This is a genomic window from Paenarthrobacter sp. NPDC090522, from assembly GCF_044769225.1.
Lineage (GTDB): Bacteria > Actinomycetota > Actinomycetes > Actinomycetales > Micrococcaceae > Arthrobacter.
On the sequence record NZ_JBIVXL010000012.1, the window covers coordinates 1 to 56,773 of the forward strand.

The window sequence follows — 56,773 nt, forward strand, 5'->3', positions numbered from 1 at the left end:
ACCCACCCTCAACCTCGAAACCCCAGCCAACCGGCTTAACCAGCTGCTACAAGCGGCCTAACCCCCCAGCGTTGCTCCCACCCCTTGACTCCGCCCGTTCAAAACGCGCACAATTGCGACTTAGTTGGGTGGGTCTTCGGCGATAACTGCCACGGCTCCGGCGGGCACCACTCCACTGAAGCGTTCGCCGCTCAGCAGCTCCTCGCCGTCGGACTTCACCGTTACGTCCTCCCGGCCGTGGTTGATGGCGAACAGGAAACTGCGGCCGTCAGCCGCCCGGCGGCGGGAAAGTTCGACGCCGGCACCCGCCTCGGCCGCGGACGTCACCTTGGCTTCGTCCAGGAGGCGCGCGGTCAGTGAGTCGATGCCGTCGGCGTCGGGAAGCGTAGCGAGGTACCACGCTGACCCGGCTCCGGTGGCCCGCCGGGTGAGGGCGGGGACGCCGTCCAGCGGATAGTGGGTGAAGGTGGCCAGGACCTCGGTGGAACCGGTTGCGCGCACGTGTTCGCTCCACACTGAACCCACGGTGCCGTCATTCAGGGTGGTGGACGAGCCGGGGAAGAGCGGGTGGAATTCCTCGGTCCGGATGCCCAGAAGTTCGCGGAAAGCGCCGGGATAGCCGCCAAGCCGCACGTGGTCGCGTTCGTCGACGATGCCGCTGAAGTAGCTGACCAGCACAGTGGCTCCATGGTGTGCCGCGGACGCTATCGAGGCAGCCGCCTCGTCCGTCACGGCGTAGAGCGTGCAGACCAGGACCAGGTCGTAGCCGGACAGGTCTCCGGTGGGATGGACAAAGTCCGCCGTTACGCCGCGCAGGTAGAGGGAACGGTGGAAGGCCCGCATGGTGTCGAGATACTTGACGCCCTGGCTCGGATGCGAGTCCAGTTCCGACGCCCACCAGGCCTCGTAATCGAACACAATGGCCACGCGGGATTCGACGCGCGAACCCTTGACGGGCTCCAGCCTGCGGAGGGCTTCACCCAGGTCCACCACGTTGCGCCACACCTGGGTATCCCGGCCGCCGTGCGGAACCATGGCCGAGTGGAATTTCTCGGAGCCCGCCTTGCTCTGGCGCCACTGGAAAAACATGACAGCGTCCGCCCCGCGGGCCACATGGGCCAGGGAATTCCGGAGCATTTCGCCGGGCATCTTTGGCTGGTTGTATGGCTGCCAGTTGACGGCCGACGTCGAGTGCTCCATCAGGATCCACGGATCTCCGCCGGCCACGCCGCGCGTCAGGTCGGCGCTGAACGCGAGTTCGATCTCGCGCTCCGGGTCGGCCGCGACCAGGTAGTGGTCGTTGGCGATGACGTCCATGTCCTTGGCCCAGTCGAAGTAGTCCAGGGTCTTCGTTGCGCTGGAGACCATGAAGTTGGTGGTGGCCGGTACGCCGGGGGTCACCTCGCGGAGCACGGCGAGCAGTTCCCGGTAGTAGTCCATGAAGGCCCAGGAGTTGAAGCGGGCAAAGTCCAGCTGCTGGCCAGGGTTCAGGGTAGTGGGAGCTGCTCCCGGCGGGATGATCTCGTCGAAGGACGCGTAGTGCTGGGACCAGAAGGCTGTTCCCCAGGCGTCATTCAGCATCTCGATGGTCCCGTACCGGCGTTCGAGCCAACGGCGGAAGGCGGCTGCATCCTCTTCGCCATGGAACTCGCCCACGTGGCAGCCGAGCTCGTTGTCCACGTGCCACAAGGCCAGGGCAGGGTGGTCCTTATAGCGTTCGGCGATAACGCGCGTCATGGCGGTGGCGTACCTGCGGTACACCGATGACGACGGCGAGTAGTGCCGTCGGGAGCCACGCTCCAGTCGGACGCCTTCCGCCGTGACGGGCAGGATTTCCGGGTGCTTGCGGGCCAGCCACGCCGGTGGGGAAGCGGTGGCCGTGGCCAAGGCCACCTTGATGCCGGCGCCGTGGAGGTTGTCCAACACGTCATCGAGCCAGCCGAAATCGTAGTTTCCTTCGCTGGGTTCCAGCAGGCCCCAGGAGAAGATCGCGACGCTCAGGAAACTGACGCCGGCCTCCTTCATGAGCTCGATGTCCTCGAGCCGGATGTCTTCCGGCCATTGTTCGGGGTTGTAGTCGCCGCCGTAGGCGATGCCGGGCACGCTGTTCCAAACCGATGGACCACGGGAGGTTTCAGGGGAGGACAAGGGGACTCCTTCGTCTGGTTGGACGTTCTGGATGACTGGTGGTGCAGGACATGGTATGGCCGGAAGCTGCGAAAGCGCGTTCTTGGAAAACGCTTGCCCAGATTCCCGAATGGGGATATTGTATCGATTCAGAACGAGTGTAAGCGAGATCACTGCCACGTTGTAATGATCAAAAAATGGGGCTTGCACCAACTGAGCAAGGAGGCTCTCATGATCAACAGAAGGAATTTCCTCACCACGGTGGCCCTGGGCACGGCATCTGCTGCGTTCCTGTCCGCTTGTGGGCAGTCTTCGTCCTCCGGGCAGACAGGCTCAGCCCAGAACCCCGTGACCATCACCTACACCTGGTGGGGCAACGACGACCGCGCCGAGCGCACCCGCAAGGCCATTGCCCTCTTCGAGTCCAAGAACCCCGACGTGAAGGTTAACGGCAACTTCACCGACTTCACCGGCTACTGGCAGAAGCGCGCCACGGAAGCTGCCGGTGGAGGTCTTCCGGACGTCATGCAGTGGGACCTTTCCTACCTGCGGGACTATGGCCAGCGCAATCAACTCCTGGACCTCGGCACCGTGAAGATCAACACCGACGCTTTCGACAAGTCCCTCCTGCCTTCCGGGCAGATCAGGGGCAAGCAGTTCGGCATTCCTACCAGCACCAACGCCTTCGCCGTCTACTACGACCCCGCCAAGCTCAAGACCCTGGGCATCGCCGAGCCGGGCGCCGGCTGGAACTACAAGGAATTCAATGCATTCCTCACCGAAGTTGGTTCGAAGGGCAACGGTACGTTGTTCGGTGGCACCGACTACACGGGTGTGTGGTGGATGTTCAACATCTGGCTGCGCCAGAACAACATCAAGGCCTTCACCGACGAGGGCAAGCTTGGCTTCTCCAAGGACGACCTGAAGAAGTGGTGGAACCAGGCAGGCAGCCTCCGCGGCACCGGGGCGATCGTGGGCGAGGACAAGGTAACGCAGTTGCTGCCCAAGTCCCCCTTCGGTTCCAACGTCACTGCCACCGAGGCCACGTGGGACAACTTCATGGCCGGCTACCTCGCGGACAGCGGCGCCAAGGAGCTCAAGCTCGTTCCCGTTCCCTCTGACGACCCGGACAACCTGGGCCTGTTCCTCAAGCCCTCCATGCTCATGGTGGCCAGCGCCAAGACCAAGTACAAGGAAGCAGCGGCCCGCTTCATCGACTTCATGGTCAACGATCCCGAGGTTGGCCAGATCTTCAAGACCTCCCGCGGTGTTCCCGCCTCCAAGACCCAGCGCGACGGCACCACCTTCGAGGGCACGGACAAGCTGGTGGTGGACTACGAGAAGTCGATCGAGAAGTACCTTAAGGACGCTCCCGAGCCGCCCATCGTTGGCTTCGGCACCCTGGAAGCATCCTTCAAGCGCATCAGCTCGGAACTTAACTACGGCAAGCAGACCGTGGACAGCGCAGCGGATGCGTGGTTCAAGGAAGCCGAAGACCTCATCAAGCAGAACGCCTGATCCAGGCCTGAACTGACGGAAGAAACCCGTGACTCAAAGCCCAACCCTGAGCCGGCGTTCCCAGTCGTCCGCTTCCCCGCAACCGCGCAAGCCGCGGCGGCGGGGTGCGGATGCCCGCGCCGGCTACACGTTCCTGCTGCCATGGCTGCTGGGATTCATCGCCCTGACCGTCGGTCCGATGATTTCCTCGCTGTACCTCTCCTTCACCAACTACAACCTCTTTGAAGCTCCCAAGTGGATCGGCCTGGACAACTACACCACCTTGTTCCAGGACGAACGGTTCCTGCAGTCGGTGGGCGTGACCCTGAGCTACGTCGTGTTCGGTACGCCCTTGAAGCTCGCCGCCGCGTTGGCAGTGGCCATGTTGCTGAACAGCAAGCGGAAGGGACAGGGATTTTACCGTTCCGCGTTCTACGCTCCTTCCCTCATCGGCGCGAGTGTTTCGATCGCCATCGTGTGGAAGGCCATGTTCGGTGACTCCGGTCCCGTGGACCAGGGCCTGTCCTTCTTCGGCATCAACCTCGGCGGCTGGGTGGGCAATCCGTCCATGACCATGCCCATGATGATTCTGCTGACAGTGTGGCAGTTCGGTGCCCCGATGGTGATCTTCCTGGCCGGCCTGAAGCAGATCCCCGCCGATCTCTACGAGGCCGCCTCCATGGACGGTGCGGGTCCGGTGCGGAAGTTCTTCAACATCACCTGGCCCATGCTTTCCCCGGTGATCTTCTTCAACCTGCTCATGGAAACCATCCACGCGTTCCAGATCTTCGCTTCGGCCTACATCATCTCCAACGGTGAAGGCGGCCCTGCAGGATCCACCCTCTTCTACACCCTCTACCTCTACCTGCGCGGTTTCAGCGACTTCCGGATGGGCTACGCCTCGGCTATGGCCTGGCTCCTGGTGATCGTAGTCGGCGTCATCACGCTGATCTTCTTCAAGACCTCCAAGTCCTGGGTCCACTACAGCGGTGATTCGAAATGACAACCATGGCAACTCCCACGCAGTCCGCTTCAACGCCGGCAGAGACTCCGGCCTACAACCCGAAGGCAGAGTCCGGCGCGGCCAGGAAAGCCAAAAGCGTCATCTTCCACATCGTCGCCTTGGTCCTGGTGGGGATTGTCCTCTACCCGGCTTTGTGGATGATTGCCTCGTCCTTCAAGCCGAACTCGGAGATCGGCGGCGGCAATACCTCGCTGTGGTCGGCGAACTTCAGCTTCGACAACTTTATCACTGCCATGGACGGCATTGGCGGGGTCAGCACGCTGACGTTCTTCACCAACTCCCTGATCCTCGCCATTGGTGCCGTGGTGGGCACCGTCCTCTCGGCCAGCGTTTCCGCGTATGCCTTTGCGCGGATCAACTTCCCGGGCCGCGGCTTGTTCTTCGGCATGATGATCGCCACCCTGCTGCTCCCGTTCCACGTGGTGATCATTCCGCAGTACATCATTTTCCAGCAGCTGGGCCTGGTGGACACGTACGTGCCGTTGCTGATCGGCAAGTTCCTTGCGGCCGATGCGTTCTTCGTTTTCCTCATGGTCCAGTTCATGCGCGGACTGCCGGCAGAGCTGGACGAGGCGGCCCGCATTGACGGCGCCGGACACGTCCGCATCTTCGGTTCCATCATGCTCCCGCTCATGAAACCGGCCCTGATCTCCACGTCCATCTTCTCCTTCATCTGGAGCTGGAACGACTTCCTGGGCCCGCTGCTGTACCTGAATACACCGGAAAAGTACCCGCTTCCACTGGCCCTGCGGCTCTTCGTGGACCAGACCCAGAGCTCGGACTACGGCGCCATGATCGCCATGTCTGTGCTGGCCCTCCTTCCCGTGCTGGTGTTCTTCCTGATCTTCCAGCGCTACATCGTGGAGGGCGTTTCCACCCAGGGCCTCAAGGGCTAGGAGGACAGGCAATGAGCGTCATGGACACCACGGGAAAGCCCTCGGACAAGCCTGGAATTCCGGTCAACCGCTTTGCCCTCTTCTCCGAGACGATGCTGGCAGGCGTCATCGTGCTCCTGTTGTCCCTGCCGCTGGTGACGGCGCCGGCGGCCTATGCTGCCGGCGTCGTCCATCTCGAAAGGCACCTCAGCGGCAGGGATGATTCCCTCAGGACCCTGTGGGACACTTTCCGCCGGGCGCTGCCCGGCAGTTGGAAGTACGGCATGACGACGGCGGCGGCCGGCCTGGTGGTTGTCCTCAACCTGTTGCTCGCGCTGGTGGAGCAATTGCCGGGGCGGACGGTCATCCTGCCTGCCACCCTGGTGCTGGCGGCCGCGGGCGCGGTCCTGCTGTTGCGCACCGCGGGTAATTGGAGCGGCCCCGTGGCGTGGGACGCAGCGACCCAGCCTGCCGACACGGGTGGTGGCGAGGGGTGGGCCGCAGCCTACTCCACCGCCAAGGAAGACTCCGTCCGCGACTGGAGCGGCTCGCTCCTTTTGCTGGCTGCCCTGGGCATGTCGGTGGTCTTCGTGTGGATGCTCCAGGCGTTGTTCGTCATTGTTCCCGGCGCACTCATCCTTGCCACCGCCGCCATCAAAATCCGTTCCAACCGAAACCGTTAGCCCGCACCACCCGCACAGATGAGAGCTGACCGCCCCCGTGCCTTCGCGCCCGTTTTCCCAGCGTCCGCAAACCCAACAGCCTACGCAACGCAATCCACTCAACCCCGAAACCTGGCATTACCCCCTGAGGCACCATAACTACCGGATCTTCGTTGCCCTGACTTTGGCAAGCAGCGGGGGAGTATGGATGCAGCGCCTGGCCCAGGACTGGTTGGTGCTGCAACTGACAGGGAGCCCGGCCGCCGTCGGTCTGGCCGTCGCCCTCCAATTCCTGCCGATGCTGGTGGTGGGTCCCCTCAGCGGAGTCCTGGTGGACCTCTTTCCCAAACGCCGGATCCTCCTGGTGTGCCAGTCAGTGGCTGCGGTGCTTGCTGCGGGCTTGGCGGTGTGGAGTGCCACCGGTGGACGTGATGTGTGGATTGTCTATGCCAGTTGCATTGCCCTGGGTGTCACCAGTGCGATCGACGGCCCTGCCCGGCAGGTGTTCGTCAACGAGGTGGTGGGTGACCGGGGATTGCCGGCGGCCATCGGCCTGAACAGTGCCATTGGCCAGCTTGGGGCGATGGTGGGTCCGGCACTTGCCGGTGTTGTCATCGCCAAGGCTGGACCGGCGGCTGCGTTTGCCGGCAACGCCGTGGTGGGGATCGCTGTGCTGCTGATGATCGTGGCCATCCGCCCCAATGAACTGCACCATGCCCCGGGCCACGCCAAACCTGGTGACCGGCGCGGCGGGATCCTCGCCGGATTCCGCTTTGTCCGCGCGCGTCCGCCGCTCCTGCTCATCATGCTTTTGGCCGGCCTGCTGGGTGCCTTCGGTATGAACGGTCCGGTGGTCCTCGCTGCGTTCGCTGACAGGGTCTGGCACAGCGGACCGGCGGGCTTCGGCCTGTTCAATACCGTCAGCGCCCTGGGTGCACTCGCTGGCGCGCTGCTTGCTACGAGGATCAAGCGCTTCGGCAGGAAGGGCATCGTAGCCAGTGCCGGGCTCTTCGGCTTGAGCCAATTGGTGGCCGCGCTGATGCCCACGGAGGAATGGTTCGTGCTGTTGCTGGTGGTGGTGGGTTTCATGACCCTGATGTTCCTCACCAGCGCTGCGACGGCAGTGCAGTTGGAAGCCGGCGCGCATGTCCGCGGGCGCGTGTTGGCCCTGTATCTTCCACTCCTCCTTGGCGGGCATGCACTGGGTGGCTTGCTTGCCGGTTGGCTGACCGAGGAGTTCGGCGTGCGGACGGGCTTGGTGGTCACGGGCGCCTTGGGGATGGTGTCGGCTGCCGTGATTGGCTTGCTGCTCTACGTGTTTGCACGACGGCGGGCCGCGGACGCTTGATCGCTTTCTGAACACCCTGGAGGTCGAAACTCACAAAAAATACCTTGACTTGTGATGTAACGCACATCTACGCTGAGAAAGCGTTTTCTCCAACGCGCATCTGCAAGACTCACCTGCGTTCAAGACAAGGACTCCAGATGTCGATTCGTGCACGAAAATCTTTCTCCGGCCTTTCCGTCAAGGTCGCAGCTGCCGCGGCAGCGCTCGCCATAACAATGACCGGTTGTGGCGGCTCACCCCAGGCAGCATCCGACGGGACCGTAACCCTCCGCTTCAGTTGGTGGGGCTCCGACGTCCGCCACAAAATGACCCAAAAGCTCATCGACGCGTTCCAGGCCGAGAATCCCAACATCAAGATCAAGGGGGAATATGGAGACTGGTCCGGCTACTGGGACAAGCTTGCTACCCAGGTCGCGTCGCAGGACGCCCCGGACATCATCCAGATGGACGCTGCGTACCTCGGAGAATATGCGGGCCGCGGGGCCTTGCTGGAGTTGAAGGACGTTGACCAGTCCAAGTTCGATCAAGCAGTGGCTGACGCTGGAAAGGTGGACGGCAAGCAGTACGCCATCACCGCCGGCGTCAACGCCCAGGTGGTCCTGGCCAATCCGTCCCTGGTCTCGGCCAGTGGTGTCACGCTCCCCGATGACAAGACCTGGACCTGGGACGAATACAGCAAGACCGCTGCGGACATCACCTCGAAGAGCAAGGACGGGGTTTATGGATCCGGTGCCGTCACCGGTGACGCACCCATGAACCTGTGGTTCCGCCAGCACGGAAAGAAACTCTTCGCCGAAGACGGCCACTTCGGCTTCGACGAGAACGATTTGAAGGGCTGGTATGAGTACCAAGCCCAGCTCCGGGATTCCAAAGCCGTTCCACCAGCTTCGGTGATGACCGAGGATGTCACGGCGTCCGTGGACCAGCAGGGCCTGGCCACCAACCGCTTCGCCTTGGCATGGTACTGGTCCAACCAGCTTTCTGCCCTGAGCAAGGCATCCGGCCAGGCACTGGAGATCCACCGTCCGCCGAGCACGGACGGCTCGGCTGCCGACGCCCAGCAGTACTACAAGTCGTCCCAGTTCTGGTCAGCGAGTTCGCGCACCAAGCACCCGGCCGAGGTCCAGAAGTTCATCGATTTCCTGTCCAACAGCGTCGAAGCGGGCCAGATTGCGCTGGCCGATCGCGGTATTCCCGGTAACTCCGAGGTCCGTACCGCCGTCACTCCGAACCTCACGCCCGAAGACGCGGCCACCGCCAAGTTCATCGACGAAATCTCCTCCGAACTGGGCGACGCCGTTCCCGTGCCGCCCGCCGGTTCAAGCTCGGTGATGGAAGTGCTGGGCCGCTACGGCATGGAGGTGCACTTCAACCGCCTCTCGCCTGAAGAAGCAGCCAAGAAGGCCTACCCGGAGGCGAAGAGCCAGCTGCGCAGCTAGCCCCTCCGCGGGATGGCATGTGATGGCAGTCCCGAGGACATTGTCATTGTTTGCCATCTCGCGGAAGGATCACGTCAACCTTCACTCCAGCAGGGGCCGAGTAGTCCAGCTCCGTGCCGTCGGGGGTGCGGCGCCAAGACACCCGGACCGGTCCGCGCTCCGTGGGGATGGCGCCTTCCGCCCGTTCCAGCCGGCACACCGGCGGTTGGATCACGACGGCGGCAGCCCCCGGAGCGGTGATGCGGACACCGAGGAGGTACTCGAAGATCTCCCGCACCACGGAGGCGGACCAAGCGTGGGACTGACTGTAGTCGGTGCCCTCCACGAGATCCCAGGCTTCCCAGGTGAAAGAAGCTCCGGCCTCCAGTTGCCTGGCCCACCCCGGTTGCGTGGCATCCGTGAGGAGGTCCAGGACAGCGTCCACCCGGCCCTCTGCCAGCAAGGCGCGGAACAGGCGGTGCACCGTCATGGGGCCTTGGCGCATCCCCATTCCGGCCAGGCGTTCCGCGTCTTTGGCGGCATGCTCTGGGGGAGTGATGCCCAAGGACAACGGGAACGACGTGGCGTGTTGGGAAGCGTTCAAGCTTGGCCTGCCGTCGGCGTGCAGGCCGTCCACCATGACCCCGTCCACCCGAAGGGCGTCATTGAACCGATCCCCGAGCGCGGCTGCCGCGGCAGCGAACCTCGCCGAGTCCCGCTCACGTCCGGCGGTGGCGCACAACCGGCTGACGACGTCGAGCACTGACCAGGCCTGCGCATTCACCGTGGTCCGTGCGGCGCAGTCCATGTCGTAGCCGAACCGGCCAGGAGCGGGCCAGTCCACGATGCCGTGCAGGTACGGGCCGGACCCTCCGCCCAAGTTCGTGACCAGGCCGGCGGTCGGACCGTCGACCGGGATGTGCCGGAGCACGTAGTCGGCTGAATCGACAAGGCAGGGGAGCAGTTCTTCGACCAGCGCATCATCGCTGCTGTGGCGGTGGTACTCCTCCACCCACTCGGGCATCATGAGCGAGAAATCCGGGATATCGCGCTTGCCATCGCCGTTTGGGTAAACCGCGTTGTAGCGTCCGCGCTCCTCCGGGGAGGCCCAGTAGCGGCCCGCCGACGCCGCGAACTCACGCAGGGCCTTGGCAGTGAAGTGGCGCTCGCCGAACAGGGCCATGGTGGCGTAGGAAATGTTCGCAGCGTCAGCCAGGAACTGTCCCTTCTCGCGGGTAGGGGTGTCCACGAACTGCTCCTGGACGCCGTACAGGGCAGAGTCTTTCAGCAAAGCGAAGACGTGGTCCAGGACCGGATCCGAACTGCTGAAGGTTGCCTCGTCCGGATGCTCCGCGTGGACCACCACGGCCGCTACCTCGCCGAGTTCTGCCAGGGACAAGCCGGGGAACTCAAGGTAGCGGAACCCCAGATGGACGGCAGCCTCATAGCGCTGCGGGCCTCCTGTTTGGGTGTAGGGAAAAGTCATGTCCGTGTTTTGGCTGGCCGTCTTGCCGTGGTCCACCCGGCCGTCCTCAAGCAGCGCGTAGCCGGCCCGCATCATGATGGTCCGGCCGTGTACTCCGCTCCCGAATTCCACCACTGGACGCCCCGGCAGGACCCTGCCGAAGTCCGCCACGGGCGTGCCGTCCTCTGCCGTGCGGATCACGACGGCGGACACCTGGTTCCGGGCGACCATCGCGTAGTTGGGGTGCAGCACCGGGAAGTCCGGGACAGGGTGCTGCCCGAGCGACTGCGCAGGGGACCAGCCTTCCGGTGCAGGCCAGGACGCCGCGTCGTGATGCTCGATCGGATCGCCTTCGTCGTTGCGGTATCCCGCTTGCCTGTAGGGGCCTTCGGCGAGCAGCCACCCGGGCCCGGTTCCGAACAGGTCCCGGGTGCCGTCGTCGTACTCAACGCTTAGCTGGGCCAGCAACCCCGGGCGGCCGGCAGCCCGACCCTGACCGGGTCCGTACCAGTGGGCCAGGGCCTCGATGGTGGCTGAGTCCGTGTCCTGCAGCGCGTCGGTCACGTCCGCAGCGTCGTAGAACTGCTCACCGGGATAGCCGAAACTGGTGGTTTCCAGGCAGGGCATGCCGTTGATCGAGAAGCGCGCATGATGGCCGGCCGCAGCATAAAGGCGGGCCCGGACCACCCTGCCGGGTAGTTCCACGGTGGTCTTGGCGAGCGTCCATTCGTCCGGTTGACGGTGGGGGGTGCTTGTGTGCCAGGCGTCCAGAGCGTCCGGCAACGAAAAATCTGCTTCCAGCACGGTGGAGCCCGCAGCATGCACCGTCAGTGAGCGGTACTCCGCCTGGCTGCGGGGTCCCTGGTGGAAGGCCATGCCGGTTCCATGCCCATTATGACGGGGCACAAGCGCCTCCAGGACCTGCTTTCCGTCAATCACGACGACGATCGCGTCGCCGTCGTCAGTCACGGTCAGGTCCTGCCAGCCGTCGGTGGGAACCGTGCCCGCCCGCGACGCTGCTGCCGCTTCAAAACCCTGGGTCTCGGCCACCGGCACCGTGCAGGGTGCGGCGGCGGCTCCGATCTCCCAAGCGGGGGCCGGCCTGAGCAGCGCAGCACCATGGGGCTCGAGCTCAAGGAGCAAGCCGTTCCCAGCGCCATCGCTGCGCAGGAGGATCCCGGCCGTGCCAAGTCGGAGGCGGAACCGCGCCTTGACGGTGACCGGTCCCTCGGCTTTGACGGGCCAGGGAGCGTGCGGAGTGCCGCCTATGCGCAGGAAGCCCTCCATGAGTTGCATCGGGGCGCGGCCACCGGGAGCGCGGTGGATCCAGTGGCCGGCCCAGCCTTCTCCGGCGGCGCCGAGGCCCGTGCTGAAGGAGGCCGGGGGAGAGGCAGCGCCCGTGGCCCCCTTGGCATCCGTCAATTGCACGGTCCAGGTGTAGTCGGAGTCCGGAGCCAGGTCCTGCCCTGTGTAGGGGATGTGGTGTTGTTGCCCGGATGGCACTTGGCCTGAGTCCCAGACCGTGCTGCCCCGGCTGTCCATGACGTTGATGCGGTAGCCGTTTTGGGCCGCGTCCGTGGCCTCTGCCGCCAGCCGCCAAGCAAACGTCGGCTTGGCTGGGGCGGTGAGGCAGCGGGACAGGCCCTGGACCGTGGGGTGGGAGGCCATGAGGGCTTGGGACGAAGCCGCGTTCACCGTGCCGCCACCAGGGCCTCGATTTCCGCAGCTCCCAAGGATCCGTCGCTGATCCACACGGGGATGCTCCGGCTCAGCATGTGGCCTGCTTTGAGTTCCACGGGTGAATCCCAAGCAAGGGCCGAGCCTACGGCCGGGTACCCGTCCAGCCGCACGAACCACGGATCAGCCGACTCTTGCGGCGCCCCGAACACCAAGGTGCCAGGTCCGCCGTCGAACTCTCCAGCCCACGCCAGCCACGGCGAAACCGATCCGTGAACGGCAGGTTCGCCGTCGGCTGTGGAGGAGAAGACGCGTGGCTGGCCATTGACGGGAAGCCGCCAGAAGAATCCACCGTAGCCACTACCGGCTGCGCCGTGGGAGCCCGGGCTGCCCAGCGCCAAATCCACGACGGCGGTCAGCTCGGTCCGTATGTCCAGGCGCCACGTGCGGTGGTCAACCACGGAACGCCCGTAAGTGCGCTTCTCGGTCAGGAGGGTGGTGCCGTCCGTGCCAATCCACTCAAGGTCAAGAACTGCGCTGTCCTGGTGGCGAACGCTGCGTCGGAGTTCGATCCGACCGTGATCCTCAAGGTCGAGATACCGTCCCGCAGTCCGCCGGTAGCTGCGGCCGCCCCAGAAGTTGGTGCCGTTGACGTCCTGCAGGGCGAAGCCCGCTCCTAAATGCCAGGCGTGGTCGATCGGCAGGTGGTCGGTCACCACGATGCCGGACTGCGTGCTGACGGGGTGCAGGTAAGGGCGCGGAGACAGGCCGCTGTCCAGGGCGGTCCCGGTCCGCAGCGTAATGACTGCATTGTTTGCTGTCTGGAACAGGGGTTCGGCGCCGGCTCGGTCGCGTGTGGCCCAGGGGAGCCCCAATTCCGAGAACGTGGCATTTGCTGTAGTGGCGCGATCCAGGACCTCCTCGATGCCAGGGATCACTGCATGCGCTTGCTCGCCCGTTCCCACCCACTCGATACTCGATGCGGGAATGGCCGTGGGCGCTTCAGCCGTGCGGATGGCCTCGAGGACCCGCATGAAGGCGCCGCTGTGGTCCAGAGGGCTCAGCAAAGGCGTTCCGTTGGACAGATGCTGGAGCAGGTTTTCTGTGAGGTCGTCGCGGCCGAAGGTGTGGGTGGTCTCACCGGCGCCCGTTGTCACGGTGACACGATCCTCGGTGTAGTGGAACACGGCCGTCCCTTCACTGCCGTGCAGCGTGATGTACGGTTCCACGGACTCGGTGGCACAGAGCGTGAGGGCGCACGTGATGGTCAGGCCGTCCGCGGTGCGGAGCCGGATCACGGATGTATCGTCGGACTCGATCTCATTGGCGCGGTAGAGGTCCGTGTCCACCGAAGCCAGCTGTTCGGCCTCCCGGGCATTGGCGATCCGGAGCGCAGTGGCGATCGCGTGGGCCAGCGGGTTGGTGGCCACGCCGTCCACCACATCAACACCGTCAATGCTGCGCTTCCCGGCCCATCGCGAGCGCTTGTAATAGGCGCGGTCCCTGACCCAGCGGCCTGTGGCGGAAATGCTCTTGAGCCTGCCAATAGCAGGAAGCTCGGGTGAAGCTACGCCCCGTGCGAGGCAAGCCAGCGCGGCGAGGGCATGCGATCCCAGGCTTTGGAAGCCGATCTGGACGCTGCGGCCGGAGTCACGGGCCGCCTGTTGGAGGTGGATGAAGTCCTTCATGGACGCGACGGGCGGCTTCTCCAGGTAGAGATCCGCCGAGGACGCCAGGACGGACAATGCCAGCGGAGCGTGGGTCTGGATAGGCGTAGCCACGATGATGACGTCCGGGCTGTGGTTTCCGGCGAGGAGCGAATCGAGGTCCGCGTACACGGCGGTGGTCTCCGGGAGCGCCCCGGAAGCCGGCGGGTTCGGATCTGCCACGGCCACGAGTTCCACCAGTCCCTGCGCCGAGAGCCTGTTGAGGTTGCCCAGATGGTGGAGGCCGAAGCCATGGACGCCAACCAAGGCAATCCTGGCAGGGGCCGTCTTCAGCGTCGGTGGGGCCTGCAGCCCTGGTGCGGCGGCGCTCAGTTCGGCGGATGGCGTGTCCATGTGGGCTCCTCTGGTGCATGCTGCGATCTGGGGCGGCAACGAGGGCGCTGACGCCTTCGTCACAGTATTTCCGGTAGCGGGATGTTCGGCCAAGGGGTGGGCACGTACTCGGTGGCAAGCGCTTTCCCGCATCCGCTCCTGCCAGTGTAGCGCGGACTCCACTCGAATGTAACGATTCAACTTTGCCCTTGACTCCCACGTGGGGATCGGTCTAGATTTCGTGAAACCGTTTACTTCAAAACTCGGCCCATTCCGGGGTTACCCCAACTGACTGGCACTTGTGGTTGCTCTGAGCCTTCAAAACAACAACAACTGCGAGTTACTTGGGCCTGTTCTGCAACGATGGAGAAAGGGGGAGTCCCATGGCGTCAGGTGCGTTTGGCTTCCGGGCCTACACGTTCTTCGACACACTCCTGTGGATTGCCTGCCTCAATGTCCTCTGGATCGCCTTCACGGTCATGGGTGGAGTGGTCCTTGGGGTCGGGCCAAGCACGGTGGCGGCCCACATTCTGGTCCGGGACAAGGTCCGCGGCAATTCTGCGCCCTTGTTCCGTCGCTTCGCCCGGGAGTATTTCAAGAACTTCGCCAAGGGCAACGTGCTCGGCCTGCCGGTGTTGCTGGTGGCGGCAGCACTCGTCCTGAACTGGGGCTACTTCTCCGGCGGCCGGGATCTCGGTTCGCAGCTTGCCTCCATTGCGGTCCTCCTGGCCATGCTGTTTGCCGCGGGTGCGGTCTGCCACCTCTTTCCGATGTACGCCCGCTACGAGTTGCCTTTGCCGCAGTACTTCCTCATGGCTTCCCGATTCACCATGCGCCACCTTGCCGGGACTGCCATCCTCCTGTTCATGACGGCCGCAGCAGTCTTCGCCTGCCGCGCGGTGCCCGGATTGCTGCCCTTCTTCGGGATCGGCGCCTGGCTGTACGTCACGGGATGGCTCTGTGACCGGTTCTTCACGGCCAACGACGATTCCGTGGCGGCTGCCGGCAGTCAAGCGCCCAGCGTGCCGGCGGACCACCCTGCGAAGGAGGCCAGCCTTGCGTGACTCCAACTCCAGGAAGAACCATGTCCTGCACCGTTCCCTCGATGTGCAGGGGCACTCCGGCGTCTCGATGGAGCCCCTCGGCGTGGGCATGAATGAAACGTATCAAAATGAACAGGGGGACCACCTGTGGACCATCAAGAGGTTCCACGGCGGGGTCCCGACAGACCCGACGGACACCAACCCCGAAGAAGTGGAAAAGGAACATCATGAACCGTAGAAAACCAACGCTCGCAGCCGCCGTCGTTGTTTCCGCAGCGCTTGCCCTGACAGCGTGTGGCGGAGGCGAAGCGCCCGCGGCCGATCTGAAAAGTGTCAGCATCATGGCGCCGTTCCTCGAAGCCCAGCCACCGTCGGCCGATGGCGCGGTGCAGAAGAAGCTTGAGGAATTGACCGGCAAGGACGTCAACATCACGTGGACGCCCAACTCCTCCTATGAAGACAAGATGAACATCACCCTGGCGTCGTCGGAGATTCCGCAGGTGCTGGTGGTACAAAGCAAGTCGCCGGGCTTCGTGAAGAACGCCGAAGCCGGAGCGTTCTGGGACCTCACGGACAAGCTCAAGGACTACCCGAACCTTAAGACCACCTTCCCGGAAGTCGAGCAGAACGCCAGCGTCAACGGCAAGGTGTACGGCGTCTTCCGGGCCCGGAACCCGATCCGTGCGGCCGTGATGTTCCGCCAGGACTGGCTGGACAAACTCGGCCTCAAGGCACCCGAAACGGTTGAAGACCTCTACAAAGTAGCCAAAGCCTTTACCGAGCAGGATCCTGACGGCAACGGCCAGAACGACACCTACGGCATCACCATCCCCAAGTGGGGCGCCTTGGGCACCAACAGCCCCTACGACATGATCGAAACGTGGTTCGGAGCGGGCAACCGTTGGACCGAACGCGACGGCAAGCTGGTCCCGAGCTTTGAAACGGACGAGTTCCTTGAGGCCGACCGCTTCATCAAGAAGATGGTGGACGAGAAGCTCATCAACCCGGACTTCGCCACCTTTGACGGCACCAAATGGAACGAGCCCTTCTTCAACGGCAAGGGCGGCATCATTGTGGATGTCGACTCCCGGGTCAGCGTGCTGATCAACCTCTTCAAGCAAGCCAACCCCAATGACTTCCAGAACAAGGTGGGCTTTGTGGGCAGCCTGAAGGGACCCGATGGCGAACTCCATGCCCACCCGACCGACGGCTACTCCGGCTTCCTGGCCATCCCCAAGTCCAGCGTCCGCACCGAAGGCGAACTGAAGAACGTCCTGCAGTTCCTGGACAAGATGAACAGCAAGGAAGTCGCCGTGTTGCTGAACAACGGCATCGAAGGCGTCAACTTCGCCGTCGAGGGCAACCTGGCCGCAACCATCAAGCCTGAAACGCCCGAAGGCAAGGTGGTCAACACTGACATCAAGAGCTACGCGCAACTGGGTACCAACGTCACGGGCAACAACTTTTACGCCGTCAAGCAGCCTTCCGAGTACGAGCAGAAGGTGTTCGACGACCGGGTGAAGGTCATGGCCGAGGACGTCAAGAGCGCCGTCTACAACCCGGCAGCCGCCTTCGTTTCGCCCACCTACGTGGCCAAGGGTGCGCAGCTGGACAACATCGTGGCCGATGCCCGCATCAAGTTCCTCGCCGGCCAGACCGACGAGCAGGGCCTGAAGGACGCCATCAAGCTGTGGAACACCAGCGGCGGTGACAAGGTCAAGGAAGAAATCAACAAGCTCTGGCAGGACAACAAGAAGTGACAGCGCCGGTAGTTGATGCCAAAGCTCCGGAGCGGGCGGCCACGCAGCCGCCCGCCCCGGCGCGGCGGCGCGGTTTTGCTGTCCACTTTGCCCATTACAAGTGGCTCTACCTGCTCCTGCTGCCGGGGGTTCTGTACTTCGCGATCTTCCGGTACGGACCCATGTACGGGGTCTCGATCGCGTTCAAGGATTACGTTCCGTTCCTGGGCGTCAACGGCAGCCCGTGGGTGGGGTTCACCAACTTCACGGATTTCTTTGCCAATCCTGACTTCCCCAGGCTTCTGGCCAACACCCTGATCCTGGCCTTCCTGAACCTGGGCATCGCCTTCCCCCTGACCATCGTGTTGGCCCTGCTGCTCAACGAGGTCCGGCTCTCGATCCTCAAGCGCACCGTCCAGACCCTCGTGTACATTCCGCACTTCCTGTCCTGGACCATCGTGGCCTCGTTGAGCTTCCTGCTCTTCGCCTTGGACATTGGCCCGCTGTTCCAGTTCGTCAACGGCCTGTTCGGCACCAACATCGACATCCTGTCCGACCCCAACTGGTTCCGGCCGCTGATCGTGCTCCAGGAGATCTGGAAGAACACGGGCTGGGGGACCATCATCTTCCTGGCCGCCCTGGCCACCGTTGACCAGGACCAGTACGAGGCTGCGATCATCGACGGTGCCGGAAGGTTCCGCCGGGTCTGGCACATCACGCTGCCCGGAATCCGGTCCACCATCATCGTGATGCTCATCCTGGCGATCGGGCAGATGCTGAACACCGGCTTCGAGCAGATCTACCTTATGACCAACGCACTCAACCGCAGCGTGGCCGACGTCTTCGATACCTATGTGTATTTTGTGGGCATCACCCAAGGCGCGTACAGCTACAGCACCGCCGTCGGGCTTTTCAAATCCCTGGTGGGCATCGTGCTGATCTTCGGCACCAACTGGCTGTCCAAGCGGTTCAACCAGAGCGGACTGTTCTAATGAAGATTCACAACACCCGCGGCGGCCGGGTCTTCGACGCTGCCAACTATGTGTTCCTGTCACTGATCGGGATCATCACCCTGCTGCCGTTCGTGTATGTCATGGCAGGCTCGTTTGCCACGGAAGCGGAGATCACGCGACGGGCCTTCTTCGTCTGGCCTGAGCAATTCACCTTGGGCTCCTACGAGTACATCTTTTCCACGCCAGCGTTCACCAAGGCCTTGCTCACCACCGTGCTGGTGACTCTGGTGGGCACGCTGATCCAATTGCTGCTCACGGTGACCATGGCATACCCCTTGGCCAAGCGCGGGTTGCGGGGCCGGAAGCTCATCCTTTCCCTGGTGGTTTTCGCCATGGTGTTCTCCGGCGGCATGATCCCCACCTTCCTGCTGGTGAAGGACCTGGGCCTGCTGAACACGTACTGGGCGTTGATCCTTCCGGCCGCGATCAACCCCTTCAGCCTGATCATCATCAAGAACTTCTTCCAGGAGCTCCCGGCGGAGCTGGAGGAATCGGCCAAGATGGACGGCGCAACGGAGATCGGCATTCTCTGGCGCATCCTCCTGCCGCTGTCGAAGCCCGTGCTGGCAACCTTCGCGCTGTTCTACGCCGTGGGCATCTGGAACGACTTCATGTCACCGCTGCTCTACCTCAGCGACAACAACATGTGGACGCTGCAGATGTACCTCCGCCAAGTCACCGCGGCCTCGGACCTGCTGGGTACGGGCAACGTGGATCCCACGTACATCCCGCCCGAACAAGGCGTGAAGTTCGCGGTGATCGTCGTGGCTACCCTGCCCATTCTTATCTTCTATCCCTTCCTCCAGAAGCACTTCGCCAAAGGCATGCTGATCGGCTCGGTCAAGGGCTAAGACTCAACCAAAGGACACCATGAAGATCCTCCTCGCAGGCGACTCCACCGTTGCCGCGTGCCCCAGCTTCGAGTTTCCGATGAGCGGCTGGGGTGCCCACCTCGCGCCCGAAACGTACTGGTGGGCGGCCGTTCACAATTACGCCAAGGGCGGCGCCACCACCGAATCGTTCCGGGAAGAAGGCCTGTGGCACCAACTGCTGCACCAGGCCGTCCAAGGCGACCTGGTACTGATCCAGTTTGGGCACAACGACCAGAAGCGTGACCACCTTGCGGCCCGTACCGGCTACGCGGAGAATCTCCGGCGCATGGTTGCCGAAGTGCGCTCGAAGGGTGGGATCCCGATTCTGTGTACATCGGTGGAACGCCGGCACTTTGAGTTGGGCGTCTTGCAAGAGACGCTCGGTGAGTTTCCCGCCGTCGTGCGTGAACTCGGCGGCGAGTTCGGGCTTGAGGTGATCGACCTCAACACCTGGACCCGCGCCCTGTACCAGGAACTCGGGGAGGAGGGCTCCAAGGAGCTGTTCTTCCATTTCGCGCCGGGAGAGCACGCCCACTGGGCCGGCGGGCTGGAGGACAACACCCACTTCCACGAGAAGGGCGCCCGCATGATCGCGGCCCACGTGGCCGGGCAGTTGGAGTCGCTTGGCTATGGTTTGGCTTCTTCGCTCCGGACGGCGGCTTCGGCTTGAACGTGGTGTACCGGAACCCTTTGCGGGGGCCCGACGATGTGTCGGACTGGGTGGCCGAAGGTCCGGTGACGGCGGGAACGTACGACGCCGGCGGACTGGGGGCGGCTTCCGCGGTGGCCGACGGTGCCGCTGAAGCAGAGGGCGGCGGCGTTGCAGCAGGGGGCAGCGCCTTGCTGCTCTCCGGTTCGGTGGATGCGGACGAATTCGGCGACCACGCCCATTGGACGCTGTGGTGCCCGGAGGAACTGCCGGACCACGTTCGAATCAGTTGGGACTTCATGCCGGTTGAGGAGCCGGGCCTGGCCATGGTGTTTTTCTCTGCCCGGGGCCATGGTGGCGAGGACCTGTTCTCTCCGCGGTTGTCGCCGCGCACCGGCTTCTACCCGCAGTACCACTCCGGCGACATGGACGCGCTCCACGTCTCCTACTTCCGCCATAAGTACGCCTCTGAACGGGCCTTCCGGACCTGTAACCTGCGCAAGAGTGCCGGGTTCGAACTTGTGGCCCAGGGGGCCGACCCTCTCCCGCCGGCCGAGGACGCCAGTGGCTTCTACCGCATGGAGGTCATCAAAGATGGAGCCCGCGTGGCCTTCTCCATCAACGGACTTCCATTGTTCGATTGGGTGGATCCCGCTGAGGCACCGCTTGGCGGCGGATACTTTGGCATCAGGCAGATGGCGCCGCTCGTGGCGGCCTACCGAAACCTGGTTGTTGAAGCACTGTGACAGGCACCACCCTGCCATGACGTAGGATGTCCTCACCTCCGTAATTCCCACTCCTCACCCTGGAACGGACCATGCCACTCTTCGACCTTCCCCTTGAACAGCTCCGCGACTACACGTCAGGCGCCGTGCCGCCGGCCGACCTGGACACCTTCTGGGACCGGACCATCGCTGAGGCCCGGCTGTTTCCGTTGGACGCCGTCTTCGAGCCCGTGGACAACGACCTCAGCGTCATCGACACCTTCGACGTCACGTTCTCCGGCTTCGGCGGAAACCGGATCAAGGGCTGGTTGCACGTCCCGGCGCATCGCGATGCCGGGGAACGCCTTCCCGTGGTGGTCGAATACATCGGCTACTCCGGCGGCCGCGGGCTGGTCAACCAGAACACCCGCTGGGCCCAGGCCGGGTATGCGCACTTCATCATGGACACCCGGGGCCAGGGTTACGGTGGCGTTTCCGGGGACACTCCGGACCCGCACCCCTCTGCCGGTGGGGTGAACTACGCCGGCCTCATGACCCGCGGCTCCGGCCATCAGGACGAGTACTATTTCCGGCGCGTCTACACCGACGCCTTCCGGGCGGTCGAAGCGGCTCAGCAGCATCCCGCCGTCGACCCTTCCAAGGTTGTCCTGGCGGGCGTCAGCCAGGGCGGCGGCATCACGGTCGCCACTGCGGGACTCACAGCGGGAAGGCTCGACGGCGTCATCGCCGCGCTGCCGGATGTCCCCTTCCTGCAGGACTTTACACGGGCGATCGATATTGCGCCGCGGGGCCCGTACCCGGAGATTGCCTCGTTCCTTGGGCGGCACCGCGACCGCTATGAGTCCACCTTGGCGGTGCTGAACTACTTCGATGGGGTCCACTTGGGCCGTGCTGCCTCGGTACCGGCGCTGTTCTCCGCCGCCCAGATGGACGACATCTGCCCGCCGTCCACGGTGTTCGCGAGCTACAACGCCTACGGTCTGGCAGGCGGATCGCCTGAGAAGGACGTAGAGGTGTACCGCTTCAACAACCACGAGGGCGGGCAGGAACACCACTGGATCAAGCAATTGCAGTTCCTGCGCAAACTCTTGTCATCATGACGGACGCGATTTGCCGGGTGTGATCCCGCGCGGTTATGGTGTGGCTATGACTAAGCGTTGGTATGCGTATTTTTCGTTGGCTCTGGAGGGGCCCGCGTCTAACTGACACGCATCCAACTTTCCTTCAGAGCCAACAGGGCAGAGATCATTCTCTGCCCTTCGCCATATCCGGCGGGTTCTGAAAAGGGGCCCGCTCCGCATCCCGGACAGGACCCAGAAAATGACCAGCATCGCCCCGGAATCTTTGACCTCGAACAGTTCGCAGCCTGCGACGTCCAACCTTCGCGTCGCCCGTTTCGAGCCGCTTCCGGCACCCCAGGACCTCATCGCCGAGTTGCCGCTGGACGCCCGCTCAGCTGCCGTCGTCGACCGTGGCCGTGACGAAGTCCGGGCCATTATGGACGGCGTGGATGACCGGCTCCTGGTCATTGTTGGCCCATGCTCCATCCACGATCCCAAGGCGGGCCTCGAATACGCCCGCCGCTTGGTGAGCCAGGCCGAGAAGCACAAGGAAGACCTGCTGATCGTCATGCGGACGTACTTCGAGAAGCCGCGCACCACGGTTGGCTGGAAGGGCCTCATCAACGATCCGCACCTGGACGGCAGCCACGACATCGCGGCCGGCCTGCGTGCGGCCCGGGGCTTCCTGAAGCAGGTCACGTCCTTGGGCTTGCCCACTGCCACCGAATTCCTTGAGCCGATCAGCCCGCAGTACATGGCCGACCTCGTCTCGTGGGGTGCCATCGGCGCCCGCACCACCGAGAGCCAGATCCACCGTCAGCTCGCCTCTGGCCTGTCCATGCCCATCGGTTTCAAGAACGGCACCGACGGCGACCTTCAGGTGGCCATCGACGCGTGTGGGGCCTCCGCTGCCGAGCAAGCCTTCCTGGGAATCGACGACGACGGCCGGGCAGCTTTGGTGGCGACGGCCGGAAATCCTGATACCCACGTGATCCTGCGGGGCGGGCGCAAGGGGCCGAACTACTCCGAGGCCGACGTCGCAGCAGCTTCGTCCAAGCTGGCGGGCAAGGGACTCAACCCGCGGTTGATCGTCGATGCCAGCCACGCCAACAGCGGCAAGAGCCATCACCGGCAGGCCGAGGTCGCCCTGGAAATCGGCGCGCAGCTTGAGGCCGGTGCCTCTTCCCCCATTGCCGGGGTGATGCTGGAGAGCTTCCTCGCGGGTGGCGCGCAGAACCTTGACGTTGCCAAGCAGTTGGCGGGGGAGCAGGAACTTGTCTACGGCCAAAGCGTCACGGATGCCTGCATGGAATGGGACGTTACGGCTTCCGTGCTGGAGCAGCTCGCAGCCTCGGCCAGGAAGCGCCGCCTGGCAACCGCGGAGTAGGCGGCGCACTCAAGGATTGGAACCCGTTTCGTGGTCTCGCTGCGCAGGATGCCGTGCGCACGGCACTGCCTGCAGCGTGGCCACGAAATGGGCGGGCTCGAGGTCGGGATTTATGGCGATTGGACCCCGGAGTGGGTTCCCACTTAGGCCCAAGCTCTTTCACATTGGCCCCATCAGCCTCTAGAGTATCTAGCACATGGTTGTTTGATGGCTCAGCATCGGCACACCGTTCTACTGGGGGTGTCCTACTGTCTGAGAGCAAAGGAATATGGGAAATGTCCGCAGAGACTAACTTCTCGAACGCGCGTTTCATGACGGTGGCTGAAGTAGCCGACGTCTTGCGTGTTTCCAAAATGACTGTGTATCGACTGGTTCACTCAGGGGAGATGCCCGCCGTCAGGTTCGGCCGATCCTTCCGGGTTCCGGAAGAGGCCGTTGCCCAGTACCTCAAAGGTGCTGTTGTGGACGGGCAATCGGAGACCGCCTGAGCCCTTGCCAAAGTCCGTGTGACGGTCAGTGGTCATTGGGTGCCCCTGTGAAGCGGTACCCTGTTAAGGAACGTTTTACGTCATTGTAAGAATCTGTCAGTTGTACCGTCTGCTGCTTTGTCCGCGGATCCGTTCCAACAGACAGGACCTTCATCTAGTTTGTAAGGAACTTTCGTGGGTTCAGTTATCAAGAAGCGCCGCAAGCGTATGGCCAAGAAGAAGCACCGCAAGCTGCTTCGCAAGACCCGCCACCAGCGCCGCAATAAGAAGTAGAGATACTTCATCAAGCGTGAATGCCCGTTGCCTGCCAAGGCGGCGGGCATTTTTGCACCCCCGGACCCTCTCTCACCGAATCCCCCCAAATTCCAAACCGTCGCTCACCGTTGGTGCCTTTTTCGGCAACCCTCTCTCACCGAACCGCCCGTTTGGTGCGGACGCTCTCTCACGGAACTGCCGGTTTGGGGGGACGCTCTCTCACGGGACCGCCGGTTTGGGGGGACGCTCTCTCACGGGACCGCCGGTTTGGGGGGACGCTCTCTCACGGGACCGCCGGTTTGTGGGGACGCTCTCTCACCGTCCCGACGCGAAACCGGATTCGACCGACGGATCCGTCCATCCGGTTCGGAGTGCCTTCTTGATTTCGACTATTGCCTTGTTGAAGCCGTCCGACAGACAGTCCTTCCCGAAGACAAGGACTGTCCACCCCGCCGCTTCGAAGGCCCTATCCCGACGTCGATCACTAAAGATCTGCTCCTCCGAAAGGTGATGTCCGCCGTCATATTGAATGGCCACGCGCCGCTCCCGAAATCCAAGGTCCGCAGACGGCGAGAATGGATCGTTCGGGCGAAGTCGCACCTGCAAGTCCGGCTCCGCGACGCCCGCGTCGAGCATTGCCAGTCGTAGCAGGGACTCGGGAACGGAGTCGGCTCCGACGCGCATCAGATCCAGGGCTTCACGGGCGCGCACCACTCCTTGAAGATTCCTGTGCCGTGCTATCAGCGCGCGAAGGTCACTGATTGATGCATATGGGGTGTCCCGGCCTTCAAACTCAGGCCGGGGAACGCGAATGAGCTGATCTCCGACGCAAACGAGTTCCCTCAAGGGCAATTGGCGTGCCAAGTCCAGCCAGGTTCGGGGCCGCGTGCTCATCCACATGCCGTGTGCGAACTCGATTTCAGAGTCGACGATAACCACCGTATGTCCGATGACACCCCGTCGACGAACAGAAGGCAGTTTCCGGGGCTTGCTGAGGTGTAACTCGTTCGAATCGGCCAGCCACGGCGGCAAGTAAAGGCCTTGGAGCCGCGCCGCTGTTACATGCGAAATCCAGGCGCCCGGACTTGCGGCCGAAAGGGACCGGGCCGCGGAGGCTAAATCGAATTCCCAGTCCGAAGGCCTGAAGATTCCCTGACTGACCCCCTCGATCGAACTCCGCTTCCAAAGCTGCCGCTTCCCTACGCCGAACGCCTCGGCTTGGTTGAGGGTAAATGGCGCAGAAGCCAGTGCTTGCGGAAACGTCGAGGGTTTTTGCATACGGGCATTCTTGCCCAGAAGGCCCCCTGTCTGCAGAAGTTATCCACAGGCCGTCGGGCGTTGGCCTCCCGTGGTGAGAGAGGGTCGGGTGGGAAGGGTGGTTTGGTGAGAGAGGGTCGGGTGGGAAGGGTGGTTTGGTGAGAGAGGGTCGGGTGGGAAGGGTGGTTTGGTGAGAGAGGGTCGGGTGGGGAGGGGGGTGTTTGGTGAGAGAGCGTCGGTGGGGTGGGGGTGTTTGGTGAGAGAGCGTTGGCTAGCGGGGGCTGCGGAAGCGGCTGAATCCGCGCCACAGGCCGTAGATGGCGCCGCCCACGGTTGCCGCCTTCAGCCCGAGGGTGGCTGCGCGGCGGCCCGAACGGAAGTCGTACACCGGCCAGTTGTGCTCGCGGGCGTGCCGGCGCAGCCGGGCATCCGGGTTGATGACCACGGGGTGGCCAACCAACGTGAGCAAAGGAATGTCGTTGGCGGAGTCGCTGTAAGCCCAGCAATGGTCCAGGTCCAGGCCCTCGCGGTCCGCAACGAGCTGGACAGCCACAGCCTTCGCCGGACCGTGCAGGATGTCGCCCACGAGCCTGCCAGTGTAGGTGCCGTTCTCAATCTCGCCGACGGTTCCCAGTGCGCCAGTTAAACCGAGCCGCGTGGAAATGACGGTAGCCACCTCGATGGGAGTGGCTGTGACGAGCCAGACTTTGCGGCCAACCCGCAAGTGCTGTTCGGCCAATGCCTTGGTACCCGGCCAGATCCGCGACTCGATCATCTCGTCATAGACCTCTTCGCCAAGGGCCTTGATGTCGTCGACCGAAATGCCTGCAGCCAAGGTCAGCGCGGAGTCACGGACGGCATGGACGTCTTCCATGTTCTCGCCACGCATCACGAACTTGAACTGCTTCCACGCGAAGCCGGCAGCCTGGGACAGCGTGAAGGCCTTGCGCTCGTACATTTTGCGGGCCACATGGAAGAGGCTGGCGCCCTTCATCAGGGTGTTGTCGACGTCGAAGAAAGCGGCCTCGCCGGTGTGCTGCGGCACCTTGGCATCTGCGAGCACAGCGGCGTCCTTCTCGTCGGGCATGCCTTGAGTCTAGTCAATTGCAGGTGCCTCGCGCTTCGCGCCATGGTCGGACGCCGCAGGGGCGCTGCCGCCGCAGCCGGTAACGTTGAGTCATGCCTATTCCCGACGTCGTCCTCCTCACCAAAGCTGACTGCCACCTGTGCACCGCGGCGCGTGCCGCCGTCGAACGCGTCACCTCAGGCCTGGGCGTGCAGTGGAGCGAAACATCGATCGACGGTGACGCGACCCTCCGTGACCGGTATGCCGAGGAGATTCCGGTGCTGTTGGTGGATGGCGTACAGCGCGACTTCTGGACCATCGATGAGCAGCGACTCACCCGTCTTTTGAAGAAAGCGCTGGAGGGCTAAGGGGCGCCGCTCACGGAAGGAAATGGCTTTTTGTTGAGCCCGGTCAGGGGCCATAGAGTGGAACAACAAGCGACGCAATGGAGAATACCGTGACTGCGCTGGAACCGTCACCGGAGGCAACAACCGGGGACAACGAACCTGCCGCCAAGCAGATCCCGCCCGCGGCTGTGGCCCGGATGACCCTCTATTTGCGTGCGCTCAACTCCCTCCTTGCCGAAGGCGTGGAACGCGTTTCTTCGGATGCACTGGCGGAGGCCTCCGGCGTCAGTTCATCGACGCTGCGGAAGGACCTTTCCTATGTCGGTTCGTACGGAACCCGCGGAGTAGGGTACGAGGTCCAGTACTTGAGCCGGCACATCGCCGCTGCCCTCGGACTGACGCACGACTGGAAAGTGGCAATCGTCGGTGCCGGTAACCTGGGCAAGGCGCTGGCCCGGTACGGTGGCTTCGAATCCCGGGGCTTCGACGTGGTGGCCATTTTCGATGCCGACCCCATGGTGATCGGCAACGAGGTTGGCTGGCTCAGGGTCAGCGACTCGGCAGAACTGGAGCGGGTTCTGGAGCGCACGCACACCAACATGGTGGTTCTTGCCCTCCCGGCAACGGTGGCACAGGAAGTATGTGATCGCGTGATCGGGGCCGGAATCCGCAGCATCCTCAGCTTCGCCCCCGTGCTCCTCCAGGTACCCCCGCACGTCAACCTTCGCAAGGTGGACATGGCCACGGAACTCCAGATTCTTGCCTACCACGCACAACGGGCGCAGACACCGGGTCAGGCCGTTTAGCCTTCGCCGGGTCCGCGCCCGCTGGTCAGTTCTGTTTGGGCTCAGCGGCCGTACGGGTTGCCGAACGCCTGCTGCTTGCGGAAGTAAGGTGCCGACGCCGGCAGGTACAGCATGACGATTGCCGCGACTCCCAACAGGATCACCAGCAGCTGCAGGATGCCGTACGTTGCGCCGAACTGGAACAGGCCGGTCAGGCCAAGGACCGAGATGGCGGCGAAGACGGTACCGAGGATGCGGGCCCAGTTCTTGCCCTTGCGGACAGGGAATGCCACCAGCGCATAGAGTCCGAGGGACACGATGGCACCGATCACCGCGCCAACGGTGATGGCGCCCTTCATTCCTTCAAGGGAACCTTCAGGGAACTCGGTGCCCTGGGCTGCCGCCTGCTGGACCATGGAATTGATGAACGCATCAGAACCTGTGGTTGCCAGGAGCAGTGAGCTGATGGCCGAGAGGATACCGGCGGCCACGATCATCCAGAAGGCGATGTTGACCATCTGGGGGACCGTGCTGGGACCCGGTTGCTGACTGGGCCAGTTGGTGTCCTGGCCGTACTGCGGGACGGCCTGGCCATAGGGCGATCCGGGCTGCTGGCCGTAGGGAGAGGGCTGCTGGCCGTACTGGGGAGCCTGCTGGCCGTACTGCGGCGCGGACTGCTGCCCGTACTGGGGAGCGTTCGGAGCCTGCTGGCCGTATTGCGGCGCGGCCGGCTGGCCGTATTGCGGAGCGTTGGGTTCGGACTGTTGGCCGTATTGCGGCGCCGAAGGCTGGGACCCCTGCTGTTCCGGAGTGGAATCGCCCGGGTTTGACGGCGGGTAGGGAGGGTTGCTCATGGCATTCCTTTGCTTGGTCGACGGCTGATACTGCTGGGGTCAACAAGAACAAAGTGCCCCCACCATGGTTCTGAATCCACCGTACCCCCAGCCTCCCGGTGGTACGGAGGATCACACGCAGGAATTTCCCGTGCGTGGAGAAATCATCACGCAGGCGTACATAGCCGTACTCCTGCATGATGAAGGCCGCGGGCCTCCGTTGGGAGGCCCGCGGCCTTCATCATCGCTGCTGTTAGTGCACGACGGCGGTACCCGGGTTTCGCGTCAGGCGGTGCCCTTGACTGCCTTGAACCAGAGCTGCGAGTTCGGGAGCCACATGAGGACGACGGCAACGGCGCTGACCAGGAACCCGAACCAGTTGCTGCCCAGGCCTGCGCTGGGACCGCCCATGTTGATGGAACCAAAAATGGCCAGAAGCAAAGAGACTGCTGCAAGAACCGTGAGGGCCAGCCGTGCCCACTCTTTGCCTTCCTTCATCTTCATGGCCAGGACAACCTGCGCTGCTGCGACGGCAAGGCTGATGATCAGCAGGATCAGCGCGACAGCTGCCAGCCCCGGTATGAAGGCGAAGGCCGCGATGATGGCGAAGAGTCCGATCAGCCCGAACAGCAGGCCGAGCAGTCCCGAAATCACCCAGATGAAGTAGGACACCTTCAGCTCCGTGGGCAGCCCCTGGACTTTGAAGATGCCTGAGAAGCCGCCTTGGGGGAGGACGTCGTTGAAATTGCGCGGTCCGTCCGTGGGCATTTCGAAGTGGAAACCACCCTGCTGGCCCTGTCCTGGCTGGCCGGGACCCGGCTGCTGGTACTGGGGCGGCTGGTTTTGGGCGGGCTGCTGGTACTGGCCGGGCTGCTGGTACTGGCCCGGCTGCGACGGCGGCTGGTAGCCCTGGGGTGGTTGGTAGCCCTGCGGAGGCTGGTAACCCGCAGGAGGAACATTGCCGGGCTGCTGTGGCTCGGAGCCGGGCTGCTGAGGCTGTGGTGCTTCGTCTGGGTTACTCATGGCATCACTGTAGACCGCGGGTTGAGGGTTGCATAGGAAATTTGGGGCCAACTCGCAGCCAAATACCGGGTGTGTGCCGAACAATGGACGGGTGATTTCCGAGTATGCGAAACGGCGCCCCCGCACACCAAAGATGGGCGGGGGCGCCGTGGGGCCGCTTCCAGCGAAAAGGCTAGGCGGCAGCCGGTGCAATGAAGGCGAGTTCAAGGTTGATGACAACCTTGTCGCTGACCAGGACACCGCCGGCTTCCAGGACGGCGTTCCAGGTAAGGCCGAATTCCTTGCGGCTGATGGTGGTTTCACCGGAGACGCCTGCACGGGTGTTGCCGAACGGGTCCACGGCCACGCCGTTGAACTCGGTCTCGATGGCAACTTCCTTGGTGACGCCCTTGATGGTGAGATCGCCCACGAGGTCGAAGCCGTCACCGTTGGCCTTCACGTGGCGGGAGACGAACGTGATCTCCGGGAACTTCTCCACGTCGAAGAAGTCCTCGCCCTTGACGTGGCCGTCGCGGTTGACGTCGCCCGAGTCGAAGCTGGCGGTCTGGATGGAAGCGGTCACCTTGGAATCGGTCAGGGCCTCGCCAACTTCCAGCGTGGCTTCGGCTTCCTTGAACTGGCCGCGGACCTTGCTGATGCCCGCGTGGCGCACGGTAAAGGCGATCTCGCTGTGGGAGTTGTCCAGGGTCCAGGTGCCGGTGGAGACGTTGGCGGGAAGAGTCATCATGGTGTTGCTCCTAGGTATAGGGATGGATCGTTGGGCTTACCCGGCTGATCTGATCGAGCTGTTTACTTGAAGCGTCAACCGAGCTTCGTGTCTAGTATAAACATGCATATGCATCCTTTATTCCAACTTCCCGGAACATTTTGGGAAAACTTTGAGTTCTACTAGCGGTAGAAGATTTCAGATCGCCCCGCATCTTTGAGAAACTGGTAAACATGCCCCAAGCAACTGTCCATCTGCTTCGCCATGGCGAGGTCCATAACCCCGATGGCGTCCTGTATGGTCGGCTGCCTGAATTCCACCTCTCCGAGCGCGGCCGGGAGATGGCCCGCATGCTGGCCGAGCACTTTGTGGTGCGCGCAGACCAGGGCGCCAGGATTGTCCATTTAGTGGCGTCGCCGTTGACGCGTGCCCAGGAAACCGCCATGCCCACGTCCGAGGCTTTGGGGCTGCCCATCACCACGGATCCGCGGATCATCGAGGCGGAAAACCACTTTGAGGGCCTCCACCCAACGCGGAGCGAGTTCCTCAAGCCCAAGCACTGGTACTACTTCCGCAACCCCCTGCGGCCCTCCTGGGGCGAGCCCTACAAGGAGCAGGCAGCGCGCGTCATCGCCGCTGTGCAGGATGCCCGGCTCAAGGCCATCGAACTCGGCGGCGATGGAGCCGAAGCCATCATGGTCAGCCACCAATTGCCTATCTGGGCAACCCGGCTCTCAGCCGAAGGCCGCCGGCTGGCCCACGATCCGCGAAAGCGTGAGTGCACTTTGGCCTCGCTTACCTCCCTGGTTTTCGACGACGACGGCAAGGTGGCCCGCGTGGACTACAGCGAGCCTGCCGCTGTCCTCCTGCCCGGTGCCGCCAGCACCCCGGGAGCGTGAAAGGGAACCGTGGATAAGAAGAACGTCTCGCGCCGCGGCGCGCTCACTGCCGGTGGGGTCCTCCTTGCAGGGCTCACCATGGGACTCTCGGCCTGCGCCCAGCCGGACTCCCTGGCGGACCAGGCCCGCAAGGGAGACAACAAGAACTATGTTGCAGGCGACGGATCCGTCACCGAGTTCGCAAAGGCGGACCGCAGCGCTCCCGTGGCCCTCAAAGGTACCCTTTTCAACGGAACAACCGTGACCCCGGATGTCCTCAAGGGCAAAGTCACCGTCTTGAACTTCTGGTTCGCTGCCTGCGCCCCCTGCCGTGTGGAAGCTCCGCAGTTGGAAGCCCTCCACCAGGAATTCAAGGACCAGGGCGTGCAGTTCTTCGGCGTCAACCTTCGAGACGAGAAGGCAACCGCCGAAGCTTTCGACAAGACCTTCAACCTGACGTACCCGAGCTTCAACGACAAGGATGGCGCGGTCCTCCTGTCGGTGTCCGGCATTGTTCCTCCGAACGCCGTTCCCACCACGCTTGTCCTCGACAAGGAAGGCAAAGTTGCCTCCCGCGTGCTCGGCGAGATTGAAAAGAGCACCCTCAAGGCCCTCATCACGTCCGCAGTGGCCGAGTAGTACCCATGAACAGTCCCTTTGCCGAGACCATCCTCAACGGATCATTGCTCCTGGCCGTGCCAGTGGCCTTGTTGGCGGGGCTCGTTTCCTTCCTCTCTCCGTGCGTCCTCCCGCTGGTGCCCGGTTATCTTGGCTACGTCACCGGGTTGAGCGGGGTTGACCTCCAGAAGCAGCGGCGGGGCCGCATGCTGGTGGGCATTGGCCTGTTCGTCCTTGGTTTCTCGGTGATTTTCGTTTTGCTGGGCGGCGCCTTCGGCCAACTGGGCACGCTGCTTACGGGACCGCAGAACGCCTGGATCACGCAGTTGCTGGGCGTCCTGGTGATCATCATGGGCATCGTCTTCATGGGCGGGTTCGCGTGGTTCCAACGCGACGCCAAGATCCACGCCAAACCGCCCGCCGGCCTGTGGGGCGCTCCTCTGCTGGGGCTGACGTTCGGGCTGGGTTGGGCGCCGTGCATTGGGCCGACGTACTCCGCAGTGCAGTTGCTGAGCATGTCCGGGGGATCCTCGGCTGCGAAGGGCGCGCTGTTGGCGTTCGTGTACAGCTTGGGACTGGGGGTGCCCTTCCTGCTGATTGCCCTGGCCGTCCGCCGCGGCATGGGCGTGATGTCCTTCTTCCGTACACACCGCCTGGCGATCCAGCGGGTAGGCGGCGGCATTTTGATTCTGCTCGGCATCCTGATGGCCACCGGCGTGTGGGGCCACTGGGTGACCGAGTTGCAGTACTGGTTCCAAACCGATGTGAAGTTGCCGATCTGATGAGCGAGTCCGTGAAATCCAAGAAGAACGCCGCCAAAGGCAGTGACACAGGCCTGACCACAGGCAACCCCGGCGAGGACAAGCTGAAAAAGGCCAAGTCCGATGCCGCACTGCCCACCCTGGGCATCCTGGGCATGCTCCGGTGGGCCTGGACCCAGCTCACCAGCATGCGGACCGCGCTGTTCCTCCTGCTCCTGCTGGCCATTGCGGCAGTGCCGGGTTCGCTGTTTCCGCAGCGTCCGGCCAACCCGGTCACCGTCACGGACTGGATCAAGAACAACCCCACCTTCGGGCCTTTCCTTGATGCCCTCCAGATGTTCGACGTGTACTCGTCGGCGTGGTTCTCGGCCATCTACCTCCTGCTTTTCATCTCGCTGATCGGTTGCGTCACTCCGCGTGCCATTGCGCATTACAAGGCGATGAAGTCACAGCCGCCGCGCACGCCCAAGCGTTTGTCCCGGCTGCCGGAGTACGGCACCCTGGCGCTGCCCGCCGACGCCGGGATCCCGGCGTCGAAGGCCATCACCGATGCCGCCGGGCTGCTCAAGAAGCGCGGCTACCGGGTTGAGGTGCGGGACGCCGACGGCGCGCTGCCGAGCGTCGGTGCCGAGCGCGGCTTCATGAAGGAAGTCGGCAACCTGGTATTCCACACCTCGCTGATCGGCGTGCTGGTCTCCGTGGCCATCGGCGGCCTGTTCGGCTACAGCGGCCAGCGGATCCTGGTGGAGGGTGAAACGTTCGTCAACACCTTGGTGGGCTACGACCAGTTCTCGCCGGGTACCAACTTCCAAAGCGCCTGGCTGCAGCCGTACTCGGTCCGGTTGGACAAGTTCCAGGCGACCTTCGACAGGGAATCGCCCAACAAAACCGGCCAGCCGATCGACTACACGGCCGAGGTGACCACCAAGGAAAACCCTGATGCCCCGGAGCAAAAGGAAGTGCTGAAGGTCAACGACCCCATTTCCTTGGGCGGGACAAGCCTGTACCTCACGGGCAACGGCTATGCGCCGGTGGTCACTGTCCGCGACGGTGACGGCAATATCGCCTTCCAGGGCCCGGTCACTGCGAAGGTCCAGGGCGCCAACTACTACTCATCGGTGGTCATCAAGGTCCCGGACGGCAAGCCGGACCAGCTCGGCTTCAACGGGTTCTTCCTGCCCACGGCCTTCGAAACCGAGCAGGGAATCTCGTTCAGCGCGGACCCGGCACTGGCCAACCCGCAGTTGAACCTGGACTCCTATTTTGGAGACCTGGGCCTGGACAAGGGCACGCCCCAGAACGTCTTTGAGCTGGACGTGAAGGACCTGACGCAGCTGAACGGCCGGAAACTCGAGGCCGGCGGCATTGTCCTGGCGTTGGGCCAGACGGCCACGCTGCCCGAGGGCAAGGGAAGCATCACTTTTGACAGTGTCAAGAAGTACGTGGGCGTGGACATCCACCACAACCCCGGTCAGTTGTACGCCCTGATCTTCGGCCTGCTTGCGGTGGGCGGCCTTGTCTTGTCCCTGTACGTGGGACGCCGCCGCGTCTGGGTCCGCACCGGAACCCACCAGGACGGCCGGACCATGGTGGAATACGGCCTGCTGGCACGCGGTGAGGACCACCGCCTTGCCGGGGAGGCCGCCGCGTTGCGCGAACTCTTCGCCCGGGAATGGCGGGTGGCCGACACCACCGAATCTTCCCACTCCGTCTCTTCCCCAACCCCGAAGGACCAGTAATGCCCGCTATCAACGAAACCCTGGGCCAGTACAGCGAGCTGTTCATGCTGCTGGCCGCCGGCACGTACACTGTGGCGTTCATCGCGTTTGCGTGGGACCTGGCGAAGAGCAGCAAGACGCTCCGGGCCGTCGACCTGAAGGCGGCCGCCAGCGCCACCGCCGGGAAAGTGGCCGTCGCCGCCGGGCGGGTGGGCCTGGGTGCTTCGGACACTGCCGGACCGGCAGACCGCGGCGAGCGTCCGACGTCGGGCACTACCGTTACGGAAGCCACTGCGGCAGGCGACATGAAGTATGGCGGCGAACGACGCGCACCTGCGCGCGTCGCCGTCGCCTTGTCCATCCTTGGCGTGCTGATCCATGCCGCCGGCGTTGTGACGCGTGCGCTCGGCGCGGGCCGCGTGCCGTGGGGCAACATGTACGAGTTCCTCACCACCGGTGCGTTCGTGGCCGTGGCCGTGTTCCTGATCGCCTTGATCCGGCGCGACCTGCGCTTCCTTGGCACGTTCGTGATCGGCCTGGCCATCATCATGCTGGTTGCCGCTTCGGTGGCTTTCTGGACTCCCGTTGGCCACCTGGTGCCGGCCTTGCAGAGCTACTGGCTGATCATCCACGTCTCCATCGCGGTGTTGTCGTCAGCACTCTTCACCCTGACGTTCGCCATGTCGGCGCTGCAGCTGCTGCAGTCGTACCGCCAGAAGAACCTTGCCGCGGGCCGTCGGGACAACCTTGCCTTCATGAGGGTGGTCCCCAACGCGCTGAGCCTTGAGAACCTGTCCTACCGCATCAACACGGTGGCTTTCGTGGGCTGGACGTTCACCCTCATGTTTGGCGCGATCTGGGCCGAAAAGGCGTGGGGACGCTTCTGGGGCTGGGATCCCAAGGAGGTCTGGACGTTCGTGATCTGGGTTGTCTACGCCGGTTACCTGCACGCCCGCGCCACCCGGGGATGGACCGGAACCCGGGCGGCCTGGCTGTCGATTGTGGGCTACGCCTGCGTGATCATCAACTTCACCCTGGTGAACACGGTCTTCAACGGATTGCACTCCTACTCCGGGCTGTAGGCCTTCCAGTGGCCTGAACTGGGCTTTCTCCATCGAGTCGACTATCACTTGGAGAGAGCCCGGCAGGAACCCGAAATTAAGCTGTCGCCTGTCAAAGGCAAGTGTTACCTTATGTGGACCCCGCTTGTGATGAAGACCGCATGCGCCATGCCATGTTCTTTTTCGAGGTAACCATGAGCTATGTTCTCGCCATTGACGTCGGGACAAGTTTTACCGCGGCAGCCGTGCTCAGGCCCGGCCAGGGCTCCACCAGCGCGCCGGAAGTGCTCCCCCTGGGACTCCACGGAAGCGCCGTGCCCTCCGTCCTCTACTACGCGGAGGACGGCCGGGTCCTTGTGGGCGAAGCGGCCGAGCGGCGCGGCCTGGACGATCCCCGGCGCATGGTCCGGGAGTTCAAACGACGCATCGGTGACTCCGTTCCCCTGTCAGTGGGGGACGGCTGGCTGGCACCGGAGGACGTTTTCGCGGCCCTGGCCCGGTGGGTAGTGGCCAAGGCCGAAGAGCGCGAGGGCGGTCCAGCCTCCTCGATCGTCATGACGCACCCGGCTTCCTGGGGCCACCACCGGACATCCGTGGTTCTGGCGGCGCTCAACCTGGCGGGCCTGGGGGACATCCGCCTCATCAGCGAGCCGGAGGCCGCAGCCCTCCACTACGCCTCGCAAACCAGGGTGGAGGACGGCAGCACCATCGCGGTGTACGACCTCGGCGGGGGCACTTTCGATACCGCGATTCTCCGCAAGGCCGGAGCCAACCGGTTCGAACTGATCGGCCATCCGGACGGCATTGAAACCTTGGGCGGCGCCGATTTCGACGCCGCTGTTTTGCGTCACGTGGTGGCGCATCTGGGAGACGCCGTCCAAGCCCTGGACGCGGACGATCCTGCAACCCTTTCGGCGTTGTCCCGGCTCAAGAGGGAATGCCGTGAAGCCAAGGAAGCGCTCTCCCTGGACAGCGAAACCAGCATTTCCGTTGCGCTTCCGGGCACGCAGCAGGCCATCCGGCTGGTCCGGTCCGAGTTCGAGGCGATGATCGAGCCGCAGGTCCAGGACACTCTGGATGCCCTGGGGCGGAGCCTGCAGGCCGTCCACGTGGAACCTGAGGATTTGACGGCCGTTCTCTTGATCGGTGGATCGTCGCGTATCCCGTTGGTGGCCGAGTTGGTTTCAGCGGAGCTTGAACGGCCCGTCGCGGTTGATGCCGATCCGAAGTCGTCCATTTGCCTCGGCGCGGCGCTTTCGGCCAGCCCGGCGCTTTCGGCCGGCCCGGCGCTTTCGGCGAGCCCGGCCCTTTCCGGCGGCTCCGCAGCACTGACGGCGGCTGGCCAACCCGCGGACAGTGAGGCTGCCGCCGCTGGTTTGACCGCCCTGGCTGGCCACCACACCCGGGGCGTGGGCCCGGTGGCGCGTCCCGGCGTCGGGCATGGACGGACGGCACTGTCCGCGCTCAAGCAGGCGGCAGCGGGCACGTCGAGAGCAGGGCGGCACGCGCCGCGCTCCCGGATGAGGATGACGGCTGCCGCTGCTGCCGCCGCCACTGTGCTGACGATCGTCACCGCCACTGCGGCCCAAACTCCGGAGGGTGCGGGGTTGTTGTCCGTGTTCGCGGCCCAAGGATCCGACGTGATGCGCGACGGCGGCACGAAGGCGGGCGGGGGACAGGCCGCTGGCGCCCCGGGCACGAAAGCCGGGGAAGCGCCCGCCGCAGGCCAGGCCGGCAGGGGTTTGGACGCTTCCGTCAGGACGGGCACGGCCCGGACCGCCACCGGAACCGGGCAGAAGGGGGCTGCGCCGAACGGTGGTCCGGCGGCCGGCAGCGGAGGGACCCCAGCTGCCGGAAACGGGCCGGCCGCTCCGGCACCGGGTACGCCGGGCGCCTCCACACCCGGGACGCCTACGTCCGCGCCTGCTCCAGGCACCGTCACACCGGTGCCGACCCCCACCGGGGTCGCTGCGAGTGGGCCGGCTCCAGAGCCCACCACCACCCCAACCCAACCACCTGTGACTACTCCGGCCGACCCGCCACCCACCACCGTGCCGGACCCCACCACTCCCGCACCCGAGCCGACAACCCAAGCACCGCCATCTGCGCCGCCCGCGACCCAGGACCCCGTACCTTCGGAACCCGTCACGGAACAGGCACCCCCGCCAACTCCAACCGCGACGATCCCGGGCGAAACTCCTGCTCCGACCGCGGTGGCTTAGGCGATGACGGAACAGGACCATACTGAGGCAACCCCGGGGCGCGGGCGTGGCCTTGAAGGCACGACGGCGGCCGTCCGGGAGTTGCTCCTGGCGTTGGCAGTCGGATTCACCTTGCCATCGCCATTGCCTGCTTCCCTGAAACGACGCCAGGACCTGGAGCACCTCAGGGAAACTGCCACGGAAGCGGGGCTTTTGCTTCCGGACGGTTCCTTGGTGGGGACGGCACACCATGCGCTCCTGAACGGCACCCCGGACGCCATCATCCATGCGCTGCAGCGGGAGCTGGTGGACTGCTACCGTGCCGATGGCCGGCCGTTGGGCGGGCTGGCCCGGGAATTTGCCCGGAGTGGACTGCGGCACCCCCAGGTAGCAGCAGAGCTCGAAGAAGCGGCCGAGGAAGCGCTCGAGTCCGATCCCGGTTTGGCCTCCACGCTGTTTGCGGAATCCTTGCTGTCCGGAGCCAAGGAACTGCCCAAGGCAGCGCGGCGTGCACAGGCAGCCGCGGCCACCGGAGACCTTGACGCCGCGGGCCGCCTGGTGGACCGCTTGCTGGCCCTGCCCGAACCGCCGGAGCTTGCTTTGGGCGTCGACGTGGCCGCCGCCGTATGGGCCGAGCGGGGAATGCTGTCCCGCAGTGCCGATACATACCGTTGGCTGGGTCCTGAACGGATGGGCACCTCAGCCCCGCTGGCCGCCTTGGCAATGATCGGCTCCGGCGACATGGCGGGCGCGCACGGCGTCCTGGCAGATGGCGGGTCCATGGGGTCGCCCACGCTTTTGGCTGTGGCGTTATCCCTCATGGGGGACGGCCTGAGCCGAACATTGGAATCCTCGCCGGAGCTGGGACTCTCGGAGCTGATCCGGGCCTCGGACATGATGAACGCGGCGGGCGTCGCTGCTCCGATGCCCGAGATACCGGCCGTCCTGGCCGCACTGTGCGCCCTGCATAGCGGCGAGCCGGCGGTGGCGGACACCGTGGTGAGGGCCGCCCTGGCCGCCTCCCAGGGTGGCGATACCGCCAGGCCGCGGTTATTCCTGCTGCAGGCGTGGTGCGCCATGCAACAGGACAACCCGGACGACGCCAGGCTTGCCATCAACGAGGCCGTCAAAGCCAACCCTTGGGATCTCGCGCCGAGGGACCGGTTCCTTCGAGCCGCCCTTGAGCTTGGCCTCGCGCGGCGAAGCGGCGAAGTCCATCAACTGGTCCTGGCCTGGGACCACGCCCGTGAAGCCATGATGCACGTCTCCGTGGACCTCTACAGCCTGCTGCCGTGGGGCGAAGTGCTCATTACCGCTGCCCGACTGCGCGAAACGGGTCGCGTGGCCCACTACCTGCAGGGCGCTTGGGAGCTGCTGGACCGTCTGGAGAGCCCGGTGCTGTGGTCTGTCCCGTTGCACTGGGCTGCCGTCCAGGCGGCGCTGTTGGGCGAGAACCCGGCAGAGTTGGCCCCGCACGCCACGGCGCTGGTGCGCGCCTCCGGGCACAGCCACTACGCGGCCATGTTGGCCGCTGGGGGCAAAGCCTGGGTCTCGGTCCTCGCCGGGCGCTTCGTGGCGTCCGACGTCGAAACAGCGGCCCGCGGGTTGGCCGCCGTCGGGATGCCATGGGAAGGGGCCCGGCTGGCAGGTCACGCGGCCGCACGGGCCGATGAGCGCCGGGACATGGTGAAGCTGCTGGCGTGCGCCCGGGACATCCATCCCCAAGGAAGCGCCGCGCAACCGGAAGCCCACCAGGATCCACCTGCGGGCATAGGGGCCCCCGAAACGGCCGAGGCTTCCGGACTGAGTGCGCGCGAGACGGAAGTTGCCAGGCTTGTGCTGGAGGGCAAGACCTACCGGGAAATCGGCGATGCGATCTACATTTCGCCCAGGACTGCCGAGCACCATGTGGCCCGCATGCGGCGGCGTTTGGGGGCGGAGAACCGCTCGGAACTCCTGGTCCGGCTGCGCTTGGCGTTGGGCGACGCGCACCCACCCCACGCATGACCCCCTCCACCCCCTAACGGGCCGGCGCCGGATCCCCTAACGCGGGCGCCGTCGGTAGGGGGACCGCCCCCGATGCCCCCGCCGTCCCCCTGGCCATAGCTTGAAGGCAAGCCCGGCAAAGGCGCCGGGCGTTCTCCACCCAACACAGAATGTGAGGGAGCGTTCCCATGCCAACACTTGCACAACAGCTCGTCCAGTTCCTGATGAGCCTGTTCAACAACCCGGAAGCCGCAGAGGACTTTGTCCGCGACCCGGAAGCCGCCCTTTCCGCCGCCGGACTTGGGCATGTTTCCTCCGCCGATGTGGATGCCGTCCGGCCCGTGGTCCTGGACTACGCTCCGATCAACGCGCGTTCGTCGTTCGACCGTGAGTACAACACCGGCGGCAACCACGCCACCACGGGCGGGGGCGGGGCAGCGGGACATCCTGCTCCGCAGCACAACGGCGGCAACGGTAACACCGGTGGTTGGGATGATCACGACGACGATCATGGTCACGGTGGTGGCGGTGGCGGTGGTCGGGATGATCACGACGACGATCACGGCCACGGTGGTGGCGGTGGCGGTTGGGATGGCCACGACGACGATCACGGCCACGGTGGTGGCGGTGGCGGTGGAGACTGGGACGACCACGCCCACGCCGTGCAGCAGCTCGTCCACGTGGTGAACAACTACTCCTACACCACCAACATCGATGACCGCGACACGATCAACGACCAGTCCGTCAACCAGAACATCTGGGCCAACGGCGATGTCAACCAGATGTTCAACCAGGAGGCCGTCATCGCCTCGGGCGACGGCGCCATTGCGGCCGGCGACGACGTGAAGGACTCGGGCAACACCACCACGACGACCACTACCACCACCACGACGAACACCGACAACTCCGATGACCACTCGCTGAACATCACCAACGGCGACGGGGAAGTCAACGTGGGCAACACGGACATCGACGTCAGGGACTCGTTCAACGACAACTCGGACCACTCGGTGACCAAGGACTCGTACAACACGGACGATTCCTACAACACCGATGTTGACCTGGACGTGGATATCAGGGACTCCTTCAACGAGGACAACTCCACGACGACGGACAACTCCGACCACTCGACCAACGATTCGTACAACGACAACTCCGATAACTCGGACAACTCCGTGGACAACTCCGACAACTCGACGAACGTTGCCATTGCGGACTCGTTCAACGACAACTCGGATAATTCGATCAACGATTCGTACAACGACAACTCGGTCACCGACAACAGCGACAACTCGGACAACTCGACGAATGTCGCCGATTCCTTCAACGGCAACGGATCGGGTAACACGGACAACTCGGTGAATGACTCGTTCAACGGGAACACGGATAACTCGGTCAACGACTCGATCGTCGTGGCGGACAACGAGCTCGACGTGGATTACACCAACATCGAGGACAACACCGTCATTGCGGACAACGAGCTCGACGTCGAGTACAACGACATTGACGATTCGCTGGTGGTGGCCAAGAACGACGTGGACATCGACTGACAAAGGAGTTGATTGCGGCGTAAGTACAGACCGGAAGCAATCCCCAGCAGTGCCCGGCAGGCGGGAAACCACCTGCCGGGCATTTCGCCGGTTCTGAAGATGAAGGTTCGGGAGCAGAGGAGCAACTGTGGCGGGAACGGAACGCATGGCCGCCCTGGTGGAACAGGGCATGGAACTGGCGGGGGAGAGGAACGACCTTCGCCGACGCCTGGAGCAAACCCGCGGGCGGTTGCGTGATCCGAGCGTCCGGGTGATCGTTGTTGGTGAGTTCAAGCAAGGCAAGAGCAAGCTCATCAACGCCCTGGTCAATGCTCCGGTATGCCCGGTGGATGACGACATCGCCACCTCGGTTCCCACGGTGGTCAAGCACGGCGATCCCGCGTCCGCTGCAGTCCTGGTCCCCAAGGACACTCCGGGCCAGGGGGACACGCCGTCACTGGAAAATCCTCCCGGTGATCCGCAGCTGGAGCGCCGCCCGGTGGACATCAACCAGCTCGCAGCCTACGTCTCGGAAGCCGGGAACCCCGGGAATACCAAGAACCTGGTTGCGGCTGAGGTGGCGTTGCCCCGGCAGCTCCTTGCCGGTGGATTGACGATTGTGGACTCCCCGGGCGTGGGCGGATTGGGATCCTCGCATACCCTGACCACGTTGACGGCCCTTCCCTCGGCCCACGCGGTGGTGTTCGTTTCCGATGCCTCCCAGGAATACACCGAGCCGGAAATCAGGTTCCTTCGGCAAGCCATGCGGGTCAGCCCGAACGTTTTGTGCGTCCTCTCGAAGACCGACCTCTACCCGGCCTGGCGGCAGATCGCAGAGCTCGACCGCCAGCATCTCTCCGACGTCGCACCGGAGATGACGCTGCTGCCTGTCTCCTCCGAACTGCGACTCCAGGCCGCACGCCTGCAGGACAGGGAGCTGAACGAGGAGTCCGGGTTTCCCGCGTTGATCGCCTACCTGCGGGACACCATCGAAGGGCGGGCGGCAGCAATCCGGCAGAAATCCGTGCAGCACGACCTCGTGTCCGTTACCGAGCACCTGAGGCTCTCCTTGCAGTCCGAGCTCGCAGCCTTGGAAAACCCGGACGGCACGCCCCAAATGATCGCTGACCTGGAAACCGCAAAGCAGGAAGCAGATGCCCTGCGCAAGCGTTCGGCCCGCTGGCAGACCACCCTGAACGATGGGATCGGGGATCTCATCGCGGACATGGAATACGACCTCCGGGACCGGTTGAGGCGTATCCAACGCGAGGCGGAGAACGCCATCGACCAAGGCGACCCGGGACCCGCCTGGGAACAGTTCTCCCTCTGGCTGGAACAAAGCGCCGCGACCGCCGTCTCCGACACCTTCGTCTGGACCAGCGAACGGGCCCAATGGCTCGCCAACCAGGTCGCTGAACACTTCTCCGAGGAAGAAGTGGCCCTTCCGCTGACCCAGGTGGCCGATACTGGCGGAGTCCTGGATCCCGTGAGCGAGATGCCCACCATGGAGGACGGAAGGATGGCCCCGCTCCAGAAGGTGCTGATCGGAATGCGCGGTTCTTACGGCGGCGTGCTGATGTTCGGCCTCCTGACAGGCATCTTCGGCATGGCCCTGATCAATCCCCTGTCCGTGGGTGCCGGACTCCTGCTGGGCCGCAAGGCGTACCGGGAAGAGAAGGAAGCGCGCCTCAAACGCCGCCAGGCAGAGGCCAAAGCGCTGGTCCGCAAACAGGTTGACGACGTCGTGTTCCAAGTGGGGAAGCAGCTCAAGGACAGGCTGCGCCTGGTTCAGCGGGCCACCAGGGACCATTTCACCGAGATCGCGGACGAACACCACCGTTCCCTGACGGATTCGGTGGCGGCAGCCCAGAAAGCCGCTGCGACGTTCGCCGTCGAGCGGGACCTGCGCATCAAGGACATCCGGTTCCAGCTCAAGAAGGTGGACGCGCTGGCCCAGGCCGCGGCTGCGCTCCAGGACGGGGTCTCACCCAGTGCCCAACCGTCCGCTGTCAGGGCGGGATGAAGGCCATGGAGGACTCCGGCATCGCCGAAGCTGCCGGGCTCCTCGTCAAAGCCCGGGAGGTCTTCCATGGAGATCCCGGCGCCATGGCCGTGCTGGACGAGCTCGACGAAAGGCTCTCCGGGCCACTGCGCATTGCCGTGGCAGGGATGGTCAAAGCCGGAAAGTCCACCCTCCTCAATGCGATCATCGGAGAGGAAATCGCGCCAACCGATGCAGGAGAGTGCACCAGGATCGTCACGTGGTACCGGCACGGACCCACACCGCGTGTCACCCTCTTCCCAGTGCACGGTGAACCGCGTCCGTTGCCGGTGACCCGGGAGGACGGACGCCTTATGTTCCCCTTGGGCGGCATCAAGGCCGAAGACGTGGTGCGCCTGGTGGTGGATTGGCCGGCAGCTAGCCTGAAGAACCTGACCCTGATCGACACCCCCGGAATCGCGTCACTCTCCCAGGATGTTTCAGGCCGGTCAATGGCTTTCCTGCTGCCCGAAGACGCGCCCTCAGCCGCCGACGCCGTCATCTATCTCATGCGCCACATGCATGCCTCGGATGTGCGGTTCCTGGAATCGTTCAGGGACAAAGCGGCGGGGCAATCGGGGACCGTCAACGCGCTTGCCGTGTTGTCCAGGGCGGATGAGATCGGCGCCGGGAGGATCGACTCCCTGATTTCCGCCGCAGTGATCGCCGACCGCTACAGCCGCGACGGGAACCTGAAACCCCTGGCGCTCGGCGTCGTACCGGTTGCGGGCCTGCTGGCGCAGAGTTCCCGGACCATGCGGCAAAGCGACTATGAGGCATTGGTGTCTCTCGCAGGCCTTGGGAAGCCCGCATGGGAACGGATCATGCTGTCCGCGGACCGCTTTGTCCGGGCCACTGAGCCCACCGGAATCGCAGCGGAAACCAGGGTTTCGCTCATTGAACGCTTCGGTCTCTTCGGCATCAGGCTGGGCGTTGCCCTGGTTCGGGGCGGGCTCGACGATCCAACCGCACTGGCCCACGAGCTGGCCCGGCGGAGCGGTCTGGGCCAACTGCTCCAAAGCATCGCCTCGTTGTTCCAAACCCGTGCCGAGGCCCTCAAGGCGCGCGCCGCCGTCGTGGGTTTGGAAGCATTGCTGCGAAACCCAGCCCCGGAAGACGCAACGTCACTGGTGACGGCGTTGGAGCGGCTCCAGGCGGGAGCGCACGAGTTCAGGGAACTCAGGCTGCTGGCAGCCCTCCGGACCAGCGGCGTGGGGCTCGCCCCGGATGCAGCGGCCGAGGCCGAACGCCTGGTGGGTGGATCCGGGACGGGAGCTGCGCTGAGACTGGGCCTCCCTGACGATTCAGGCGAAGACAGTGTCAGCGACGTTGCCCGGGCGTGCCTGGACCGCTGGCGTGCGATCGCGGAGAACCCGCTGACGGCACCGGCTGCCGTGGGCGCATGCCGCGTGGTGATCCGCAGTTGCGAAGGGATGCTCGCGGCGATTCCGGCCAGACGATGAACGCCCTCGCCTAGCCGCGTCCCCCTCGATTCGGGGTCACCGGCGGGGCCGTCCGTCCACGACGGAGCCACGCCGACACCGACGGCAGGAACAAGAGGATGAGGCCGGCCGCGGCGAGGATGTACTGCGCTGCGAGCAAGAAGGTTGCCAGCACTCCGTCGGCGCCGGGAGCGATGACGAAGTCGGCGATCACCACCGTCACTACAGCGTGCAACAGGACCACGGGAGCAAGCGCCCACCGCGCCCACCCGCGGTGCCGGAAGACGACGGCCAGCAGGATGGCTTCCATGGCTGTCACCAGCGCGAGCATGCCCAGGCTGCCGAGGAACACGACGGCGGTGGCACCGTCGAGTGCCTTGGCGTCCCCGTCCGGGACCATCCCACCGATGACGCCCTTGAGGCGTTCGAAATGAGCGTTGCGGCCCAGGAAATCCGTCAGGATGACGCCGAAGCCCGCCAGGAAGCTGGCCAGCCACAGGGTCCGGGCCCAACGGGCGGGGCCGGGCGGGCGCACGGCGACCGCAATCGGTGGGGGTGCCGAAACGGACACGCCTGGGCGTGGCGGTGGTGCTGGGGTGTTCAGAGGTGGCCCGCTGAGAGGCGTCCCGGTTTGTGCTTGGAGAGACCGCGATTCATCAGCTTGTTGGGCCATGTTCCCTACTTCAGTTCGTCTGTGTCAGGGCTTTGTGAATCCTTGAGCTTGCGCTCCTTGGCCTCGAGGTCGGCTTTGAGCTTCTTGAGCCGCTCTTCTTCAGCCTGGTTCCGGCGTCGGGCTTCCAGGTTACGCAGGAATTCGGGGTCGTCGTCCGGAGCCGTGGGGTAGCTGCGGACCGGCTTGGCTGAGGGCCTTCCGTAGGGGCGGCCGAAAATGAACCAAAGAATGGCACCCAGCACCGGGAGAACGATCATCACCACGATCCAGGCCGGCTTGGAAATGCCGCGCGTGCTTCGGCTGTCAGTGCGAATGACATCGATAAGGGCGTACACGAACACAACCAGGACGACGACGACGCCAACAACGCGGAGCATGCACCAAGTCTAGTCGCCGAAAGCCGTTCGCTGGATCCCTCATGGAGGCCGTGATCAGAGTGCAACCATCCGGGCGGCTAAACTTGGATGGTGGCTTTCCTGAAGTATTCCCTGATCCGTTTGGCGCTCTTCGTGCCGTTGTTCGTGCTTTTCTACTTTTTGGGGACGGGTGCGATCCTGGCTGTGGTCTGTGCCGGCGTGATCGCCTTCGCCATCAGCTATCTGTTTTTCCAGAAGCAGCGGGATGCCGCAACAGGGGCCATGCGTGAGCGTTTCTCCGGCCGGGCCAAGCCGCTGCGCTCCGCCGGCGAAGTGGACGACGCCGCTGCCGAGGACTCCCTGGTGGAACAAAACCCGGACGTTGCCATCAACAATGACAAGCGCCCGGGTTCCGTCTAGGGACCTTCCGGCTGGATTCAGATCCGCGTCAGGATCAGCCCCAGCGAGAACAGCAGACTGTAGCCGAGGTTGATCAGGCCCGTCTGCTTCAGTACCGGGATAAGGCTCTTGCGCTTCTTCCCGTTGACCATGAGCCAGGCCGGCATGAGGCAGGCCGGGATCAGCAGCAGCACGATCAGCATCCACGGCTTGGTGGGTGCCAGCACCACCACCAACAGGATGGCTACGCCGAGCATCAGCACGTAGCTTTCACGCGCGTGCCTGTCACCCAAACGCACCGCCAGGGTCCGCTTCCCGGCGGCGGTGTCCGTGGGGATGTCCCGGACATTGTTGGCCATGAGCAGCGCGCAGGCGATGAGCCCGGTGCCGATCGCTCCGATCACCGCCGCCAGGCTGACCTGCCCTGCCTGCGTGTACGTGGTTCCCAGTGTTGCCACGAGCCCGAAGAACACGAAGACGAAGACGTCGCCCAGTCCGAGGTAGCCGTACGGGTTCTTGCCACCGGTGTAGCCCCACGCCGCCAGGACGCAGCCGATACCTACCAGGATGAGCCACCACGTCTGGGTGATGATCACCAGGATAAGGCCGCACACCATGGCCAAGCCGAAGAGGCCGAACGCAGCCCACTTCACGTGTTCCGGCTTGGCCACGCCGGAGCCCACCAGGCGCAGCGGCCCCACGCGGTCCTCGTCGGTGCCGCGGATGCCGTCGGAGTAGTCGTTGGCGTAGTTGACGCCGATCTGGAGCAACAGGGCAACGAGTGCCGCCAGGATCGCGTTGGGCAGCCGGAAAGCATGGAGTTCGAAGGCCGCAGCCGAGCCGATCAGGACCGGCGCAATCGCTGCGGGCAGTGTGCGGAGCCGGGCTCCTTGAATCCATTGTGCAGCTGTCGCCACGTGCAGTACCTCGTGTGTTGGGGGTTGATCTTCAGTCAGGTTCGTTAAAGGCAGAACCTGTCTATTGTCCCTGATGCAGGGCTTCGAGCTGTTCGATCATGGCCAGCCTGTCCGGCTTTCCGTTGGGGAGCATGGGCAGTTCGCTGACCGCAAGCACGGTTTTCGGGGCCAAAACACCCAGTGCGGCCTCGCGCTTTGCAGTGAATCCGCGGATGCCCTCGCGTGTTGGATCCGCCACGGCCACCACCGCAGCTACGGCCTGTCCCCACTCGCGCGACGGGACGCCTGCCACGAAAGCCGCCGTCACGCCGTCGAGCCCTTCCAGCTTTTCCTGGATGTACGCGGCGGAAGCCTTGACCCCGCCGGTGATGATGACGTCGTCGGCGCGGCCCAGGACGGTGAGCTTGCCCTCCGGCGACATCTCGCCCAGGTCGCCGGTGACGTACCAGCGGGTGTCGTCGTCCTCGAAGAAGGCCTCGGGGCCGTTCTCGAGGTAGCCGGCCGCGACCGTGGCGCCGCCCAGCAGGATGCGTCCCTCCAGTTCGCCCTCGCCAAGGCGGATTTCGACGCCGTCCAGCGGCTCGCCGTCGTACACGCAGCCGCCGCACGTCTCGGCCGAGCCGTATGTGGTGACGACGTTGAGCCCTTCCGCGTGTGCCGCGGCGAGGAGCTCGGCCGATGCCGGTGCGCCACCCAACAGGATCGCGTTGAACCGGCGCAGGACCGCGAGGGTTTCCGGGGCGGGGGAGTCCAGGAGACGCTGCAACTGGGTGGGTACCAAGGACGTGAAACGGATCTTGTCCGTGAGCTCTTCCGCGGCCGCCGTGAAGGCTTCAGGGGTGAAACCGTTCGACTGGTCCATCACCCACGGACGGGTTCCGGCGTACAGGGACCGGACCAGAACCTGGACACCGGCCACGTACTGCAGCGGCAGCGCCAAGAGCCACTGCCCCTCACCGCGCAGCGCCACGGCCGCACCCACCGACGACGCCGCGAGGGCATCGATGGTGAGGACGGTTGCCTTGGGAGTCCCGGTGGAACCGGAGGTGCGGACCACCACTGCGGCGTCCTCGACGCCGGTTTCCACGGGAACCGCGCTCGGCCGGCCCGCTTCATCCGTGACGATCTCGACGGCGGGACCCTCGCCTTGGAGGGCAGCGGCCAGTGCTTTGAGGATCGGATCAATGTCCAAGGGAGGTCCTAGAAGTAGTAGGGGAAGTTGGACCAGTCGGGATCGCGCTTCTGGAGGAACGCTTCCTTGCCCTCCACGGCTTCGTCCGTCATGTAGGCCAGGCGCGTTGCTTCGCCGGCGAAGACCTGTTGGCCGGCCAGTCCATCGTCCGCGAGGTTGAACGCGAACTTGAGCATGCGGATGGCCTGGGGTGACTGCCGGGCGATGTCCGCGGCGTACTCCAACGCGACTTCTTCAAGGCGCTCGTGGTCCACAGCCTCGTTGACGGCGCCCATGCGGACCATGTCCTCGGCGGAGTATTCGCGGGCCAGGAAGAAGATCTCGCGCGCGGCCTTCTGCCCGATCTGGCGGGCCAGCAGCGCGGAGCCGTAACCGGCGTCGAAACTTCCCACCGTGGCGTCGGTCTGCTTGAACTTGCCGTGCTCGCGGGAGGCGATGGTGAGGTCGCTGACCACGTGCAGCGAGTGACCGCCACCCGCCGCCCAACCATTGACGACGGCGATGACCACCTTGGGCATGGTCCGCATCAGGCGCTGTACTTCCAGGATGTGGAGGCGGCCCGCGCGGGCTGGATCGATGGATTCCTGCGTCTCGCCGTCTGCGTAGCGGTAGCCGTCCCGCCCGCGGATCCGCTGGTCGCCGCCGGAACAGAACGAATGGCCGCCGTCCTTTGCGGAAGGCCCGTTGCCCGTGAGCAGTACGGTGGCGACGTCCGGGGTCATGCGGGCATGGTCCATGGCGCGGTAGAGCTCGTCCACCGTGCCGGGACGAAAGGCGTTGCGGACCTCGGGCCTGTTGAAGGCGATGCGGACCGTGGGGAGGTCTTTGACTCCGTCAGCCGTCCGCTCAACCTGCCGGTGGTACGTCATGTCCTTGAAGTCATCGAAGCCGGAAACGGTGCGCCAGCGCGTGGGGTCAAAGACGTCGGAAACCTTGGCAGGGAGTTGGTTGTTCACAGACCGAGTCTAGTCAGTTGGGAAGGAGCTCCGCGGGGACCGCGTAGATCAGGACCACGGCGAGCAGGTTCTTGGCGGCGTGGACCAGGTAGGAGAACATCAGGTTCTTGCCTGTCCACACGTACACGCCCACCAGGACCACGGCCATGCCCAGGTAGGGTGCCAACGCGGACAGCTCAAGGCCCTCCCTGCCAATGGTGTGGATCGAAGCGAACACCACAGTCGACACAATGCAGCAGATCCAGATGTTGACGTACTGGGACAACTTCCCGATCAGCAGGTGCCGGAACAGGTACTCCTCAACGAACGGGCCAAGGAGCACCAACAGGGGAACCATGAGCCAGGCGGGCACGTGCTGCAGCAGGCCCTGGATGCCCATTTGGTTCTCTGAACTCTGCGCGCCACCCAGTGCTGCAACCAGGATCGCCGTCATGATCAGCATGACCACCACGGCCAGGGGGACCATGCCCAGCGTGAACCACGGCCGGGTGCCCAGGATCCGGAAGTCCCGCCCCACCACGCGCCAGGCCGAAGCCAGCGCGAAGATTCCGACGGCGGCATAGAAGACCGCGTTCACGGCATAGGACGCCGTGGCCGGCTCCGGGAAAAACTGCAGCATGAGCCGTTCCACCGACGCGCCGGCAAAGGTGAAGTAGGCAGTGAAGCCCACATAGGCCACGACGGCGGCAGCATCAAGGATGTTGAACCGGTACAGCCTGGTTTGCGTCGAAAGGGAGCCCATGTGACCAGCCTATCTTTGCCATCCACGACTTGACTGGACAGCGTCCGCCCGGGCAGGCTGGAGCGATGGAGTCCTAACAGCAGCCCCTTCTTCCGGCTGCCTTCCCAGTGCCCACATGGCGTTCGGCCATTAACTGCGGACCTGCAAGGACATCTCTTGACCCATCATCTTCACCTTTCCGGCGTTTCCCACGGCTACGGGGACCGCGAACTTTTCACGTCCGTCGATGTGGTGGTCCACCACGGTGAACATCTTGCTGTCGTTGGCGAAAACGGCGCGGGCAAGTCCACGCTGTTGCGCCTGCTGGCCGGTGAGGAAACGCCCGACGGCGGCACGGCCGGCCCGTTGGGCACCGGCGGGTACCGCGTGGGTTACCTCGCACAGACCCACGGACTTCCCTCCCATTTGACGGTGGCGGATGCCATCGACACCTCCCTCTCCTCGCTGCGGTCCTTGGAAGCCCGGATGGCGGACTTGGAGGAGAACCTGGCCGCGGCGGACCAGGAGTCCATGGACCTCTACGGGCAGCTCAGCACCGAGTACCAGCTCCGGGAGGGGTACGCCGCCGAATCCCGCGTGGACGCAGCGCTGGACAAGCTGGGGCTGGGAGGCGTGGACCGGCGTCGGACGCTTTCCTCCCTGTCCGGAGGCGAACAGGAACGGGTGGCACTGGCCTGTTTGCTGGCCGACCCGGCCGATGCCCTGCTACTCGACGAGCCCACCAACCATCTGGACGCCGCCGGAACCGAGTGGCTGGAGTCCCGGCTGACCGCCCACCGGGGGACCGTCGTCGTGATTTCGCATGACCGGGTCCTGTTGCGGAAGCTGGCCACCACCGTGATCGAAGTGGATGCCGACCGTCGCTCAGTGACGCGGTACGGCAACGGCTACGAGGGATACCTGGGCGAGAAGGCGGCTGAGCGTGCCCGATGGGTGCAGCAGTACGACGCGTGGATTGACGCCATGGCCGCAGAGAAACGGCAGGCCGCGACGGTGGCGGACGGCATGGGGTATGGCCGCAGTCGCGACAACGACAAGATGGCGTTCGGTGTGAAAACCGGCACGTGGGAAAGGGCCGCGGCAAGCAAGGTCCGCAATGCCAACGAGCGGCTCCGGCGGCTGGAAGAGAATCCTGTTGAACGGCCGCCCGAACCTTTGGCATTGGCAGCCTCGCTTGACGGGCTCGACGGTGCCATTGAGGCATCCGGTGTTGCCGTTCCCGGACGCCTCGAGCCGACGTCCCTCCGGGTTTCGGCCGGCGACAAAATGCTCCTGACCGGGCCAAACGGGGCTGGGAAGTCAACCTTGCTGTCCGTGCTCGCGGGGGATTCCGAAGACTACGCGGGCGAGGTGCGACGTGTGGGCACCGTGGGCTATCTGCGGCAGGAACTGGACATCCCGGCCAAACCAGGGCTCCGGCTTCTCCCGGCATTTGCGGCTGGGCTGGGCGGGAACATCGACGAGCATGCCGAGGCTTTGCTTCGACTGGGGCTCTTCCGGCCCGCCGAGTTCCACGTTCCGGTGGGGAGCCTCTCTGCGGGACAGCAACGGCGCCTTGCGTTGGCCCGACTGCTCCTGGGCGGCTTCGACACCCTGGTCCTGGACGAACCCACCAACCACTTGGCGCCGGTGCTCGTGGAACAACTCGAGGAGGCGATCGCGGGTTTTGGCGGCACCGTGCTGATCGTGAGCCATGACCGTGCGCTGGGCAAATGGTTCGATGGCTGCGCGTTGGCCGGAGGCGGGAACTGGGTGCGTCGGCGGATGGTGGACGGGACCCTCCTCTAGCAACGCGGGGTCGCTTAGGGCCTATGTTGCGCTGCCGGATGGGCCATGAGTGACCCCGCGTTGCTCGCCGACGGCAAGGGTTTGTTGCCTGCGTCACGAGCTCCGCGTCATATGCCGTAAGATGGACGGGTTGCCCGAACGTTCGGCGTTCTGCGGTCTGCGTCACACAGAGGATTCCTCAACGAGGAAAAATCCGAATTTTGTGTGCCGGATCGGCCCCTGCTCCGGCACCGGCGCAACCACAACAGCAATACCCCAACCCACAAGGAACAGCTGTGCCGCAAAGTACTCCCACAGATCTCCAGAGCCCCAAGGCGTCATCCGCCGGCGGGAGCTCCACCCTCAGTGCCGAGGGTTACCAGAAGACCCTGAGCCGCCGTCACGTGACCATGATCGCGATGGGCGGCGCGATCGGCGTCGGTCTCTTCATGGGTGCCGGTGGCCGCCTGGCCTCCACGGGTCCGGCCCTGATCTTCTCCTACGCCATTGCCGGCGTCATCGCCTACCTGCTGATGCGCGCGCTCGGCGAACTGATCATGTACCGGCAGACGTCCGGTTCGTTCGTGAGCTACGCCGGTGAAATGTTCGGCAAGAAGGGCGCCTACCTGTCCGGGTGGATGTACTTCATCAATTGGGCCATGACCGGTATCGCGGAGCTGATCGCGATCGGCCTGTACTTCCAGTTCTTCTTCCCGAACGTGCCCGTGGAACTGTCCGCCATCGCAGCGCTGGTGCTGTTGGTGGCCGTGAACCTGTTCAGCGTCAAGGCATTCGGTGAATTCGAGTTCTGGGCTTCCTGCCTGAAGGTCGCCGCTATCGTGATCTTCCTGGCCGTGGGCACCTTCATGGTGGTCACCAACGCCCAGGTCGGCGCGGGCCATGCTTCCGTGGGCAACCTCTTCCACGATGAAGGCGGCATGTTCCCCAAGGGCGGCCTGGTGATGATCCTGGTCCTGAATGCCGTGATCTTCGCCTACAACGCCATCGAGCTCGTCGGTATTACCGCTGGCGAGATGGAGAATCCGGAACGTGAAGTGCCCAAGGCGATCCGCGCCGTCGTGATCCGCATTGTTGTCTTCTACGTCGGTTCAGTGACCCTGCTCGCCATGCTGCTGCCGTCCGACCAGTACAAGGCCGGCACCTCGCCGTTCGTCACCGTGTTCGGGCAGATGGGCCTGGGCTGGATGGGCGATGTGATGAACATGATCGTTATCACCGCAGCGCTGTCTTCCTGCAACTCGGGCTTGTACTCGATCGGCCGGATCTTCCGCACCATGGCCAACAACGGGCACGCCCCGCAATGGCTGACCAAGATGTCCACCCGCCACGTGCCGTATGCGGCCATCCTGGCGATCGGCGGCGTCTACCTCGTCGGCATCCTGCTCAACATCTGGCTGGGCGGTTCCCACGCGTTCGACCTCGCCCTCAACACGGCCTCCATCGGCGTGATCTTCACGTGGGGTTCGATCTTCGCGAGCCAGATCGCGCTGCGGAAGAAACGCGGGAAGGTGTCCTCCCTGCCGATGCCCGGTTCGCCGTGGACCAGTTGGTTGGGCCTCATTGCCCTGCTGGCCATTACGGTGCTGATCGGCTTCGACACCGTCACGGACAAGGCCACCGGCGATGTGTTCCTGTTGGGCCTCTGGACCCTCGCGACCATCCCGTTCTTCGCTGTGGTCCTCTGGCTCGGCTGGCAGAAGGTCAAGAACAACCAGCCCAAGAGCGAGCTGTTCAGCTAGGTCCTTTTCAAATGCTCGACGGCGGGTGCCTCCTTTGCGGAGGCGCCCGCCGTTTCGCGTTGCGTGGCCGCTCTGTCGCGTTGTGTGGCCTGCTCTGCGCGCTGTATCAGGGGAATGGGGCGCACAGCGGGCCTCACAACGGACGATCGGTCAGGGAACCCGGGCGGCGTGGGCCTTGCTTGGGAAATGGGGCGCACAGCGGGCCTCACAGCGGATGATCAGTTGGGAGTGTCAGTGCCCGGGTCTAGGCTCGATGTATGGATCACACCACCTCCCTGACCCAGCACGTCAACGCCAGCCCGGAGAAAGTCTGGGCCGTCATTTCCGACATCCCGGGTTCTGCCGGAACCATCTCCGGAATCGACGCCATCCAGATGCTCACGGACGGTCCCTACGGCGAAGGGACCCGGTGGAAAGAGACCCGCACCATGATGGGTCGCCAGGAAACCGTGGAGATGTGGGTGTCCCACACGGACCCGCCCCGCAGCACCACCGTCAAGGCCCTCCAAGGCGGCGCGGATTACACCACGCGCTTCGCCCTGAACGGGCGGGACGGCGGCACGGACATCACCCTGACGTTCGGTGCGGAGATCCTCAAACCCACCTTGCTGAGCAAGATCACCATGGCGCTGTTCGGGAAGATTGGCATGAGCGTCACGCGCAAGGCCCTGGCCAAAGACCTCGCCGAGATCGCTGCGAAGGCGGAATCCCTCTGATGGCGGCGGCGAAGGTGGCGGCCCCCAAGATTTCGCCGGTGCGGTTGGAAGAACTGCGCGACGACGACGCCCCGGACTTCCAGCGTGGTGAAAGGTACGACGGCGTCCGGCTCACCCGCGTTTCGGCGGACGGCGAGGAGCTCAGCGGCGCCGACTTCATCGAGTGTGAGTTCAACAGCGTCTCCTTCAATGAGGCCCAGCTTCGTGGTGCGACGTTCCGGGAGTGCATCCTGTCCGAGCCCTTTGCCCCGGTCTTTCCAGCGGCGCGGACTTCCTGGCAGGACGTGGAGATCACCAACCCGCGCTGGGGTTCGGCCGAACTTTATGAGGGCACTTGGCGCTCTGTCCGAATCGACGGCGGCAAGCTCGACTATGTGAACCTCCGCGGCTCCAAGCTGATGGATGTCCAGATTTCGGATTGCATCATCAATGAACTGGACCTCGGGGGCGTGACGGGCACGCGCGTTGCCTTGAAGAACTGCACCATCGGCTCGTTGGACGTCACCGGCGCAAAGCTGAAGGACGTGGATCTTCGCACCTCGGAATTCCGCGGAATCAACGGCCTTGGCGGACTTTCAGGCGTGGTGATCGATGACTACCAGCTGAGCCTTCTTGCGCCTCTTCTAGCCGGGCACTTGGGGATCCGGGTGGTCTGATTCGCCAGTGGGACGGTCGGGCACGGCAGCTTCATCTGTTGACCGTCCCGCCGGGCCGTGTAATCTTTATAGAACGAACGGTCGGTATATTATTCCGTGCCGGTCCCTTTCACTTCGCGAAGGATGTTCTCATGGTCGAGGCTTTTCTTGTTGGCGGCGCACGAACGCCGGTGGGTCGCTACGGTGGGGCACTGTCCTCCGTCCGCCCCGACGACCTTGCCGCCCTGGTGGTCCGGGAAGCAGTGGCGCGTGCCGGCGTCGACCCTGACGCCATTGACGAGGTGATCCTCGGCAACGCGAACGGAGCAGGCGAGGAAAACCGCAACGTTGCCCGCATGGCCACCATCCTCGCGGGACTTCCCCTCCACATTCCGGGAATCACGGTCAACCGCCTCTGTGCTTCGGGCCTGAGCGCCATCATCATGGCAAGCCATATGATCAAATCCGGTGCGGCGGACATTGTTGTGGCCGGTGGTGTGGAATCCATGAGCCGAGCGCCGTGGGTGCAGGAGAAGCCCACCACGGCCTTCGCCAAGCCCGGCCAGATTTTCGACACGTCCATCGGCTGGCGCTTCGCGAACCCGCTCTTCACCAAGGGCGAGCTGTCCCGCGACGGCAAGATGACCTACTCCATGCCCGAAACCGCGGAAGAGGTTGGCCGGGTGGACAACATTTCCCGCGAGGACGCCGACGCCTTCGCCGTCCGCTCCCACGAGCGTGCCTTGGCCGCCATAGCCGGTGGACGTTTCAAGGACGAGATCGTTCCCGTCACCGTGAAGACCCGCAAGTCCGAGACCGTGGTGGATACGGATGAAGGACCCCGCGAAGGCACCACCATGGACGTCCTTGCAGGGCTCCGTCCAGTAGTGCCAGGCGGTTCGGTGGTCACGGCAGGCAACTCCTCCAGCCTCAACGACGGCGCTTCCGCAATCATCGTTGCGTCCGAAGCGGCCATCCAGAAGTTCGGCCTGACGCCCCGGGCCCGAATCATCGACGGCGCCTCTGCCGGATGCGAGCCCGAAATCATGGGCATCGGTCCGGTTCCGGCAACGCAAAAAGTCCTGGCCAGGACCGGGCTCACTGCAGAGCAGCTGGGCGCCGTGGAACTCAACGAAGCATTCGCAACGCAGTCGCTCGCGAGCATGCGCCGCTTGGGCCTGGACCCGGACATCGTCAATAACGACGGCGGTGCCATCAGTTTGGGACACCCGCTCGGTTCCAGCGGCTCGCGTATCGCCATTACGCTGTTGGGCCGCATGGAGCGCGAACTCGCGTCCACCAGTGGACGGAAGCTCGGCTTGGCAACCATGTGCATCGGCGTGGGCCAAGGAACCGCAATGCTGCTGGAAGGCGTGTAATGGCACTGAATCCCGAAGACTTCAGCACCCTCTTGGTTGAGGAGCGCGAAGATCGCCTCACCGTTCTCCTGAATCGTCCCGAGGTCCGGAACGCCATCGACCAGAAAATGGTGGACGAGCTCCACGCTGTGTGCGCCGAGCTTGAACAGAACCCGAAAGTGCTGATCATCGCCGGGACGGACGGAGTGTTCGCCTCCGGGGCCGACATCGGCCAGTTGCGGGAGCGTCGCCGTGACGATGCCCTCCAGGGAATCAACTCGACCATCTTCGTGCGCATCGCCAAGCTGCCCATGCCCGTCATCGCTGCCCTGGATGGATACTGCCTGGGTGGGGGAGCGGAGCTTGCCTACGCCGCCGATTTCCGGATCGGAACACCCAGCGTCCGGATCGGTAACCCTGAGACAGGCCTCGGCATCCTGGCTGCAGCCGGTGCCAGCTGGCGCCTCAAAGAACTCGTCGGGGAGCCGAAGGCAAAAGAAATCCTCCTGGCCGGAGCTGTGCTGCGGGCAGAGGAAGCGCTGCGGATCAACCTCATCACGGGCATCTATGAGGCTCCGGAACTCATGGATGCCGCCCACGCTTTGGCCGATCGCATTGCACGCCAGGATCCCTTGGCAGTCCGCATTACCAAGTCCGTGTTCCATGCTCCCGCCGAAGCCCACCCCTTGATCGACACCCTTGCCCAGGGAATCCTCTTCGAATCCCAGGCCAAGTTCGATCGCATGCAGGCTTTCCTGGACAAGAAGAGCGCAGACAAGAAGAACAGCAAAGCCGAGCCAGAGAGCAGGACCCAGAAATGACAGCAGTTCCCGCCATCCCGCACGTGATCGGAGTACTCGGCGGGGGCCGCATGGGCGCCGGAATTGCCCACGCCTTCCTGACCAAGGGTGCCACCGTGATTGTCGTGGAGCGAGACCATGAGGCAGCTGCGGGCGCGCATGGCCGCGTCTCGGAAGCAGTGGCGAAGTCGGCAGCACGCGGCACGTTGGCCGAGACGCCGGAAGAGGCCCTGTCCCGCTTCAGCACCTCCACGGACTACGAGTCCTTCATCCACTGCGGTCTGGTGGTGGAAGCTGTTCCTGAGGACTACGACCTCAAAGTCAAGGCCCTGCGGTCCGTGGAGGAACACCTTTCAGCGGATGCCTTCCTGGCCTCGAATACGTCCTCGCTGTCCGTGACGGGCCTGGGCAACGAGCTTCACCGTCCCGCCAATTTTGTTGGCCTGCACTTCTTCAACCCGGTGCCCGCCTCCACGCTCATCGAGGTGGTTCTGGGCAAGGAGACCTCACCCGAACTTGCTGCCGCGGCGAAAAGCTGGACCGAGGCACTCGGCAAGACCGCCGTCGTCGTCAATGACGCCCCGGGGTTCGCGTCCTCGCGGCTTGGCGTGGCGATCGCGCTGGAGGCCATGCGCATGGTCGAGGAGGGCGTGGCCTCGGCGGAAGACATTGATGCCGCCATGGTGCTGGGCTACAAGCACCCGACGGGTCCGCTGAAGACCACGGACATTGTTGGCCTGGACGTTCGTTTGGGCATCGCCGAGTACCTCCACTCCACGCTCGGCGATCGCTTTGCGCCGCCGCAGATCCTCCGCGACAAGGTGGCGCGGGGTGAGCTGGGCCGCAAGACCGGCAAGGGATTCTTCGACTGGACAGACTAACGCCC

At 64.3% G+C, this 56,773-nt stretch carries 52 protein-coding genes; 39 read left to right on the forward strand and 13 right to left on the reverse strand.

What is annotated here, in order from left to right:
• Positions 1-120: 120 nt before the first annotated feature.
• A complete protein-coding gene (locus tag ACIQT2_RS15775) occupies positions 121-2,148 on the reverse strand; it encodes a beta-galactosidase (RefSeq protein ID WP_402948196.1) in 2,028 nt (675 codons plus the stop codon).
• A gap of 210 nt (positions 2,149-2,358) precedes the next feature.
• Here ACIQT2_RS15775 and ACIQT2_RS15780 point away from each other — a divergent pair, with 210 nt between their 5' ends.
• The 6 genes from ACIQT2_RS15780 to ACIQT2_RS15805 all read left to right on the forward strand — a co-directional run bounded on the left by ACIQT2_RS15780 (position 2,359) and on the right by ACIQT2_RS15805 (position 8,972).
• On the forward strand, positions 2,359-3,645 hold the full coding sequence (locus ACIQT2_RS15780; protein ID WP_402948199.1) for an ABC transporter substrate-binding protein: 1,287 nt from the start codon (positions 2,359-2,361) through the stop codon (positions 3,643-3,645).
• A gap of 28 nt (positions 3,646-3,673) precedes the next feature.
• Positions 3,674-4,627 carry a carbohydrate ABC transporter permease gene (locus tag ACIQT2_RS15785; protein ID WP_400272538.1) on the forward strand — a complete coding sequence of 318 codons (954 nt, stop codon included), beginning with the start codon at positions 3,674-3,676 and terminating at the stop codon, positions 4,625-4,627.
• Complete coding sequence (locus ACIQT2_RS15790) at positions 4,624-5,544, forward strand: carbohydrate ABC transporter permease (RefSeq protein ID WP_402948202.1); 921 nt, start codon at positions 4,624-4,626, stop codon at positions 5,542-5,544. The genes ACIQT2_RS15785 and ACIQT2_RS15790 overlap by 4 nt, the downstream gene beginning before the upstream one ends.
• An 11-nt stretch (positions 5,545-5,555) precedes the next feature.
• Positions 5,556-6,206, forward strand: coding sequence for a Poxvirus protein I5 (locus tag ACIQT2_RS15795; RefSeq protein WP_402948205.1), 651 nt, complete (start codon positions 5,556-5,558; stop codon positions 6,204-6,206).
• Between the two features lie 37 nt (positions 6,207-6,243).
• Positions 6,244-7,533 (forward strand): MFS transporter, encoded by a 1,290-nt coding sequence (locus ACIQT2_RS15800; protein ID WP_402948208.1) that lies wholly within the window; start codon positions 6,244-6,246, stop codon positions 7,531-7,533.
• Positions 7,534-7,670: 137 nt separating this feature from the next.
• On the forward strand, positions 7,671-8,972 hold the full coding sequence (locus tag ACIQT2_RS15805) for an ABC transporter substrate-binding protein (RefSeq protein ID WP_400337108.1): 1,302 nt from the start codon (positions 7,671-7,673) through the stop codon (positions 8,970-8,972).
• Between the two features lie 43 nt (positions 8,973-9,015).
• Here ACIQT2_RS15805 and ACIQT2_RS15810 read toward each other — a convergent pair whose 3' ends face one another.
• Positions 9,016-12,084 carry a family 78 glycoside hydrolase catalytic domain gene (locus ACIQT2_RS15810; protein ID WP_402948210.1) on the reverse strand — a complete coding sequence of 1,023 codons (3,069 nt, stop codon included), beginning with the start codon at positions 12,082-12,084 and terminating at the stop codon, positions 9,016-9,018.
• Positions 12,085-12,107: 23 nt separating this feature from the next.
• Complete coding sequence (locus ACIQT2_RS15815; protein WP_402948213.1) at positions 12,108-14,153, reverse strand: DUF6807 family protein; 2,046 nt, start codon at positions 14,151-14,153, stop codon at positions 12,108-12,110.
• A gap of 362 nt (positions 14,154-14,515) precedes the next feature.
• Here ACIQT2_RS15815 and ACIQT2_RS15820 point away from each other — a divergent pair, with 362 nt between their 5' ends.
• The 11 genes from ACIQT2_RS15820 (at position 14,516) to ACIQT2_RS15870 (ending at position 23,382) form a co-directional block, all read left to right on the forward strand.
• Entirely contained in the window at positions 14,516-15,196 is a 681-nt protein-coding gene (locus ACIQT2_RS15820; RefSeq protein ID WP_402948216.1) for a YesL family protein, read from the forward strand.
• Positions 15,189-15,413: a hypothetical protein gene (locus tag ACIQT2_RS15825; protein WP_402948219.1), complete on the forward strand. Its 225-nt coding sequence runs from the start codon at positions 15,189-15,191 to the stop codon at positions 15,411-15,413. The genes ACIQT2_RS15820 and ACIQT2_RS15825 overlap by 8 nt, the downstream gene beginning before the upstream one ends.
• Complete coding sequence (locus ACIQT2_RS15830; RefSeq protein ID WP_402948222.1) at positions 15,403-16,935, forward strand: extracellular solute-binding protein; 1,533 nt, start codon at positions 15,403-15,405, stop codon at positions 16,933-16,935. The genes ACIQT2_RS15825 and ACIQT2_RS15830 overlap by 11 nt, the downstream gene beginning before the upstream one ends.
• Positions 16,932-17,906, forward strand: coding sequence for an ABC transporter permease (locus ACIQT2_RS15835; RefSeq protein WP_400337114.1), 975 nt, complete (start codon positions 16,932-16,934; stop codon positions 17,904-17,906). The genes ACIQT2_RS15830 and ACIQT2_RS15835 overlap by 4 nt, the downstream gene beginning before the upstream one ends.
• Positions 17,906-18,778: a carbohydrate ABC transporter permease gene (locus tag ACIQT2_RS15840; protein WP_397325595.1), complete on the forward strand. Its 873-nt coding sequence runs from the start codon at positions 17,906-17,908 to the stop codon at positions 18,776-18,778. Before ACIQT2_RS15835 ends, ACIQT2_RS15840 begins: the two co-directional genes overlap by 1 nt.
• A 19-nt stretch (positions 18,779-18,797) precedes the next feature.
• Positions 18,798-19,469, forward strand: coding sequence for a rhamnogalacturonan acetylesterase (locus ACIQT2_RS15845; RefSeq protein WP_402948226.1), 672 nt, complete (start codon positions 18,798-18,800; stop codon positions 19,467-19,469).
• Positions 19,470-19,471: 2 nt separating this feature from the next.
• Positions 19,472-20,194, forward strand: a complete 723-nt coding sequence (locus ACIQT2_RS15850; RefSeq protein WP_402948457.1) for a DUF1961 family protein — start codon at positions 19,472-19,474, stop codon at positions 20,192-20,194.
• 71 nt (positions 20,195-20,265) lie between these two features.
• Positions 20,266-21,273, forward strand: coding sequence for an acetylxylan esterase (locus ACIQT2_RS15855; RefSeq protein WP_402948228.1), 1,008 nt, complete (start codon positions 20,266-20,268; stop codon positions 21,271-21,273).
• Positions 21,274-21,493: 220 nt separating this feature from the next.
• Positions 21,494-22,621, forward strand: a complete 1,128-nt coding sequence (locus ACIQT2_RS15860; protein WP_402948231.1) for a 3-deoxy-7-phosphoheptulonate synthase — start codon at positions 21,494-21,496, stop codon at positions 22,619-22,621.
• Between the two features lie 275 nt (positions 22,622-22,896).
• The gene (locus tag ACIQT2_RS15865; RefSeq protein WP_017199160.1) at positions 22,897-23,109 is read left to right on the forward strand and encodes a helix-turn-helix domain-containing protein; all 213 of its coding nucleotides are present in this window, start codon (positions 22,897-22,899) and stop codon (positions 23,107-23,109) included.
• A gap of 174 nt (positions 23,110-23,283) precedes the next feature.
• On the forward strand, positions 23,284-23,382 hold the full coding sequence (locus tag ACIQT2_RS15870) for a 30S ribosomal protein bS22 (protein ID WP_003792170.1): 99 nt from the start codon (positions 23,284-23,286) through the stop codon (positions 23,380-23,382).
• A 297-nt stretch (positions 23,383-23,679) separates the two neighbouring features.
• On the opposite strand, the gene ACIQT2_RS15875 is transcribed toward ACIQT2_RS15870, so the two are convergent.
• The gene (locus ACIQT2_RS15875; protein ID WP_402948234.1) at positions 23,680-24,642 is read right to left on the reverse strand and encodes an endonuclease domain-containing protein; all 963 of its coding nucleotides are present in this window, start codon (positions 24,640-24,642) and stop codon (positions 23,680-23,682) included.
• A gap of 250 nt (positions 24,643-24,892) precedes the next feature.
• Complete coding sequence (locus ACIQT2_RS15880; protein WP_402948236.1) at positions 24,893-25,708, reverse strand: HAD family hydrolase; 816 nt, start codon at positions 25,706-25,708, stop codon at positions 24,893-24,895.
• A 92-nt stretch (positions 25,709-25,800) separates the two neighbouring features.
• Here ACIQT2_RS15880 and ACIQT2_RS15885 point away from each other — a divergent pair, with 92 nt between their 5' ends.
• The 4 genes from ACIQT2_RS15885 (at position 25,801) to ACIQT2_RS15900 (ending at position 27,649) form a co-directional block, all read left to right on the forward strand.
• Complete coding sequence (locus ACIQT2_RS15885; protein ID WP_400337126.1) at positions 25,801-26,055, forward strand: glutaredoxin family protein; 255 nt, start codon at positions 25,801-25,803, stop codon at positions 26,053-26,055.
• Between the two features lie 77 nt (positions 26,056-26,132).
• A complete protein-coding gene (locus ACIQT2_RS15890) occupies positions 26,133-26,840 on the forward strand; it encodes a redox-sensing transcriptional repressor Rex (protein ID WP_397325588.1) in 708 nt (235 codons plus the stop codon).
• Positions 26,841-27,242: 402 nt separating this feature from the next.
• Positions 27,243-27,368: a hypothetical protein gene (locus ACIQT2_RS15895; protein ID WP_402948239.1), complete on the forward strand. Its 126-nt coding sequence runs from the start codon at positions 27,243-27,245 to the stop codon at positions 27,366-27,368.
• Entirely contained in the window at positions 27,362-27,649 is a 288-nt protein-coding gene (locus tag ACIQT2_RS15900; RefSeq protein ID WP_402948242.1) for a hypothetical protein, read from the forward strand. The genes ACIQT2_RS15895 and ACIQT2_RS15900 overlap by 7 nt, the downstream gene beginning before the upstream one ends.
• A 288-nt stretch (positions 27,650-27,937) precedes the next feature.
• Here the strand turns inward: ACIQT2_RS15900 and ACIQT2_RS15905 are convergent, their stop codons facing one another.
• Both ACIQT2_RS15905 and ACIQT2_RS15910 read right to left on the reverse strand, forming a co-directional pair.
• On the reverse strand, positions 27,938-28,675 hold the full coding sequence (locus tag ACIQT2_RS15905; RefSeq protein ID WP_400337127.1) for a hypothetical protein: 738 nt from the start codon (positions 28,673-28,675) through the stop codon (positions 27,938-27,940).
• Positions 28,676-28,847: 172 nt separating this feature from the next.
• Positions 28,848-29,399: a YceI family protein gene (locus ACIQT2_RS15910; protein ID WP_402948460.1), complete on the reverse strand. Its 552-nt coding sequence runs from the start codon at positions 29,397-29,399 to the stop codon at positions 28,848-28,850.
• Between the two features lie 215 nt (positions 29,400-29,614).
• Here ACIQT2_RS15910 and ACIQT2_RS15915 point away from each other — a divergent pair, with 215 nt between their 5' ends.
• The 10 genes from ACIQT2_RS15915 (at position 29,615) to ACIQT2_RS15960 (ending at position 43,637) form a co-directional block, all read left to right on the forward strand.
• Positions 29,615-30,280, forward strand: a complete 666-nt coding sequence (locus tag ACIQT2_RS15915) for a histidine phosphatase family protein (protein ID WP_397325586.1) — start codon at positions 29,615-29,617, stop codon at positions 30,278-30,280.
• A gap of 78 nt (positions 30,281-30,358) precedes the next feature.
• Positions 30,359-30,898, forward strand: coding sequence for a TlpA family protein disulfide reductase (locus ACIQT2_RS15920; RefSeq protein WP_400337184.1), 540 nt, complete (start codon positions 30,359-30,361; stop codon positions 30,896-30,898).
• A gap of 5 nt (positions 30,899-30,903) precedes the next feature.
• Complete coding sequence (locus ACIQT2_RS15925) at positions 30,904-31,659, forward strand: cytochrome c biogenesis CcdA family protein (protein ID WP_400337131.1); 756 nt, start codon at positions 30,904-30,906, stop codon at positions 31,657-31,659.
• Positions 31,659-33,377, forward strand: a complete 1,719-nt coding sequence (locus ACIQT2_RS15930) for a cytochrome c biogenesis protein ResB (RefSeq protein WP_402948246.1) — start codon at positions 31,659-31,661, stop codon at positions 33,375-33,377. Before ACIQT2_RS15925 ends, ACIQT2_RS15930 begins: the two co-directional genes overlap by 1 nt.
• Complete coding sequence (gene ccsB, locus ACIQT2_RS15935; RefSeq protein WP_400337135.1) at positions 33,377-34,438, forward strand: c-type cytochrome biogenesis protein CcsB; 1,062 nt, start codon at positions 33,377-33,379, stop codon at positions 34,436-34,438. The genes ACIQT2_RS15930 and ccsB overlap by 1 nt, the downstream gene beginning before the upstream one ends.
• A gap of 140 nt (positions 34,439-34,578) precedes the next feature.
• Positions 34,579-36,639 carry an Hsp70 family protein gene (locus tag ACIQT2_RS15940; protein WP_402948249.1) on the forward strand — a complete coding sequence of 687 codons (2,061 nt, stop codon included), beginning with the start codon at positions 34,579-34,581 and terminating at the stop codon, positions 36,637-36,639.
• A gap of 3 nt (positions 36,640-36,642) precedes the next feature.
• Positions 36,643-38,625, forward strand: a complete 1,983-nt coding sequence (locus ACIQT2_RS15945; protein ID WP_402948251.1) for a LuxR C-terminal-related transcriptional regulator — start codon at positions 36,643-36,645, stop codon at positions 38,623-38,625.
• A gap of 167 nt (positions 38,626-38,792) precedes the next feature.
• Positions 38,793-40,154 carry an IniB N-terminal domain-containing protein gene (locus tag ACIQT2_RS15950; protein ID WP_402948254.1) on the forward strand — a complete coding sequence of 454 codons (1,362 nt, stop codon included), beginning with the start codon at positions 38,793-38,795 and terminating at the stop codon, positions 40,152-40,154.
• A 145-nt stretch (positions 40,155-40,299) separates the two neighbouring features.
• Positions 40,300-42,156 (forward strand): dynamin family protein, encoded by a 1,857-nt coding sequence (locus tag ACIQT2_RS15955; RefSeq protein WP_402948463.1) that lies wholly within the window; start codon positions 40,300-40,302, stop codon positions 42,154-42,156.
• Positions 42,157-42,161: 5 nt separating this feature from the next.
• Positions 42,162-43,637, forward strand: coding sequence for a dynamin family protein (locus ACIQT2_RS15960; protein WP_402948466.1), 1,476 nt, complete (start codon positions 42,162-42,164; stop codon positions 43,635-43,637).
• A gap of 10 nt (positions 43,638-43,647) precedes the next feature.
• On the opposite strand, the gene ACIQT2_RS15965 is transcribed toward ACIQT2_RS15960, so the two are convergent.
• Together ACIQT2_RS15965 and ACIQT2_RS15970 are read right to left on the reverse strand one after the other, a co-directional pair.
• On the reverse strand, positions 43,648-44,151 hold the full coding sequence (locus ACIQT2_RS15965; RefSeq protein WP_402948257.1) for a hypothetical protein: 504 nt from the start codon (positions 44,149-44,151) through the stop codon (positions 43,648-43,650).
• Between the two features lie 143 nt (positions 44,152-44,294).
• Entirely contained in the window at positions 44,295-44,666 is a 372-nt protein-coding gene (locus ACIQT2_RS15970) for a PLD nuclease N-terminal domain-containing protein (RefSeq protein ID WP_400337145.1), read from the reverse strand.
• A gap of 87 nt (positions 44,667-44,753) precedes the next feature.
• Here ACIQT2_RS15970 and ACIQT2_RS15975 point away from each other — a divergent pair, with 87 nt between their 5' ends.
• Entirely contained in the window at positions 44,754-45,065 is a 312-nt protein-coding gene (locus ACIQT2_RS15975; RefSeq protein WP_402948259.1) for a DUF4229 domain-containing protein, read from the forward strand.
• A 17-nt stretch (positions 45,066-45,082) separates the two neighbouring features.
• Here the strand turns inward: ACIQT2_RS15975 and ACIQT2_RS15980 are convergent, their stop codons facing one another.
• From ACIQT2_RS15980 to ACIQT2_RS15995, 4 genes are all read right to left on the reverse strand, one after another.
• On the reverse strand, positions 45,083-45,961 hold the full coding sequence (locus tag ACIQT2_RS15980) for a 1,4-dihydroxy-2-naphthoate polyprenyltransferase (RefSeq protein WP_400272011.1): 879 nt from the start codon (positions 45,959-45,961) through the stop codon (positions 45,083-45,085).
• A gap of 61 nt (positions 45,962-46,022) precedes the next feature.
• Positions 46,023-47,153 carry an AMP-binding protein gene (locus ACIQT2_RS15985; protein WP_402948263.1) on the reverse strand — a complete coding sequence of 377 codons (1,131 nt, stop codon included), beginning with the start codon at positions 47,151-47,153 and terminating at the stop codon, positions 46,023-46,025.
• Positions 47,154-47,161: 8 nt separating this feature from the next.
• On the reverse strand, positions 47,162-48,109 hold the full coding sequence (locus tag ACIQT2_RS15990; RefSeq protein ID WP_402948266.1) for a 1,4-dihydroxy-2-naphthoyl-CoA synthase: 948 nt from the start codon (positions 48,107-48,109) through the stop codon (positions 47,162-47,164).
• A 13-nt stretch (positions 48,110-48,122) separates the two neighbouring features.
• Positions 48,123-48,851 (reverse strand): lysostaphin resistance A-like protein, encoded by a 729-nt coding sequence (locus tag ACIQT2_RS15995; protein WP_402948269.1) that lies wholly within the window; start codon positions 48,849-48,851, stop codon positions 48,123-48,125.
• A gap of 156 nt (positions 48,852-49,007) precedes the next feature.
• Here ACIQT2_RS15995 and ACIQT2_RS16000 point away from each other — a divergent pair, with 156 nt between their 5' ends.
• The 7 genes from ACIQT2_RS16000 (at position 49,008) to ACIQT2_RS16030 (ending at position 56,768) form a co-directional block, all read left to right on the forward strand.
• Positions 49,008-50,639, forward strand: a complete 1,632-nt coding sequence (locus ACIQT2_RS16000; RefSeq protein ID WP_402948272.1) for an ABC-F family ATP-binding cassette domain-containing protein — start codon at positions 49,008-49,010, stop codon at positions 50,637-50,639.
• A 275-nt stretch (positions 50,640-50,914) separates the two neighbouring features.
• Positions 50,915-52,378: an amino acid permease gene (locus tag ACIQT2_RS16005; RefSeq protein ID WP_402948275.1), complete on the forward strand. Its 1,464-nt coding sequence runs from the start codon at positions 50,915-50,917 to the stop codon at positions 52,376-52,378.
• A 257-nt stretch (positions 52,379-52,635) separates the two neighbouring features.
• Positions 52,636-53,094, forward strand: coding sequence for an SRPBCC family protein (locus tag ACIQT2_RS16010; RefSeq protein WP_402948278.1), 459 nt, complete (start codon positions 52,636-52,638; stop codon positions 53,092-53,094).
• Positions 53,094-53,750 (forward strand): pentapeptide repeat-containing protein, encoded by a 657-nt coding sequence (locus ACIQT2_RS16015; protein ID WP_402948280.1) that lies wholly within the window; start codon positions 53,094-53,096, stop codon positions 53,748-53,750. Before ACIQT2_RS16010 ends, ACIQT2_RS16015 begins: the two co-directional genes overlap by 1 nt.
• A gap of 131 nt (positions 53,751-53,881) precedes the next feature.
• Positions 53,882-55,108, forward strand: a complete 1,227-nt coding sequence (locus tag ACIQT2_RS16020) for a thiolase family protein (protein ID WP_402948282.1) — start codon at positions 53,882-53,884, stop codon at positions 55,106-55,108.
• A complete protein-coding gene (locus ACIQT2_RS16025; RefSeq protein WP_402948285.1) occupies positions 55,108-55,908 on the forward strand; it encodes an enoyl-CoA hydratase/isomerase family protein in 801 nt (266 codons plus the stop codon). The genes ACIQT2_RS16020 and ACIQT2_RS16025 overlap by 1 nt, the downstream gene beginning before the upstream one ends.
• Entirely contained in the window at positions 55,905-56,768 is an 864-nt protein-coding gene (locus ACIQT2_RS16030) for a 3-hydroxyacyl-CoA dehydrogenase family protein (RefSeq protein WP_402948288.1), read from the forward strand. Before ACIQT2_RS16025 ends, ACIQT2_RS16030 begins: the two co-directional genes overlap by 4 nt.
• The last annotated feature ends 5 nt before the right edge of the window (positions 56,769-56,773 follow it).

Coding starts and splice junctions, on each gene's coding strand:
- ACIQT2_RS15950 (WP_402948254.1), top strand. CDS start 38,793: ATGCCAACACTTGCACAACAGCTCGTCCAGTTCCTGATGAGCCTGTTC.
- ACIQT2_RS15840 (WP_397325595.1), top strand. CDS start 17,906: ATGAAGATTCACAACACCCGCGGCGGCCGGGTCTTCGACGCTGCCAAC.
- ACIQT2_RS15940 (WP_402948249.1), top strand. CDS start 34,579: ATGCGCCATGCCATGTTCTTTTTCGAGGTAACCATGAGCTATGTTCTC.
- ACIQT2_RS16025 (WP_402948285.1), top strand. CDS start 55,108: ATGGCACTGAATCCCGAAGACTTCAGCACCCTCTTGGTTGAGGAGCGC.
- ACIQT2_RS16030 (WP_402948288.1), top strand. CDS start 55,905: ATGACAGCAGTTCCCGCCATCCCGCACGTGATCGGAGTACTCGGCGGG.
- ACIQT2_RS15845 (WP_402948226.1), top strand. CDS start 18,798: ATGAAGATCCTCCTCGCAGGCGACTCCACCGTTGCCGCGTGCCCCAGC.
- ACIQT2_RS15995 (WP_402948269.1), bottom strand. CDS start 48,851: ATGGGCTCCCTTTCGACGCAAACCAGGCTGTACCGGTTCAACATCCTT.
- ACIQT2_RS15855 (WP_402948228.1), top strand. CDS start 20,266: ATGCCACTCTTCGACCTTCCCCTTGAACAGCTCCGCGACTACACGTCA.
- ACIQT2_RS15930 (WP_402948246.1), top strand. CDS start 31,659: ATGAGCGAGTCCGTGAAATCCAAGAAGAACGCCGCCAAAGGCAGTGAC.
- ACIQT2_RS15925 (WP_400337131.1), top strand. CDS start 30,904: ATGAACAGTCCCTTTGCCGAGACCATCCTCAACGGATCATTGCTCCTG.
- ACIQT2_RS15875 (WP_402948234.1), bottom strand. CDS start 24,642: ATGCAAAAACCCTCGACGTTTCCGCAAGCACTGGCTTCTGCGCCATTT.
- ACIQT2_RS15915 (WP_397325586.1), top strand. CDS start 29,615: ATGCCCCAAGCAACTGTCCATCTGCTTCGCCATGGCGAGGTCCATAAC.
- ACIQT2_RS15860 (WP_402948231.1), top strand. CDS start 21,494: ATGACCAGCATCGCCCCGGAATCTTTGACCTCGAACAGTTCGCAGCCT.
- ACIQT2_RS15945 (WP_402948251.1), top strand. CDS start 36,643: ATGACGGAACAGGACCATACTGAGGCAACCCCGGGGCGCGGGCGTGGC.
- ACIQT2_RS15890 (WP_397325588.1), top strand. CDS start 26,133: ATGGAGAATACCGTGACTGCGCTGGAACCGTCACCGGAGGCAACAACC.
- ACIQT2_RS15810 (WP_402948210.1), bottom strand. CDS start 12,084: ATGGCCTCCCACCCCACGGTCCAGGGCCTGTCCCGCTGCCTCACCGCC.
- ACIQT2_RS15910 (WP_402948460.1), bottom strand. CDS start 29,399: ATGACTCTTCCCGCCAACGTCTCCACCGGCACCTGGACCCTGGACAAC.
- ACIQT2_RS15880 (WP_402948236.1), bottom strand. CDS start 25,708: ATGCCCGACGAGAAGGACGCCGCTGTGCTCGCAGATGCCAAGGTGCCG.
- ACIQT2_RS15830 (WP_402948222.1), top strand. CDS start 15,403: ATGAACCGTAGAAAACCAACGCTCGCAGCCGCCGTCGTTGTTTCCGCA.
- ccsB (WP_400337135.1), top strand. CDS start 33,377: ATGCCCGCTATCAACGAAACCCTGGGCCAGTACAGCGAGCTGTTCATG.
- ACIQT2_RS15975 (WP_402948259.1), top strand. CDS start 44,754: ATGGTGGCTTTCCTGAAGTATTCCCTGATCCGTTTGGCGCTCTTCGTG.
- ACIQT2_RS15780 (WP_402948199.1), top strand. CDS start 2,359: ATGATCAACAGAAGGAATTTCCTCACCACGGTGGCCCTGGGCACGGCA.
- ACIQT2_RS16015 (WP_402948280.1), top strand. CDS start 53,094: ATGGCGGCGGCGAAGGTGGCGGCCCCCAAGATTTCGCCGGTGCGGTTG.
- ACIQT2_RS15905 (WP_400337127.1), bottom strand. CDS start 28,675: ATGAGTAACCCAGACGAAGCACCACAGCCTCAGCAGCCCGGCTCCGAG.
- ACIQT2_RS15790 (WP_402948202.1), top strand. CDS start 4,624: ATGACAACCATGGCAACTCCCACGCAGTCCGCTTCAACGCCGGCAGAG.
- ACIQT2_RS15795 (WP_402948205.1), top strand. CDS start 5,556: ATGAGCGTCATGGACACCACGGGAAAGCCCTCGGACAAGCCTGGAATT.
- ACIQT2_RS16010 (WP_402948278.1), top strand. CDS start 52,636: ATGGATCACACCACCTCCCTGACCCAGCACGTCAACGCCAGCCCGGAG.
- ACIQT2_RS15920 (WP_400337184.1), top strand. CDS start 30,359: ATGGGACTCTCGGCCTGCGCCCAGCCGGACTCCCTGGCGGACCAGGCC.
- ACIQT2_RS15970 (WP_400337145.1), bottom strand. CDS start 44,666: ATGCTCCGCGTTGTTGGCGTCGTCGTCGTCCTGGTTGTGTTCGTGTAC.
- ACIQT2_RS16020 (WP_402948282.1), top strand. CDS start 53,882: ATGGTCGAGGCTTTTCTTGTTGGCGGCGCACGAACGCCGGTGGGTCGC.
- ACIQT2_RS15865 (WP_017199160.1), top strand. CDS start 22,897: ATGTCCGCAGAGACTAACTTCTCGAACGCGCGTTTCATGACGGTGGCT.
- ACIQT2_RS15815 (WP_402948213.1), bottom strand. CDS start 14,153: ATGGACACGCCATCCGCCGAACTGAGCGCCGCCGCACCAGGGCTGCAG.
- ACIQT2_RS15805 (WP_400337108.1), top strand. CDS start 7,671: ATGTCGATTCGTGCACGAAAATCTTTCTCCGGCCTTTCCGTCAAGGTC.
- ACIQT2_RS15820 (WP_402948216.1), top strand. CDS start 14,516: ATGGCGTCAGGTGCGTTTGGCTTCCGGGCCTACACGTTCTTCGACACA.
- ACIQT2_RS15960 (WP_402948466.1), top strand. CDS start 42,162: ATGGAGGACTCCGGCATCGCCGAAGCTGCCGGGCTCCTCGTCAAAGCC.
- ACIQT2_RS15885 (WP_400337126.1), top strand. CDS start 25,801: ATGCCTATTCCCGACGTCGTCCTCCTCACCAAAGCTGACTGCCACCTG.
- ACIQT2_RS15895 (WP_402948239.1), top strand. CDS start 27,243: ATGAACGCATCAGAACCTGTGGTTGCCAGGAGCAGTGAGCTGATGGCC.
- ACIQT2_RS15955 (WP_402948463.1), top strand. CDS start 40,300: ATGGCCGCCCTGGTGGAACAGGGCATGGAACTGGCGGGGGAGAGGAAC.